A 42,386-nucleotide genomic window follows, 5' to 3' on the forward strand; every position below is an offset into this window, starting at 1 on the left:
CGACGCCGGCGGGCTTGTTCAGGCCTGTCGGCTCCGACAGCTTTGGCGACAAGCGCCGCGCGCCCAGGTCCTTCGACCAGCAGCCGCTGGAGGCCACGGCGACAATCTCGGCCTGCCTCGCGGCCTGGCGCGCCGATGGCGATCCGCATTGGCGGACCGAGGCCGCCCGCGCCTTCGCCTGGTTCCTGGGCCATAACGACCTCTCTGCGCCGCTGGTCGATCTGGACACCGGCGCCTGCCGTGACGGCCTGCACCGCGACCGGGCAAATGAGAACCGCGGCGGCGAATCCGTGGTATCCTATCTTCTCAGCCTCGCCGAGATTCGCCAGCAGGCCCGCATCAGCGGGGACCGCCCGAAACTGGCGCCGCTTCGGGCCTTGCATGCCTGAGCCTTCGGCGATCGCGCACAAACAGACCGGGGTCGACTTGTCCCAACCCGCCTTCCTGAATCGCCAGGCCCTGTATTTGCGCCCCGATCCCTCCAGAGTCGTCGTGCGCCGGTTCGGCCCCACGGCCGAGCCGAGGGACCTCAACCCCGTCGACAAGATCCGGGCGAACCATATCGTCGACCGGGTCCTGGCGCTGGATTGCGATACGGCCGAGAGCCTGCTCGCCGATGTGCTGGAGAATTTCAAAGGCCGGCACCGCAACCTGCTGGAAAAATTCGAGCAGCGCGCGGACGAGATGGAGGATGCCTTCGCAACGCATTGCGACTTCACCAGGATTCAGCGTCAGCTGGTCGGCGCCTATTTCCTGCATGAATATTCGTTCGAGGCAGCGGCTCTCTTCAACCCGAGCATCGTTTCCCACCCCGATCAGTCCGGCGCGCCTCCAGGCGGGCGCCGCTTCATCCTGAGCGTTCGCGCGGTTGGCGAGGGGCATATCTCGTCGCTGACCTTCCGCTCCGGCTCGATCGCCAGCGACGGCAGCGTCAGCGTCGATCCGACATCGCGCCTGGCCTCGATCGCCACCTTGCGCAACCGCATGGCCCGTCTCGACGGCAACGATGTCGAGGTCGTCTTTTCGCCCGATGGCGACATCAGCGAGCGGGTGATCTTTCCCATTACCGCATCCCAATCGAACGGCATCGAGGACGCGCGCTTCGTCGCGTTCGACGAAGCTGGGAGGACGGTGTTCCGGGCGACCTACACCGCCTATGACGGCCGGGCGATCCGTTCCGAACTGATCGAGACCAGCGATTTCCTGTCGTTTCGGATGTCGCCGCTACGGGGGACGGCCGCCACGAACAAAGGCATGGCGCTGTTCCCCCGCAAGATTGGTGGTCGCTACGCCATGATTGCGCGGCAGGACAACGAGAACCTCTATCTCATCTATTCCGATGACCTTTTCACCTGGGACGGCGGTGTCGTGATCCTGAAGCCGCAATTCCCCTGGGAGTTCGTCCAGATCGGCACCTGCGGATCCCCGATCGAGCTCGACGAGGGCTGGCTGCTATTGACCCATGGTGTCGGGCCAGTCCGGAAATATGCGATCGGAGCAGTTCTTCTCGACAAGCAGGATCCGTCGAAAGTCCTCGCGCGTTCCCGCGAGCCACTGGTGCGGCCGGAGCCGTCCGAACGCGAAGGCTATGTTCCCAACGTCGTCTACACCTGCGGCGCAATACGCCATAACGACCATATCGTCCTGCCCTATGCGGTCTCCGATACGTTCTGCAATTTCGCGACGATCAGGATCGCTGCGCTCATGCAAGCCATGGAACACTAGGATCTCGTTCAGGCACGGGCTCGCGCGGGAGCCTGCCAACGGGCGCGAGCAGGCTTGGAGAAGATCACGGGTTGGCTTTCTCAGAGTAAGCGTCACCCCCTTTCATGCACCACACCTTCGCTCAGCAAAACCAAACCGAGCAAAGAATGGTTCAGTGAAGAGATTTTAGCCCTACTCTGGTCGATGCGCTAAGATGACGCGGCCTTGACGCTTGCATATTTACTAAAAGAGGCGCGTAGTTAATTGTCGCCTCCCTTCAAAATGGACCGAGAGCGAGTCGCGGCGCCGATGTGGTGCCGGCCGACACTGGATTTTCGTCTTGCAAGGCAATGGCCAGATCATCTGGCGCGACGGCACGCGTCAGCCGGCATCGTACAGCTTCAGACCGTCACTCAATGCCACGGACATGTGTTCCGGGCATTTTGCCGCGAACCTGAGCCGGACAGACCCACTGCAGTTCGCCTTTCCGATCCATCTGATCCGGGATGACGGAGATTTCGTGGACCTTCTGATCATGGGCCATCGCGACGACGGGGCGGTGTTCATCGGTCATCTGGCTTCACCGGCGAATGAAGAGGCGCGCAATGGATCGGGCATCAAGGAAACACGTCATGACAACCGACTATAAGGCAGGCGATGTCATCAGCCTGGCCTTCGGCTTCCTCGACAGGACCGGGCTTGGACAATACGAGATCCTGCGGGTGCTTCCGGCGAGCGAAAACGGACAACGGCAATACCGGGTGCGGGGGGCCGATGGTCACGAGCGCGCCATCGAAGAGTTCCAGATCCGGGCCGGCGTCACGCAAGTGACCCCTTTCGGCAACCTGAAATAGCTGCGGCGCTCTGACAGTCGAGCGGGCGACCCTGATATCATCGGCAGGGATGACAGGTGCGGATCATGACGGACCGGACCACTGAAACGGAGATCACCTTCAGCCACCCCTTCAGGTTGAGTGCCCTGTCGCATCCTCAGCCGGCCGGCACCTATCGCGTTGTCACCGACGAGGAAGAGATCGTCGGGCTGTCGTTCCGTGCCTTCCGCCGCACCGCCACGATGCTGCAGATCCCGGCCATCGAATTCTCACGCGGCTCCTCGCAAATCATCCTCGTGGATCCGATCGAACTTACAGCCGCGCTGGAGAAGGATAAGCAGGCTTAGTCCCGCCTATGAACCGTGAAGTGAAACGATCATGCGTTATCTCGGTGGAATCTCGGGGCGCGGTGCCCTCCTGAGCCACGGCATCAAGATCGGCCGTGCGTCCTACGATTTTGAAGGCTTTTTCCAGGATCCCATCGGGGTCACCAGTTGTGGCGAGCTTCGGCTGGCCTTTCCCGCACTCAAGACCGTGTTCGGTCACACGGATGTGCAGTTGCTGACCGATGATGGTCATCTGCTCGATCTCCGTTTCACTTATCGGGAGTTTCCGCCGACACGCGGCGTCGCCCATGTCGATGTGACAGGGGATCTGCCTGCCGCGCCGCAGAATTGGCACCATTGACCGGTTCGGGCGGCCAGCGGCGCGGGCGTTTGCCAGAAGCTTCCTTATCAGCCACGCGGCTTCGAGATCGGGGGCTTTTTCCCGCGCCCTCCCCGCCAGCATGCGAGAAGAGACGATCCCGTCAGGTTTCCAGGAAGAACCGGATCATCTCGCGCGAAGCCTCCGGCCCCGACGCATCGGTGAAGCTTCCCGTCCCGTCCCCGCCGGACCAGGCGTGGCCGGCCCCCTGGACCAGCCAGTATTCCGTGGTGGCGGGGCCATGGGCGGGCCCGACCAGCGTGCGCGTGACATGCCGGCCGTTGACGACGGTATCGGTCATCAACTCCGCCATTTCACCACCGCGAGCCCGTGCCCGAGCAAACAGCGTCTCGCCGTTGGAGGGGTGAACCGTGGCATCGGCCGTGCCGTGGAAGATAATCTGCCGGCTGGCGTTTGCCCTCGCCCGGGATGGCGTCTTCGCGTTGCCCTTCATCGCCGCGAAGGCCGACATGACGTCGCTTGCGGCCCCGTGGGGAAGGCCGGAATGAATGCCGGCGGCCGCAAAGATGTCAGGATAGGTCGAGGACAGCACATCGGCCATCGCGCCGCCCGCAGACAGGCCGGCGACAAAGACCCGCGCGTGATCGATGCCGAACTCGGCGGCGAGTTCCTGGGCCAAGCCCGCGAGAACCGCCGGCTCTCCCGTTCCGCGCTGCTGATGGCGCGGATCGAACCAGTTCCAGCAGCCCTGGGCGTTGGCCGAACGTGGTTGGTGGGGATAGGCGACGATGATGCCAAACTCGTCGGCGAGCCGGTTCATCCGGGTTCCCCGCGCAAAATCATTGGGGTCCTGCGTGCAGCCATGCAGCATCACGACGAGAGCGGGTTCCCGGCCGGCATGATCCGCCGGCACGTAGAGCTTGTAGGCCAACGCTCCGGCGGCGTTGCGAAAGCTGCGCGAGCGAAAGCGCTCGTCCTCCTCTGCCGGGCCAGGCTGGCGACGCGCCGGGCCGGGCTGATCGGCGAAGCGCGCCCGCTCGCTTCGCAGCGATTGCAGGATGTCGCCGAGGCCGCGCCGGGCATGAGCCGTCGCCTCGCCCCCGCCCCCCTCGCTATCGTCAGGACGCTGCGGGGATTGAGCAGGCCGCCCGGAGAGCGCGCGCTGCAGGGCCGCGGCCGCCCCCGCAACATCGGCACTCCTGAGGCGTGTCATGGCTTCGCCAACGGCGGAGCGGAGGTGCATGGTCATGTGTGTCAGCCTTTTCATGCCAGCCTGTCGGACAGGGCAGCCTTGATTTCGGGAGAGGCATGCAGCGCGCCGAGCACCGTCAGGGAGGCGATCGTCTCCCTGGCGAGTTCGGGGGAGACGTCCGGTTCAATGACAGCGAGGCCGAGCACGCGAATTTCCAGGCGTTCTCCTGCGGCCTTGGCCGCTTCGAGATCGCGCCTTGTGAAGACGCGCAGGCCAAGTTCGAGTGACAGCCGCGTCGTCGCCTGCGCCGCGACATCGGCATGGGTCGAAAGCTGGTTTCTGACCGCGGTGCGAATGAAGTCCGAGCGGTTTGAATAGAAGCCGTCCCTGACGAGCAGGTCGATGCGCCCGAGATCGACGAAGCCGAGATTGAGCGTGAGTTTCTCGCTATCGGGCGTTTTCATTTCAGCATCCATATACCATCCATATGGCTGGTATATGGATGCTGAAATATGGAACACAAGAGGGACTGGGCATCACCGCCTCAGTCGCGGAAAGCAGCGAGGCGCCGTATCGCCATGAAAATCATGCGCGTCGTGCAGGGGGCAGACGGCGTGCACAAGCGTCCAGCCGCACGAGATCATGGCTGCCGCTTCATCGGATCTCACGCCATCGGCAACGGCCGGTCGATAGCGAGATCGTCGTACCAATCCTCGCGATCCCCGCTAATCATCTTCGCCAGGATGCGCGAAGCGAGAAAGCTGAAGGTGATGCCGTTGCCACCATAGCCGTAGGCGGCGAAGATCGCGGGATAGCCGGGCACCTGCCCTATCAACGGCAAGCCGTCCAAGGTTTCGCCGAACGCTCCCGACCAGACGAATTCCGCGGTCGCGTTTGCCGCCGGCCGCAGCAGCCTGAGCTTCATGAGGATCGCCTCGGCCTTGGCCGGCATCAATGCGTCCCGCTCCGAGGGCTCGGTAACATCTTCATCGTCCTCGCCCCCGACAATGATGCGATTGTCCCCGGTGGTGCGGGCATAGAGGTAGTCGTCCGACGCTTCCCAGATCAGGACGCCGTCGCGCCAGAGCGCCTCCGGCGCCTGAGGCGGCGTTGCGATCGCCCAGCTCGATGCTGTCTTGTGCAGCTCCGTCCGGACGAAATCGGGCATGACATAGCCAGTCGCCAGGACGACCTGCCGGGCCTGGATCTCGTGACCATTATCAAGCGCGACGACGACGCCATGGCCGAAACTGTTGTAGCCGACCGCCTCGGCGTCATAGAGCGCGGCGCCATGGCTCAGCGCATCCGCAATCAAGGCGTGGGCCAGAAGCAAAGGGTCGGCATCGGCGGAACCGGGCGAGATGATCGCGGCCTCGCGGTCGAAATCGAACTCTCGCTTCAAGGTGAAGTAGTCGAGATAGGCCCCGGGCAGGCCGGCGCGCTCGCGCAACCGGTGCTCGGCCAGGAGTTCGCCAGCGCCGGCGCCGCCGCCCGCGATATAGAGCGAGCTTCGGTGCCGGAAAGCGCAGCCGAGAGCGAGTTCGTCGACCAGCGACTTGAGGCCCGAGACAGCCTGCAGGCTGCGACGATAGATGTTGGCTGCGCGGTCGAAGCCGTAGAAAGCCGTCAGCTCCCCAAGTGGACAGTCGATCTCCCATTGCAACATCGCCGTGCTGGCGGCCGTGCTGCCGAAGCCGGCGCGCTCCCGGTCGATCATGGTGACCTTATGCCCGAGCCGCGTCAGGTGCTGCGCCACAAGTGCCCCTGTGATGCCGGCGCCGATGACGAGGACGTCGCATTGCAGGCTGCGGTCGAGCGTCACGCGCACCTTGCGCCTGAAACCCGCCATCCAGGGCGGGTGTCCGCCGCGAAGATCGTCCTGCTCAGTGGTGTCAGCTTCGAACATAGCTTGCCGATCAGTAAACGACGCATGAAAGCGGCCCCGACAGGCTTGCCGTCGGGGCCCGATGGGCGGTTCGCTCAGGCCGCCTTGGCAACAGCTGCAGTATTGGCGGGGCCGCCAAGCTGCGTCAGCGCCTTGTCCGTCCGGGTCTCCTCGGCAAGGGTCGCGTCGAGCAGCTTGACAGCATCCTTATGGCCGAGCTGCTGGGCCCACGCCTTCAGGGTGCCGTAGCGCGCCATCTCGTAATGCTCGACCGCCTGCGCGGAGGCGACGAGGCCCGCGTCCAGGGCCGGGCTGTCGGCATAGTCTTCCATCACGGCCTTGCCCTCCTCGAGAATCCCGAGGATGGCGTCGCAGGTCTTGGCGCGGGGCGCCTTGCCGATCAGGTCAAAGACCTCGCTCAGGCGTTCGACCTGGCCTTCGGTCTCGGTCCTGTGCGTCTCGAACGCCTTCTTCAGCTCGGGCGAAGTGGCAGCCTTGGCCATCTTCGGCAGCGCCTTCAGGATCTGCTTTTCGGCATAATAAACGTCCTTGAGCATGTCGTGGAACAGCTCGTCGAGTGGCTTCGGTGTCGGGGCCATGGTTGTTCTCCAGCGATTTCGGGATAGCGCTGGCCCAACGGACGACGGAGCCGTCTGTTCCGTCCGGACGAAGTATTTATTTACGGAACTCTCTGCCGGTCAGGCCAGTTGATCCGACATCAGGCCGTACACTCACGAACCTGCGGAGAATAACCATGAAAAAGCTTCTCATCGTTTCGATGATCGCATCAGTGACTGCTTTCGGCGCCGTCGCGCAGACTTCGACGACGTCACCAATGCCGGCACCAAAGGCCGACGCGGACAAGAACGCCCCGCTTCCCGGCGCCAATAGCTTCACCGAAGGGCAGGCCAAGAGCCGGCTTGAAGCCAATGGCTATTCGGACGTGACCGGTCTGAAGAAGGACAAGGACGGCGTCTGGAAGGGCATGGCCACGAACGCCGGCGCCAAGGTCACTGTCTCCGTCGATTATCGCGGCAACATCGTCCGCCACTGAGCAGGCCATGTCCTTCTCACACCGCGCATCCTGATCTCACAGCACAAGAGGCTACCATGACCCGCACCATCACCCGTTCCTACGATACCTATGAAACCGCACGCTCGGTCGTCACCCGACTGGAAGAGGCCGGCGTCGCCAGCAGCGATATCAGCGTCATCGGTCGCGACGAAACATCAACCGAGAGCAATGCGGCCGAGGGCGCCGGCATCGGCGCCGGCGTCGGCGGCGCGGCCGGCCTGCTCGCTGGCCTGGGCATTCTCGCGATTCCCGGCATCGGCCCGGTGGTGGCGGCCGGCTGGTTAGCCTCGACAGCGGCCGGAGCGGTCGCAGGCGCGGCTGCCGGCGGGATCGTCGGATCCTTCACCAGCGCCGGCGTCGACAAGGCCGAAGCGGAATATCATGCCGAGACGGTGCGCCGCGGCGGCTCGGTCGTCGCGGTCAGGGCCGAGCCCGAGCACGAAGCCACCGTCGAAGCCATCATGGATGGCGCCATGCCGATCGACCGCAGCACCCGCGAGGCGGAATATCGCGCCGACGGCTGGAGCCGTTTCGACGAGACCGCCACGCCCTACCGTCCGCCCGTCGTCTAAGGGCGGAACCGGAAACCCCGCGGCCTTGCCGCGGGGTTTTTGCGCTGGTTTGCCAGTGCCGATCAGCTGGACCATGGCCGTCGCCCGGCCATTCCAAGCACAGACATTCAAACGCGCAGAAGCAGGAGGAATGCCATGCCGACGCCAAGCGAACTGGAAGCGAAATTCTGGAAAGCCCTGAAGTCAGACATGACCGTGATGCTTGGCCTCGCCGGCTCCGAGCAGGGCCATACCCGCCCGATGACGGCGCAGCTCGAGGCCGATCACGGACCGATATGGTTCTTCGCCTCCCGCGACACCGAGCTGGTCAAGGCGCTCTCCGCCGGCAAGCCCGCAGCCTTCAGCCTGGTCTCAAAGGGCCATGACCTGTTCGTCTCGGTCGAGGGCGATCTCATGATCGATATGGACCGTCAGGTCATCGACCGGCTTTGGAACAGCTTCATTGCGGCCTGGTTCGAAGGCGGCAAGGAGGATCCCAATCTCGCCCTGCTGCGCTTCGACCCGAGCAGCGCCGAAATCTGGGAGAACGCCAACAACCTGGTGGCCGGGATCAAGATGCTGCTCGGCGTCGACCCCAAGGACGATTACCGTGACAAGGTCGCCAAGGTCCGGCTGGGCTAGCCGGTCCCCGACCTCTGCCTGGACTCCCGCAGCACACAGGACGCGGGTGATGCGCGCGCCGGAGCGCGGCTCTCACCGCGTGCCGATGCGCAGGCCGAAGAGTTTCGGGATCGCCGCCGCAGCGCTCATGCCCAAGCCGGGGCGCTCGCCCCTCTCCTCGGCCTCCTCGCATCCGATGATGCCCCAGCGCACCAGCCGGCCGCCGACGGCACGGAACGGCTCGGGCGGCAGCGAGGGAAGGCTGCGGGTGCACAAGGGCAGGCTCGCCCAGTCGTCCCTGGCATTCAGGACCAGCGAGGCCAGGCATTGCCCGCCGATATAGGTCGGGTTCACGCCGTGGCCGGAATAGCCGCAGCCATAATGGATGCGCGTACCCGGCACGGTGCGGAAGAATGGCAACCGATCGGAGGAGACGTCGATGCCACCGCCCCAGATCTTGGCGATGCCGACATTGGCGAAGCCCGGCAGCAGCCTGCGAAGCCCCTTCTCGGCCCTGGCGGCCGAGGCGAGGTCGATGGTAAGGCGCGGATCACGCGCATTGCCGCCGAAGCTGATCGGACCGGAGCCCGAGCCCATTAGGATGCGCCCGTCGACCGTCTTGCGGAAATAGTGGACGAACATCCTGAGATCCGCGAGCCCCTCATCGCGGGTCCAGCCCATCGCGGCGAGCTTCTCGGGGGCTGGATCGGTCATCAGTGCAAAGGAGGAGAAGACGCTGACATGCGGTTTCACCTCCGGACGCGTCGCCAGCTCGGTATTGGTGGCGAGCACGACTTCGCGGGCAATGATCTCGCCGTCCGGGGTGCGCAGGCGGCTGGGCGTGCCGGCATCGAGCGCGACCATCGGGGTGTTCTCGAAGACGGAAACGCCGGCATCGATCACGGCCCGCCGCAGTTCGCGCGCCAATCTGGCAGGCTGAACTGTTGCGCCCTCGGCCAGGTAGACGCCGCCGCGGAACACCGGCGAGCGGCAATAGGCAGCCACCTCGTCGGGCGAGAGCTCATGGGCCATATCCGGCACGCCAAGACGCCGGGCGGTCTCGACATACCCCTTGATCTTGGCATCCTGCGCCGGCGAGGCCGAGACGCGGATGCTGGCGCCGTCGCGCCACCAGACATCGCGACCGGGAGCCGTCGCGAAGGCGCGGATCGCGTCCTGGGCGCGGGCGCCGGCGCGGGCGACCGCCAGCGCACCATCGGCGCCTATATTGCCTTCCATCCCGGCGAGCGAGCCCCAATAGCCCGAAACCTTGCCGCCGTTCTTGCCGCTCGCGCCCGAGCCGCAGCGCGAGGCCTCGATCAGGGCGATCGAGAGCTGCGGTGCCCGCTCCTTCAGGGCCAGCGCGGTCCACAGCCCAGTGAAGCCGCCACCGACGATCGCCACATCGACCGTGATGCTCCCCGACAGGGGCGCTGAATCCGGCCGGCCTGCTTCAGCGCTGATGGCCTCGATGAACCACCAGGACGGGTCGCCGGGGACGACGCTCGGAAGGGCAGATGACTGAGGCATGGCGGGCCGCTTGCGCTGGAGGACGCGAGGATTTGGGGACACGCGGCTTTGGGGGACGCGCGAAAAGTCCGCCGCGATCGCTCGCGGCGGACTTCTGAGGCTCAGGCGAGGGCCTGGACCTGGATCTCGACGAGAATGTCGTCCGCAGCCAGGCGCGACTCGACGGTCGCCCGTGCCGGCGGCTGCTTCGGGTCGACCCAGGCTTCCCAGGCCGCGTTCATCTCGTTGAAGGTGCTGATGTCCTTCAGCCAGATATTGCCGACGACGATGCGGGTCTTGTCCGTACCGGCCATCGCCAGATAGGCGTCGATCTGGGCGAGGATATCGGCGGTCTGTTCCTTGACGCCGCCGCTGCGGTCCTTGGCGGTGAGGCCCGACAGGAAGGCAAATCCGTTGGCGACCAGCACCTTGCTGAGACGGCCGGTGACTTCGTGACGCGTGATCATGTTTCCTCTGGGTCTGCTGGAATGGCAGGCGAAGGCGGCCTTGCCGGCCCCGCCTGATACGATCGCCCTACAGGTGCGATTCCCGGATATTGATGATCCAGATCAGCTTCGCCTCGCTCGCGGAACGGTTGACGACCTGATGCGGAATGGTGCTGGGGAACTGGAAGCTGTCCCCTTCGCCGATTTCGAAGACCTCGTCGCCGATGCTGAGCTCAACCCGGCCGGAGAGGACATAGCCGCCCTTGTCGCCGGGCCCGCTCAGGAAACTGCCGCTCTCGGCGCCTGGCGGTACGGTGAGGATCATGAAGCGCAGCTCGTTATTGTCGCGCGGCGACAACAACTCCTTGGTCAGCTGATTGGTGCCGACGACGATGCGCGGGCGATTGGCCTGGCGCCGGACATATTGCGACTCGCGGGCTGGTTCGGCCGCGTCGCTTTCCAGGAACGACCAGAGCGTGACGCCAAGTGCGGCGCGCAGCTTCTGCAGCGTGCTGACCGAGGGGTTGGAGGCGCCGCGTTCGATCTGACTGATGCTGCCGGAGGAAACGCCCGCCTTCGCCGCCAGCTCCAGGATCGTCAGCCCACGCTCGGCCCGCAGGGCTCGCAGCCGCTGCCCGATCCTCATGGCCTCGAGCTGCTCGTCGCTGTCGACGTCGGCGTTCTCGGCGGGCAGCACTGTATCCGGCATGGGGTCCCAGGAAGCGATTGAAGACCCACAAACGATATGATGATGAAAATGCCCGCGCAACCATTTTGATGAAAATCGGATGATTTATAAAAATATCATTTGGATACAATGTGTTGCTGAAATTATCGGCTGTACTTACCGCATTTTCAGCCTCACAGCCCTTGACGCCCGATATCATATGATGAAGATTTTTAGCCGAATGAAGCCCATTTTGAAAATGGGTCACCGCTTGCGTTCATTATCATGATGATGCCTTTCAGCCCCCAGCTGGAAGCGGTTGCCTTGGGAGAGGGAAGCACGATGCGAGACATTCACGATCCACGGCTGGTTTCGAACTGGAGCCTGAACCGGCGCGCGCTCTTCGGCCTCGGCGCCGGCGCGCTTGCCGCGACCTCCGGCCTTGCCGCGCGGGCCCAGACGGCGGCCAAGCCCACGGCCCCGCCGCCGGCCAAGCCGACCGGCGTCGTCGTGGTCGGGCTCTCGCAGGAGCCGGTTTCATTCAATCCGCTGATGCCCGGCGTCGAGGTCGACGAAGTCGTCTGGACGAGCGTCTTCAACTCGCTCTGGGTCGCGGAACCCGATGGCACGCTTCGCCCGGACCTCGCGGTCGCGGTACCGAGCGAAGGCAATGGCGGCATCTCCGAGGGCGGCCTCGCCTGGACCGTGAAGCTCCGCGACGACGTGAAATGGCATGACGGCACGGCCTTCACCGCCGAGGACGTCAAATACTCCCTGGAACTGATCAATTCGGCGGGGTTCAAGGCACGCACGCGCGTCGGCCATGCCTTCGTCCGGGATATCGTGATCAAGGGCCCGCACGAGATCTCGTGGCGGATGGAAAAGGCCTACGCGCCTTATCTCGCGATGCTGGCGAACACGCATATCGTGCCCAAGCATATCCTGAGCAAGGCAGCCGACCCGAACACGGCGCCGTTCAACAATGCCCCCGTCGGCACCGGCCCGTTCCGCTGGGGCACGCGGCAGCCCGGCGACAACATCACGCTCGTCGCCTATGAGGGCTATCATGGCGACGGCCCCTATCTCGAGAAAGCCGTCCTCAAATACATCCCGGACCTGACGGCGCTCTATGCCCAATTCCGCACCGGCCAGGTCGACCTCGTCATCATCTCCGGTATCCCCGCGAATTTCTACCAGGAGGCGATCAAGCTTCCCGGCCGCAAGGTGGCGGTCGCGCCGAGCGGCAATCTCGAGATCATCATGCCGAATCTCGGCAACAAGGTTTTTGCCGAGAAAGCCGTGCGGCATGCGCTCTATGCGGCAATGGACAAGCAGGCGATCATCGACGCGATCTATTACGGCGTGCCGAAGCCGACGGAATCCTTCGCCCCACGCGAATCCTGGGCCTTCAATCCTGCCCTCCCCGTCCAGCAGCGCGATCTTGCCCGGGCCAACAAGCTGCTTGACGACGCGGGCTGGAAGCGCTCCAGCTCGGGCACGCGCATGAAGAACGGCGTGCCGCTGGAATTTGCGGTCTCGACGACGACGGGCAACCAGTTGCGCGAGCAATGCCAGCAGCTGATCCAGCAGGACTGGCAGCAGGTCGGCGCGAAGATGACGATCAACAACATGCCGGCGGCCGTGATCTGGGGCGAGTTCTACGTGCGCTCCAAATTCGAGTCGCTGCTGGTCGGCACGACCTTCCGCACCGGTGTCGACCCCGACCCGGCCTCGCGCTTCGCCTCCGACGCGATTCCGGTCAAGGGCGGCAGCGGCGGCAACTACATGCAGTGGGAGAACGCCGAGGCCGATGCGCTGATGAAGGAAGGCCAGGAAACCTTCGATCAGGAGAGGCGCAAGGCGATCTATTTCAGGCTGCAGGAGATCGTCCGCGAGGAGCTGCCGATCCTGCCGATTTTCCAATACGCGCCGATCGAGGGCGTGAAGGAAGGCCTGATCGGCTATCGCCCCAATATCAACCAGCGCCAGAACGCCTGGAACATGGGCAGCTGGTACTGGGCCAAATGATTGGGGCGAAGTGAGATGAAGCGCGGAGCGGCCGGGAGAACGGCGCCATGATCGGATTCCTCCTGCGCCGCCTCGGCCAGGCGCTCTTGCTGCTGCTCATCGTCTCGGTGATCGGCTTCGCCATCCTGCATCTCGCGCCGGGCGGGCCGCTCTCGCAATTCGCCGCGGGCGGTGACATGACCCAGGCCGATCTCGACCGCATCGCGGAACAGCTCGGCCTGAACCGGCCACTCCCCGTGCAATACGCGGAATGGCTCTGGCGCATGCTGAGCGGCGACTGGGGCCGGTCCTATCGCGACCAGCAGCCGGTGCTGCACGTCATCGGCTCACATATCGGCGCGACGCTGGAGCTGATGCTGACCTCGACGCTGCTCGCCATGCTGCTCGGCGCCTGGGTCGGCATCCTCGGCGCGATCAAGCGCTATTCGATCTTCGACTCGCTGGCGACCATCGGCGCGATGATCGCGCTCTCGATCCCGACCTTCTGGTTCGGCCTCGTCATCATCTATGTCTTCTCGGTCGGCCTCGGCTGGCTGCCCGCCGGCAACCGCTACACGGTCGGCGACGGCTCCTTCCTGAACCAGCTGCATCACCTGATCGGACCCTGCATCGTGCTGGCGCTGGTCTCGACCGCGGTCTGGAGTCGCTACATGCGCTCTTCGATGCTCGACGTGATCAACCAGGATTTCGTGCGCACCGCCCGCGCCAAGGGCGTGCCGGAACGGAGCATCCTGCTGCGGCACGTGCTGCGCAACGCGCTGCTCCCGATGATCACGATCACCGGCCTGCATGTGCCGACGCTGCTGTCGGGCGCGCTCGTCACCGAGACGGTGTTCACCTGGCCCGGCATGGGCCGGCTCTTCCTCGATTCGATCAGCTACCGCGACTATCCCGTGGTGATGGGCATCCTGATGTTCTCCGCCATCCTGGTGCTGCTCGGCAGCCTGATCGCCGACCTGCTCTACGGCGTCGCCGATCCGCGCATCGCCGGAAGCCACTGATGAGCCAGATGTCACCGATGAGCGAGAGGCGCCCTTCATGAGCATGGCCGAACCGATGCTTGCGCCCGCACCCGGCTTCTGGAACAGCCCGGGCATGCGGCGCTTCCGGCGCCACAGGCTCGCGGTCTTCGGGGCTGCGACCATCCTCCTGCTCACGCTGGCCTGCATCATCGGGCCAATGCTGCTGCCCTATACCGACACCTTCATCGACATCCGCTCGCGCTTCGCGCCGCCCTTCTCCGGCCCGCATATCCTCGGCACCGATCCGCTCGGGCGCGACATCCTCGCGCGGCTCCTGATGGCGGGGCGGATCTCGCTCGCCGTCGGCTTCTCGGCTATGGCGATCGCGATGGCGATCGGCATCGTGGTCGGCTTGGTCGCGGGCTTCTACGAGGGGGCCCTGGGCGCTGCCCTGATGCGGCTCGTCGACGCGATGCTGTGCTTCCCCTCGATCTTCCTGCTGCTGGCGATCTCGGCGCTGATCCAGCCCTCCGTGCCCTCGATCGTGCTGCTGATCGCGATGACCTCCTGGATGGAGGTCGCCCGTGTCGTCGAGGCGCAGATCCGCTCGCTCAAGACCAGGGAATTCGTGCAGGCCTCGATCTCCTTCGGGGCCAGCAGCAAGCGCACCATGTTCCGTGTCCTGCTGCCCAATGCGGTCGCGCCGATCGTGGTCGCCGCGACGCTCAACGTCGCGCATGCGATCCTTGCGGAAAGCTACATCTCGTTCCTGGGCTTCGGCATCCAGCCGCCGACGCCGAGCTGGGGCAACATGCTCGAAAGCGCCCAGAGCTACCTGACCAGCGCGCCCTGGCTGGCGATCATCCCCGGCGCCGCGATCACGCTTGCGGTCACATCCTTCAACTTCATCGGAGATGGACTTCGCGACGCGCTCGATGCGCGACAGGATTGAGCGGCAGGGTTTGTCGGCACCCCGCTGGCGCGCGAGGAGCGCCCGGCACTCAGGCTTGCGCGCTCAAGCCGGCGGGCGCGCATTGCTGATCAAAGAAGACCTCGCAGAAACGTTGCGAAAGCGCTGGTGTCGAGCCCCTTGGCGTCACGCGGCGCAATCGACACTGGAGATTCTCTCGCGACGCCCTCCTACAACCATCAAACAATCGTATGTATTTCCATATAATAGAATCGGTATAATCAGTCTTAATTCTGCAGATACCGATTAAATATGGCAACTCCTCTGAAAATATCTTTCCACACAAAGCTCTCAATCACCCATGTCGGCCGTCTCGTCCATAAATATCGGAGCGACATCCTCTCATAGGAATTCCGGTGAATTCATTCGAACGAGTGATGACGCACGGTTACCTTCACCCCTATCGTGCTTTCTACACGGCGTGTGGGCAGAGGGAGGCGTCGCGGTGTGCACCCCGCGTGATGGTGTTCGCGTAGTGCCCTCGGGTGCGCGCTTTGAAGACCAAACGGGCGGATCACCCGTCTCAGCGTAGGTGTCTCGCGATGGGAACTCCACCGCCCCCGAATGGTCCATCAGCGCGGGCCCGAGAAAACAGAGCCGAGCCTCCATGCCCGCCTCCCCTCTGATCAAGCTTCGCACCCTCGCAGGACAAGAGCCGCTTCGCCAGCGGCTACGGCAGGATTGCAGACGCCGTGCGGGGAGATATCCGGACTGGGGCTGGGAGGTGAAAGAAGCAACGTCGCACATGACGCTCCTTTTCACGGCCAACCGACATGGGTGCCGACATGAACACAGTGCGTGTCAGAAGATCGACACCTGATTATCGGGAACAACCGACAGAAACACATTCGGTTGCGACAGAGTTAGACTTCTACGGCACCTATACCTGGTGTCTCAACGCCTATCCCGACGTCAAAGACGCAATTCAATATCTCGGATCCGAGATCGAGAAACTCCGGCTCGATCTGAATGATTGGCAGACCCACGAAGTCGCGACCAACATATTCCTCCTGTCCTGCGGACTGCTGCATGCCGTCGAAGAGTATTTGCGCGGACCGTCGGTGAGGATACCGGGACGCCTGATGACGCGGCTTGGGCGTGGCGCCATGTGGGCCATGGATGGCGCCACGCGCGTCGTGGAAGGAGCGGCGAATATTCGCTTGAACCGGAGTCAGGCCAGCCTGCGCGGTTGGCAGGAGCGCTGGCAGGCCGGCCTCGGCGATTTCCTCTCAATCCTCGTCAAAGGGCAACCATTGGCACCTGCGTCGTTCGCCGAGTCGGCTGCCCGCTTGACCGAATTGCTGGTATCGCCCCCGCTGCCGTCCGACCTGCAGGCCAAGCACGTTGGCGCCTCCACCCTGTTTCGAAGGCTCGATACGACGCATTACGATATCATCGCACTCGGGCAGCGCTTCGCCGACCGCTTTCCGGATCGTTCCCAAGCCATCCTCATCGTGGGGTTGCGCACCTCGGGTTCCTATTTCGCTCCTCTGCTGCAGGCCTGTCTCAAGGCCGAAGGCTACCGGGTGGTGGTGTCGCTGACGATCCACCCGGGCAAGGGTCCCGGTCGCTGGGAGCGTCAACAACTGCAGCATTGTGCCCGGCACGGGTTCACGGCCCTGGTCGTGGACGACTCGCCCTACACCGCCGGCACGATCGTCCTGGCCCTTGATATCGTTCGCCGGGCTGGCTTTTCCCTCGACAAGCTGAAGGCTCTCGTCCCGTATCATCCGGCGAGAAGAGACTGCCTGAAAGTACTGTCCGACCAAATGGTCATCTCCCTCGAGCCCGAGCAATGGCACAAGTATCGTCTGCTGGAGCCGAAGCTGGTCGAACAACGGCTGGCTGAGTACTTCCAGGCCCCTGATATCCTCGGCGTGCGCCTGGTCGCCAGCAAGGCGGCCGATGACTTCAACGCACACTTGCAGAGTCTATCGTCAGGCGATCGTGGCGCGCGGCTCAAGCGGGTCTACGAAGTTCGCCTTGAGAGGCGACGGGGAAAGGAAACCCGGTACGTCCTCGCCAAGAGCGTCGGCTGGGGATGGCTCGGCTATCATGCCTTTCTCGCCGGCCACCGGCTCTCCGGGTTCGTCCCGCCCATCCTCGGATTACGCGATGGGATCGTTTACATGGAGTGGTATCCTCAGCCGTCACTCGTCCAGCAGGGGGATGGCGCGCGGCAGGAACTCATCGACATATCGGCTTCCTACGTAGCCGCGAGAGCCCGCGGCCTTGCCCTGAGCCGCCCCCCGGGATCGGGCAAGAGCATCAAGCGGCACGAAGAAGGCCTTCGGCTGCTGCGCAAGACGCTCGGCAGGGCTTATCCGTGGTTCCTGGGACACACGCTGATGCGCCGCCGCCTCGAGCGGCAACTCTCCCGGCAGCGCAGCCCGCTGCCCACGCTCATCGATGGGAAAATGGGACGTGCCGAGTGGATCATGGGGCCGCACGGGCCTCTCAAAACTGACTATGAACACCACGGCATGGGCAAGTCCGAGTTGAACACGACGGACCCGGCTTATGATCTGGCGGAGACGATCCTGACCTTGGCGCTCTCGCCGGAGGAGGAGCACAGGCTCATCCGGCGCTATGTCGAGATGACCGGAGACAAAGCACTGGAGCAGCGCCTCTTCATCAACAAGTTGCTCGCGGGTCTCTGGACAATGTCCTCGGCCCAGGAACATCTCTTCTGCAAGTCTCAGCCCGCCGACAGACAGCAGCAACTCCATCAGCAATTCCTGAGCGCCTGGAATTTTCTCACGGAGCAGACGGCGCTTTTCTGCGGCGCTCTTCGTCGGTCGTCGCCGGATGTGCAGTGGCGTTCGCCGCTTGTCTCCCTGGATATCGACGGTGTCCTGGATCACCGCCGTTTCGGGTTCCCGTCGACGACGGCTGACGGGATCGAGGCCGTCTCGCTATTGGGTGCCCACGGATTTTGCGTGGCGCTGAACACGGCCCGCTCCGTCGCAGAGGTCAAGGCCTATTGTCAGGCTTACGGCTTCGCCGGAGGTGTGGCCGAGTATGGCAGCTATATGTGGGATGCGGTGGCCCAGCGCGGGCACGTTCTCATAGGCGAGGAGGCCAGGCGTCAATTGGCCGAACTGCGCGCGCGCCTGCGCCACATTCCTGGCGTGTTCCTCGACGACCGACATCAGTACTCCATCCGGGCCTTCACCTATCAGGCCATGCCGCGCGCATTGCTCTCCGTCCTGGTGAATGCGCTTCGTGGGTTCGGCATCGGGCCCGGCACCCCCACCCCCCTGCACCCACTCGCCATCGATCAGCTGATGACCGAGCTGGGGCTGGACCGGCTTTCGGTCCACAAGACCATGAACGACACCACGATCGTGGCGAAGGAGACTGATAAGGGCGTCGGCCTGACGGCACTGCGAGATTGGGTCTTGAGTCCTGATGCTGAAACAATCGCAATTGGCGATTCGGACGCCGATCTCCCGATGTTTCGTGTCGCCAATCGCTGTTTCGCGCCGGCCCAGATCGACTGCGCGCTCCAGGCTCGGCTCCTCGGCTGCGAGATCGCCCCGCACTCCGACCAGAGAGGCCTTCTGGATATCGCTCGCCTGCTCGCCCACCCGGATGGCCGCCAATGTAGCCACTGCTCGAATCTCCGGAACCACTGGCCCAGGGACAATCTGTTTCTGGAGATCCTGGAGGCCGCGGACAGGCGCCCTTGGACAACTCTGAGGAGGGCCCTTTGGTGAGGGCTCTGTTTGAGAGTGCGGCCTTGGAAGCAAAGGTCACCAATCCACGCATTGCAGCACTGTCGGGCGTCCGCTTGCCGGCAGCGCGTCCAGTTGACGCGATTAGCGGCTGGGCGCAGCTTTACAAGGGATGGGCGACGCTCACGGCCGTAGCCGGCGCTCATTCATCGGGGAGTGCCGCGCATGGAGGATTGCGAGGCCCATCGCCATGACCTTCGCCTGAAGGCCGGGATGCTGCGCCTTGCGGCCGTCCTTCTGGTCTTCGGCGGGATGCTGCTTGCCGGCGCACCGATCAGCGCGATTGCGCAACCGGCAGCGCCGCCGACGGAGGCCAGGATGATCGGCGTCCTGCTCGTCCGGGAGATCCAGGACCGCCCTCTCCCGCTGTCGCTGCTCGACATCCCGCCCCCCGACGACGGCATCGCCGGCGCGCGGCTCGCCATCGCCGACAACAACAATACCGGGCGCTTTCTCGGCCAGGAGTTCCGCCTCGACGTCATCGAGAGCGCCAAACCCGATGAGCTGCTTGCCGAAGCCGAAAGCCGCGTCGCCACTGGGCAGCATTTTCTCGTGCTCGACGTGCGACCTCAGACCGTTCTCAGGCTCGCCGATGCTCTGAAGGGCAAGGATGTGCTGCTGTTCAACGCTGGCGCGCCGGACGAGAACCTGCGCGAGGAGGATTGCCGCGCCAATGTCCTGCATACAAGCCCGTCGCGCGCGATGCTCGCCGATGCGCTGGCGCAGTATCTCGTCTGGAAACAGTGGCGGCGCTGGTTCCTGGTTCTCGGAACGCGGCCGGAAGACCAGGCCTTCGCCGAGGCGGTGCGGCGCGCGGCAAAGCGCTTCGGCGGCCGCATTGTCGAGGAGCGGGTTTTCTCCGACGAAGGCGGCTCGCGGCGCGCTGACGGCGGTCACGAGCAGATTCAGCTGCAGATCCCGGTCTTCACGCAGAATGCGGCGGCCCATGACGTCGTGGTCGTGGCTGACGAGGCCGGGCTGTTCGGCGAGTACTTTCCGTTTCGGACCTGGGAGGCGCGACCGGTGGTGGGGACACAGGGACTGACGGCGACAAGCTGGCATCCCGCGCTCGAACAATGGGGAGCGACCCAATTCCAAAACCGTTTCAGGCGCTCCGCGAACCGGACGATGCGTCCGCTCGACTATGATGTCTGGCTCGCGGTCCGCGGCATCGGCGAGGCGGCGGCCCGCCGCCGCTCGACGACCTTCGCCGAGATCGCGGCCTATCTGCGCTCCGCCGAGTTCGACGTGGCCGGCTTCAAGGGCCAGAAGCTGACATTCAGGGACTGGAACGGCCAGCTTCGCCAGCCGATCCTGATTGCGACGCCGAAGCTTCCGGTCTCGGTTTCGCCGCAGCCCGGCTTTTTGCACCAGTTCTCGACGCTGGATACGCTCGGGCTCGACCGACCGGAAACGAAATGCCGATTATAGGAGCGTAAGTCAGAACCTGAAGCCAATCGCGTCCTGGTTTTTCGACATCATCATCGGAAACGGAACACCATGCGGCTCACATCATGTCTTTCGGCGGGTGCGCTTCTACTGCTCGCATCCACCGCCAACGGCTACACGGTGTTCGTCTCCAATGAAAAGGACAACACCGTCAGCGTCATCGACAGCACGACGCTGGAAGTGACCAAGACCATCAAGGTCGGTCAACGTCCGCGCGGGATCGTGCTCGCCCGGAACGGCGAGTGGCTGCTGATCTGCGCGAGCGACGACAATGTCGTGCAGGTCTTCGACACCAGGACCCTGGAATTCGTCAAGAATCTGCCTTCGGGCCCCGACCCGGAGCTCTTCACCCTGCATCCGAAGGGCAACCCGCTCTATATCGCCAACGAGGACGACAATATCGTCACCGTCGTCGATATCGAGAAGGGCTCGGTCCTGTCGGAAATCCCTGTCGGCGTCGAGCCCGAGGGCATGGGCATCAGCCCCGACGGGAGCATTCTCGTCAACACCTCCGAAACGACGAACATGGCGCATTTCATCGACACGCAGAGCAACAAGACGGTCGATCATGTGCTGGTCGACGCCCGCCCGCGCTATGCGCAGTTCACGCCGGACGGATCGCAGGTCTGGGTCAGTTCCGAGATCGGCGGCACGGTCAGCGTCATCGACGTCAAGACACGCAAGCCCGTCGGCAAGGTGTCGTTCCAGATCAATGGCGTCAACGCCGACGCCATTCAGCCCGTCGGCATCCGGATCACCAGGGATGGCAAGACGGCCTTCGTCGCGCTCGGGCCGGCCAACCGCGTCGCCGTCGTCGATACCGCCAGCCTGAAGGTGGAGCGCTATCTCCTGGTTGGGCAGCGCGTCTGGCAGCTCGCCTTCACGCCCGACGAGAAACTGCTCTTCACGACGAACGGCACATCGAACGATGTCTCGATCATCGATGTCGAGAAACTGCGCGTCACCAAGTCGGTGAAGGTCGGGCGCTATCCCTGGGGCGTCGCCATCGCCCCATTCTGATCACCTCGCGTATCGGCACGCAGAAGACGAGCAGCTTCATCCGGAGGAGAGCCATGAGGGCCCGCATCGTTGCTCCATCACTGGCGAACCCGGCGCGGTTCATCGTCAGATGAACGCGGAATTCGACGATCGGCGGATCGGCATGGCGCTCTCGGTCGCCGGGGTGAGCCATGCCTTCGGCGACAGGCGCGCGCTCGTCGATGTGTCGCTCGAGGTTCCGGCCGGCTCGTTCACCGTGCTGCTCGGTCTCAACGGAGCGGGCAAGTCGACGCTGTTTGCGCTGATCACCCGGCTCTATGACAATGTGAGCGGCGAGATCCGCGTCTTCGGCAATGACGTGCGCCGCGCCCCCTCGGCGGCGTTGCGGCAGATCGGCGTGGTGTTCCAGAGCCGCACGCTCGACGCCGATCTGAGCCTGCTGCAGAACCTCGCCTATCATGCGGCGCTGCACGGGTTCGGCCGTGCAGCGGCGCGGGCACGCGCCATGGAACTGCTCGAGATCATCGGGCTCGCCGACAAGGCACGCGACAAGGTGCGCGCCCTGTCGGGCGGTCAGGCGCGCCGCGTCGAGATCGCACGCGCCCTGCTGCACGACCCGCGCTGCCTTCTGCTCGACGAGGCCACGGTTGGCCTCGATATCGGCGCGCGCGACGGCATCATCGCCCTGGTGCGCGGGCTGGTTGCACGCCAGGGGCTCGGTGTCCTGTGGGCGACGCATCTGATCGACGAGGTCGCGCCGAGCGACCGCATCGTCATTCTGCACAAGGGCCGGGTTCTGTTCACCGGTGATCACGACGCCCTGCTCGCCATGACGGGCACGGCAACGATACGCGAGGCATTCACGACGATGACTGGCTCAGCCGATGCCCAGTCCACCGGCGCGGTGGCGGCATGAAGACCATTCCGCTGGATCGCGCTCCACCGACACTGGCGGATGCCCCGCAACGCGCGGGCTTCCCCGGTTATCTCGCCTGCTTCAACGGCATCGTCTGGCGCGAGATGCTGCGCTTCATCCATCAGCGCGAACGCTTCCTCTCCGCGCTGGTGCGGCCGCTCGTCTGGCTCTTCATCTTCGCCGCCGGCTTTCGCCAGGTTCTCGGCGTTTCGATCATCCCGCCCTATGAAACCTATGTGCTCTACGAGGTCTTCGTGACGCCGGGCCTGATCGGCATGATCCTGCTCTTCAACGCCATGCAGTCCTCGCTCTCGATGGTCTATGACCGCGAAACCGGCACGATGCGAACCTTGCTCGTCAGCCCGTTTCCGCGCTGGTTCCTGCTGACATCGAAGCTGATCGGCGGCGGCGCGGTGGCGCTGTTGCAGGTCTATGTCTTTCTGCTGATCGCCTATGCCTGGGAGATCGAGCCGCCTTTGCTCGGCTACCTCACGGTGCTGCCGGCCTTGTTCCTGGCGAGCCTGATGCTCGGCGCGCTCGCCCTGTTCATGTCGTCGATCATCAAGCAGCTGGAGAACTTCGCCGGGGTCATGAACTTCGTGATCTTCCCGATGTTCTTTGCCTCATCCGCGCTCTATCCGCTGTGGCGCATCCGGGAATCGAGCCCGCTGCTCTATGAGATCTGCCGCTTCAATCCCTTCACCCACGCGGTCGAACTGATCCGCTTCGCGCTGTATGCGCAGATTGATCCTGCCTCGCTTGCGGCGGTGCTGGGTTTTACCGCCGTCTTTCTCGCGGCCGCCATTTACGCCTATAATCCATCAAAAGGTTTGCTGGGTCGGCGTGGTGCTCCCGGAGGCACGGCATGACGTTCCCGAGAGGTCTTGTCCGGAGCCGACGCCTGATCCGCACGAGGCTCGGAATCGCCTGCAGCGTGGCCCTGTTCGCAGGAATGCTCGCAGCCTTGTTCGCAGGCTTGCCGGCGCGGGCGGACGAACCGGAATGGCCCTGCGTGCAGCGCAGGGTCGCGACACTCACTGCGGCGCAGATGTGGGATGGCCCCGATGTCGAGGCGCTCACCGGCTGGCAGGACGACGCGGAGATGGACCGCCTGATCAAGGCACTCGTCAGCCGCGCCAACCCGATGGAGCAAGCAAGCGAGAGCCTGGCGCAATGGGCCAAGGCCCAGCCGGACTCAAGCCGGGACGAGAAGCTGAAAATGCTGTTTGCCGGCGTGCTGAAGACCATCAATGACGACCGCGCCGTCGTGCTCGCAGGAATCGGCCGATTTCAGCATCGGCAAAGGCAGCTCGCCGAGCGGATCCAGGAGCAGGGAGCGGTGCTGGGTGCGCTGCGCGCCAAGGCGGCCCTGGACGAGAAGGCCAAGGCGGAGCTCACAGTGGCGGAGGACAGGTACAAGTGGGATACGCGGTTCTTCGCCGAGAGGCAGGACTCTCTGCCCCTCGCCTGCGAGATCCCGGTGCAGATCGAACAGCGCGCCTTCGATCTCGCCCGCGAAATCCGGGCGCTAATGAAGGATTGACGCCGCGGCCGCGGTCCTTCCGAGGCGAATCTCACAGCCCCGGCGCAATCTCGACGAGCGGAAGCAGCGCCTCGCCCCAGCCATCGGTGCCGTCGGGAAACCAAATGACATTGCTATAGCCCCATGAGACGGCGCGTTTGGCTGCGTTCCAGGACATCCAGCAATCCTTCAGGCAGAAGAAGACCAGCGTTTTCGCCTTGTCGTCGCCGCTGAGCGTCGCGAGTTGCGCCTGGAAGGCCTGGAGCAACGGTTCGGGGATGACGCCATAGCCGGTATTGGCCAGCCAGACCGCACCCGGAATGCTGAGATGCGAGGCCTCGCGCCAGACCATGTTCGCCGGCAGGTTGTCGGGTTTCACGGGGCGGGGCAGGACATCGATGAAAACAGCCGATTTCGCGCGCCAGAGAAGCTCCGCGGCCCGTGTGTCGATGACGCGGGCGCCCTGCAGCGTCGCGGGAACCGGCGCGCGATAATTCTCGGTGCGATAACCCGCGGGTTCGTCCGGAATGTCCCGCGCCAGGCCGTCGACTACCGACCCCGCCGCCAGCCAGAGTGCCAACAGGACAGCGCCGCGCCACATGGTCAGCGTCGCGGCGCTGTAATCGGCACCGTGTCCTCGTCCAGCAGCGGCACGCCGAAATCCAGCAGGATCGCATCGATATCGCCCTGCCTCCTGGCGATGATCTCGTTTAACTTGCGCTTCCAGTCATCTTCCTGATGACGCACGCCGAAGGTGATCCGATAGGCCATGCGCGGTCCCATGGTTTCCCCGAGAAGCGGCGTCACGGTCAGTTTTTCGCCGCCGCGACTGGCGAAGTAACCGCCGATCGGCCCCCACAGAATCCCGGCATCGATCTCCCCGGAACGGATATCGGCGATCATCCGCTCCGCGGGAGAATCGTAGCGCCGGTCGACCGTCAGAGGATAGGGCCTTGCCCTCTGCATCAGCCCAAGCATTGCCATGATGTTCCCCGGCGGCGTGCCGGCGACGATGCCGATGCGCTTGTCCTTCAAGCGCTCATCGGCGAGCGTAGCGACGCCGTCGAGCCCCTGGCCCGGCCGATGAACCAGGACATAGCTCGAGCGGTAGTAATGGTTGCTGTTGAGGACGAGGTCGTCGCCCTGCGCATAACCGATGATCAGGTCGCAGCGCTTGGCGAACAGCGTCTGGCGCACAAACCCCGTCGCCTGCGGAAACCAAGTATATTCGAGCGGAAGCTTCAAGTCGTCGGCGACGAGTTCGGCGATCTTGTTCTCAAAGCCCTGCCCGGCTTCGTCGGAGAAGGGCAGATTGGCCGGATCGCTGCAGACGCGGAGGACTTCGTGATTGACCAGATCGGCACGGCCGGTCTCGGCGGCCTCGCCGATGCCCCCCGCAGCGAAGAGCAGCATCGCGCAGCAGATCAGCCGGCGAAGGGCATCGGCGGGTCGCCATGCCCGCACCGGTGGTCGGGTGGTGGCAAGGCCGGACACGGAGCTTCCACGCGGCTGTCCGGGCCTTGCTCTAGGAGCCCATGCAGGTCTTTTCATTTTGGACCGCCGTCTCCGGCTTTTCGACGGCGCGTTCCGGACGCGTACCACGCGGCAGCGCGCCATCGGCGCGCGCCTTGAGATAGACGTAGATGTCGTCGAGATAGCACATGACGTTGGCGTTATCGCCGAGCGCCGGCATGACGCTCGTCTTGTCGGGACGCGTGATCGTGCGCCCACCAGCCACCACTTCCATGAAGTCGGCATATTTCAGGGTCTTCAGGGACTCGACCAAGGCCGGCGCATAGCTCGATCCTTCGCCTTCCGGCCCATGACAGACATGACATTCCGAATGGTAACGCCGGAAGCCGGAATAGGTATACCAGTCGACCTTGCCGCCAGGCGTGATGTTGTAAGTCGGCGTCCCGTCCGCCAGCATCCATTTTCCGTCCTGTTCGCTCTTTGCCGGCTTGTCCTGCGACGACCCGCCGGTCGCCGGCAACAGCACGGCCAAGAGAGCGAAACCTGCAAGTGCGAAGCCGATGCCGAAATGTTTCACCTTCAGCCTCTCCGGTAGCCGCCGCATCGTCGATTGCTGGCCATGACAGCCGGGCGGACATCAAAAGGGCCGGCGCAACCTGTTCAGCCGCGCCGGCCCTCCGCCACGCGTCGATCATGGCAGGGTGAAGACCGTCAGAACGCCACCAAGCGCAGTGTAGTCGCGCAGCGCGGCATAACCGCCAACCGCACCGAGACCGTCGGTCGGATTGGTCAAACCGGCAGCGAGACCGATGCCGGCCCAGCCGCCGATGCCGGACAGCACCGCGACCTGCTGCTTGCCATTATGGGTATAGGTCATGACGTTGCCGATGATGCCCGACGGCGTCTTGAACTTGAACAGTTCCTTGCCGTCCTTCTCGTCAACCGCCTTCAGGTAACCTTCCAGCGTGCCGTAGAAGACCACCCCGCCAGCCGTCGCGAGCGCACCCGACCAGACCGAGAACTGCTCCGGAACCGACCAGACGATCTTGCCCTGGCCTGCGTCCCAGGCCACGAAATTGCCCATGCCGCCATGGCTGCCCGGCGCGGGATACATCGAGAGGGTTGCGCCGACATAGGGTTGGCCGGCCGTATAGGATACGCGGAACGGCTCGTAGTCCATGCAGACATGGTTCGTCGGCACGTAGAACAGACCGGTGCGCGGCGAATAGGCTGCCGGCTGCTGATCCTTGGAGCCCAGCGCCGCCGGGCAGACGCCCTTCGTGTTCTTGTCCTGGCCGTTCTGGAAGGTCGACATGGCCGACACGACCTGCGGACGGCCATATTGCGGACTGTTCTTGTCCATCACGACTCCGGTGGTCCAGTTGACCTTCGGATCGAATTTCTGGGCGACGAGCAATTCGCCGGTCACGCGATCGAGCGTGTAGCCAAGCCCATTGCGGTCGAAATGAACGAGCGCCTTGCGGGGCTGGCCGCCGACTGGAATATCCGCGAGGATCATCTCGTTGACGCCGTCATAGTCCCACTCATCGAATGGCGTCATCTGGTAAGCCCATTTCGCAATGCCGGTGTCGGCATCACGGGCAAAGATCGACATCGTCCATTTCTGGTCGATCGGCTTGCCGTCGGCGCCGGCCCGCTGCGTAGGGTTCCAGGTCGAGGGATTGGCTGTTCCGTAGAAGAACAGGTTGGTTTCCGGATCATAGGAATACCAGCCCCAGCTCGAGCCGCCGCCGATCTTCCACTGGTCGCCCGTCCAGGTCTTCAGCGAGGAATCCTTGCCGACCGGCTTGCCGAGCGACGTGGTCTTCTCCGGATCGATCATCATCTCGCTGTCGGGACCGGTCGAATAGGCCCGCCAGAGCTGCTTGCCCGTCTTCATGTCGTAGGCGGTGACATGCCCCCGCACGCCGAATTCCGCACCGGAAATGCCAACGATGAGCTTGTCCTTCACCGGCAGGACGGTGGCCGTATTGGTCTCGCCCTTTTTCGGATCGCCGTTGACGACCTTCCAGATTTCCTTGCCGGTCTTGGCGTCGAGCGCGACGACCGTGGTGTCGGCCTGATGCAGGAAGATCATACCGTCCGCATAGGCGACGCCGCGGTAGACCGTATCGCAGCACATCACTGGAATGACCGACGGGTCCTGCTTGGGCTCGTATTTCCAGAGGATCTTGCCATCCTGATTCAGGTCGAGCGCATAGACGATGTTTGGAAACGGCGTGTGGACATACATCGTGTTGCCAATCACCAGCGGCGCGCCTTCATGGCCGCGCAGCACGCCGGTCGAGAAGGTCCAGGACACCTTCAGGTTCTTGACGTTGTCACGATTGATCTGGTCCAGCTTTGAATAGCGGGTATTCGCATAGTCGCCAGTCTGGATCGCCCATTGATTTGGGTCCGATGTCTGCTTGATCACGTCAGAATTCGCCAGCGAAAGCACTGGAAAGGCCACGGTCGTCAACAAAGCTGCAGATTGTATAAGCTTGCGCATGACGTTCCTCCTGGCGTTTTTTGTCTGCTGCGATAGCGCTCCATAGCGTGTCACGGCTGAACCGCCGAAGCGTCCGAGCGCTTGGGCATGTGTTCAGGCTACGACTGTCTCGCCGCCAACCGGGCGTCAGTCGTAGAAGCCGATTTCTACCGGAGCATGTGTAGGCCCTTTTTTGATTTCGGACAAGATCGCAACAAGACTCCATGCCCTGATTTCCCAATGAATTCAGCCGAAACCCGACCATGACGCGGCCGACACGTCACGATTACTGACCTACACAAATGCAATCGCAATGAATGCTGCGCCGCACAATTCAATGGAGAGACCAGTCAACTTGCGATACGGCAAGACCTGAGCGCGAAATGGAACCGATTGCTTCCGCATGCTACAAAAGCGGATGACCGCCACTCTCCTGCCCTCGCGCGCATCGCTGCGGCGATATCTCAGGGTCGTGTTCGGCATGCTCTGTCTGACGCTGGCGCTGCCTGGCGGTGAAAGCGGACCCGTTTCCCCGGCGGCGGCCCAGACAACCCCGGTAGTCCTGCCCCTGAGCGTCACGGAGATCGCGCCTGGCGTTTTCGTGCATCAGGGCGCTTATGCGCTCTTTGCACCGTCAAATCGGGGCGATATCGCCAATCTGTCCTTCGTGATCGGTCGCGATGCCGTCGCCGTGATCGACACCGGCGGCAGCCTGGCGATCGGACAGGCGCTGCGCGCCGCGATCCGGACGGTGACGGACAAGCCCATTCGCTACGTGATCAACACGCATATGCATCCCGACCATCTGTTCGGGAACGCCGCCTTTGTCGATGACCGGCCGGAATTCATCGGCCATCACAAACTGGCGCGCGCCCTGGCCGCGCGGGCCGAGCGCTACCTCGCCCTCAACGCGCAATGGCTCGGTCCGGACGCGTTTGCCGGCACCCGCCTGATCGTGCCGACGCGTTCCGTCGAGAACCGGTCGGTCATCGATCTCGGCGAACGCGAGCTCATTCTCGAAGCGCAACCGACGGCGCATACCGACAACGACCTGACCATTCAGGATACCGCCTCGGGAACGCTCTTTCTCGGCGACCTGCTGTTCATGCGGCATGTCCCCGTCCTCGACGGATCGATCCGCGGCTGGTTGGCGCTGATCAGCCGCCTCGAACAGGTCGCGGCGGCGCGTGTCGTGCCCGGCCACGGACCGCCGGTAGCGGCCTGGCCCGAGGCGGTGCAACCGCAGAAGCAGTACCTGCAAAGAATTTCCTCGGACGTGCGGCGCATGATAAAAGAAGGGCGATCGATCACTGAGGCCGCGGCTACCGTCGGGCTCTCCGAGAAGGAGGCTTGGCTCCTGTTCGACGAATTCAACGCCCGCAATGTCACGGCCGCGTTTGCCGAGCTTGAATGGGAGTGATCGCGGCGCCCGGCGACCTGATCCGGAGGATGCCATGACTGAGCTCATCGCACGCCGCAGCGTCCTTTATCTTGTTGGCGCCGTGATCACGGGCCTGCCGGTTACGCTGGCGCGGGCCGAGGACGATCCCTGGCCCGGCCTCCATCAGGACGTGTTCAGGAACCGGCCGATCAGCGAGGAGGATGGGCTGGTGACGCTGGAAGCGCCGGTCCGCGCCGAAGATGCGGCCCTGGTTCCGCTGACCGTGAAAATCGACCGCGACAAGGCATCGGCCCCACTCACCCTGACCTTGCTGATCGACAAGAACCCCGCCCCGGTCGCCGCCACTTTCTTCTTTGGGGAGGGCTCCGGTGAGATCGTGCTGTCGACGCGCGTGCGCATCGACGCCTATTCGAATGTCCGCGCCGTGGTCGAAACCAGTGCGGGAACGCTGCACATGACCACCCGATATGTGAAGGCGTCCGGCGGCTGCTCGGCCCCGGCGCAGAAAGATGCCGAGCTTGCCGATGCCGAGCTCGGCCAGATGCAGCTGCGGCAGTTCGACGGAGGCCTCCCGGCCTCGACCTCGCGCGAGGCGCAACTGATGATCCGCCACCCGAATTATTCCGGGATGCAGATGAATCAGCTGACCGGCTACTATATCCCGGCGAAATTCATCACCGATGTCGAAGTGAAGCGCGGCGATGCGCTCGTCTTCCGTATGGAGGGCGGCATCTCGCTGAGTGCGGACCCCAATATCCGCTTCACCTTCCGCACGACGGGTCCGGGCGATGTTCTGACCGTCGCCGCAAAAGATACGGATGGCCGCGTGTTGCGCGGCAGCTGGCCGGTCAAGAGCGGGAAGGAAAGCTGATCACACAGTCCGATAACCCAGCCAGACGCGCCTGCAGGACGGCCGCGCTTGTCGCGCTCGGCCTGCTCTGCACGCCGATGCCGGCGGTCGCCGAGGCCAAGCTCACCGTTCGCGAGGTTGCGCAGAGATTGTTCCAGCTTGCGCCTGGCACGCGTGCCGATCTCGGCGGGCAGGATTTGCGCGGCCTCGACCTGAGCGGCCTCGATTTCCGGCGGGCGCGGCTCGCCGGCAGCGATCTCTTTGGCGCCGATCTGGTTCGCGCCGATCTTTCCGGGACCGATCTGCACGGCGCCCGGCTCGACCGGGCAGTGATCATCGGCACCGATTTCAGCGGTGCCGACCTCTCCGACGCGACCCTGCTGCTGCCGAGCGCCGTTTCGAGCCTGTCCTATGATGCAAGCGAAGCGCCTCGCTTCCGGAACGCCAATCTTGCACGCGCCGTCATCGTCGCCCATCTGAGCGGCGCCGATATGCGCGGAGCCGACCTGACCGCCGCCGTCTTCAACTATGCGGATATGCGGGGAACGTTGATGACCACGCTGCGCACCGAGCTCTTCGGCTGCGACCTGACGGACGCGATCCTGCGCCACACCGACCTGACAGGTATCGTCCTGCGCTTTGCCAAGCTGCGCCATGCCGACCTGACCGGGGCCATGCTGGTCAATGTCGATCTGTCCAAGGCCGACCTCACCGGCGCGGACCTGAGGGACGCCGATCTGACCGGTGTCGATTTCGACGGCGCGATCCTGACCGGGGTGAAGGGCCTGGAGAGCGCCAGAGGCCTTGCCCTGGCGCATAATCTCGACAAGGCGGTAAGGTAGCTCAGTCGAATGCGTTGCGGAGCACATGCCGGTGCTGTTGCTCGATCGATCTGTTCGCCCTTTGCTGATCCCCCTCGCAGCCGCGCTGCTGATACAGCCCGGCACCCGGGACGGCAGCGCTGAATCACGGGGAAGCGTCGATACCGCCCTGGTCCTGGCGATCGACGTGTCGAACTCCGTCGATGCGCGGCGCTATCGGCTGCAGATCGACGGCATCGCGGACGCACTCGATGACCCCTCCGTGCAGGAGGCCATTCTCGGTGGCCCGCGCCAGGCGATTGCGATCAGCGTCATCCTCTGGGCCGACAAGCCGAGCTTCTCGATTCCGTGGGTCAGGATCGCCAGCGCCGCCGATGCGCAGGCGCTGGCAGGCAAACTGCGCCGGCTCGCGCGGCAAGGCGGCGAATTCACCTGCGTGGCGCAGATGATGCGCTTCGTCGCCGACAAGATCACGCCGCAAATCCCGATGCGGGCGGCACGCGTCGTGCTGGATGTGTCCGGTGACGGACAAGAGAACTGCAATCCCGCGGCTGCCCCGGCATCGGTTCGCGATGAACTGGTCGCGATCGGCCTGACCATCAACGGGTTGCCGATCCTGGAAGGGAGCGAGGCTGCGACGCTCGCGGGCTGGTATGGCGAGAACGTCGTTGGCGGGCCGGGCGCCTTCGTCCTTCCGGCGCAGGGGTTCGAGGATTTCGGCCGGGCCTTCCGGCAGAAATTCATGACGGAGATCAGCGCATGGCCCGCCGCTCCGGCTCGCCTGCCCTCTCGCCTTGCCGCGCGTGAACAGCCGTAATCCGCCCTCGCCAGTGAGTTTCTGGACGGCGGCAGGCGGCGGGCTCTGTTTGCAACAGACTGCCGGCGGGTGTAGGCTCCCGACGCCTACTCTTGAGAAGGCTGGCGACGATCTGGAGAAACCGATCATGCGCAAGTGGAAAAAACCCGCGATCATCGAAGTGACAGTCGGCTGCGAAGTGACGTCGTACGCGCCCGCGCAGTTCTGAAGCGTTCGTTCTGAGAGACTGGCTATCGACCCGGAAGCGGGTGCGGGCGTAGGCGCGCAACTCCGCCGAGGACGGTGATCATTGGTGTCCCGCTCGTTGGTGTCCCGCTCGCATGTCAGGCGGGAAGCCGTCGGGAGCGACGCTCGTTTGCGGGCATCGCTGACGACAGTGCGCTCGACTGGATGCGGCGGGTTGAGGCGCCACCCGAAGCGTTGAGGCATGCCTCGCACCGATTCCGCCATCGTCCTTCTGGCACCGATACGCTTGACCGAGCTGAGCGAGGCGCTAGCCCATGTCCGCTGGCATTACGACGACCGATGTCGCAAACATCATCCCGGTGCTGCCCCGTGGCGTTCGCCTGCGCTTTGACGAGAGCCGCCGGCAATGGTTCCTTCTCGGTCCCGAGCGCGTGTTCGAACCCGATGAGATGGCGCTCGAGATCCTGCAGCGCATCGATGGGGTGAGTTGCGTCGAAACCATCGTCCAGGATCTGGCGACAACGTTCGACGCGGACCGGGACGAGATCGCCACAGACGTCATGACGTTCCTGCGCGGCCTTGCCGATCAGAGGATGGTCGACCTGTGAGCGACGTCGAAACGCTTCCGCAAACCACTCCTGCGCGACCCGAATTGCAGCCCCCCATGGGTTTGCTCGCCGAGTTGACGCATCGCTGCTCCCTGCGTTGCCCCTATTGCTCCAATCCGCTCGAGCTCGACAGGCGCTCGGGCGAACTCTCGACCGCCGAGTGGAAGCGGTTGATCGATGAGGCCGCCGCGCTCGGCGTGCTGCATATCTATTTCTCCGGCGGCGAGCCGATGCTGCGGCGTGATATCGCCGAACTGGTCGCGCATGCACACCATGCCGGGCTCTATACCAACATGATCACCTCCGGTGTCGGCTTTCAGCCGGCCGTGCTGGACGCGGTCACTGACGCCGGCCTCGACCATATCCAGCTTTCCATTCAGGCTGTCGACGCCGAGACCTGCGATCGCGTTGCCGGATATGCGGGTGCGTGGGATCGCAAGCATGCAGTCGCTGCGTCCATCGCCCGGCTTGGGTTGCGGCTCACCGTCAATGCCGTCGTGCATCGGGAAAACGTCCAGCAGATTCCCGCCTTCGTGGAGCTTGCCGAGGATTGGGGCGCGGCGCGCATCGAGATCGCGCATGTGCAGTATTACGGCTGGGGTCTGGTCAACCGCGCCAGGCTGATGCCGACGCGCAAGCAGGTCGAAGCCGCGATGGTGGATGTCGAAGAGGCCAGGAACCGCACGGCCGGACGCCTTGTCATCGATTGCGTGCTGCCCGATTACTATGCCCGGTACCCAAAGGCTTGCATGGGCGGCTGGGGCGCGCGGCTGATGAACATCACGCCGACGGGGCGCGCCCTGCCCTGCCATGCGGCCGAGACGATCGCGGGATTGGTCTTCGACAATGTCCGCGACGCCAGCCTGTCGGAGATCTGGTATCGCGGCAGGGCGTTCAATGCCTTCCGCGGCACGGACTGGATGCAGGAGCCTTGCCGCAGTTGCGCGCGCAAAGAGCTGGATTTCGGCGGCTGCCGTTGCCAGGCGATGGCGCTGGCCGGCGACGCGGCGGCGACCGACCCTGCCTGCTCATTGTCGCCGCTGCACCGCGAGGTCGTCGCACTTGCGGAAGCGGAGGCCGCATCCGAGCGCACCGATTTCATCTACCGGACCTATCAGGGCGTCTGACGCAAACGACACTCACCCGGTGTCAGATGTCCTTCTCATCCGCGCCCGCGCAGCGCCAGCGGACGACCCGCCAGTCCGGATGTTCGCCATTCCATTGCGCGACATAGGGCGCTGCACTCTTCGCGCACTGGTTCGGCGAGACATTGATCGCCAGCGGAATCCGCTCGTTCCGGCAGATCGAGGGGTCCGTGACCAAGCAAACGGAAATGACGATCGCAAGCATCGACTGCTCCCCACGTTGCGTGGCCCAGCCCGTCCCGCGATGACGCGGAATGCGCGCCAACACCGTCGGAGGCCCATCTTACAGGCCCTTTCCGGCCGATGCACTAAGGGCCGCTCGCGGCCTTGCCTGTGTCAGCAGACAGGCCCGCAGGATCGCCGGCATGCCTTTGGATGGCCGAAGGCGGTATGCCGTAGCGCTTCTTGAACAGATGGGTGAAATGCGATGAGCTGCTGAAGCCCCAGGAGAAGGCGATATCGGTCAGGGTCTTTCCCGGCCTTGGGCCAAATTCGAGCTCCTCCAGGCATTTCTCCAGACGCTTTTGCCAGATGTAGCTGGTGATCGTCGTCCCTTCATCGGCAAAGGACATGTGGAGATAGCGCTTGGTACAATCCAAGGCCGACGAGAGCTGTTCGATGCCGAGGTCCGGATCGCTCAGGTTCTCGCGAATGAGAGCCTTGATCCGGGATGAAAGCGCCGCGCGGCCCGAGGCCCTGAAGGACGATTGCGAAAAGAAGGGCATCAGCACGAGATCGAGCAAGCTGTCGGCGACCTGGACTTCGCAGCCCGCCGCCAGTGCAGGGGCCTCGTTGAAGGCGGACAGGACGAAATCATGAGCCAGACGGCCCGCGCCCTCGCGAGCCGAAGCCTGTTGCGCCAGAAGCGGATCGAGCGGTACGCCACGTAGCTCCAGCAATTGCCGGGGTATGATGACGACATGATGCTTCGTCAGTGCTGCGCTCGTGATCACATGAGGCCTGGAGACGTCGTAGATCAGGCAGTCGCCGGGCGTGATGACGCAATGCCGGCCGTCCTGCTCGAACAGCGAGGTGCCGTCTGTCTGAAACAGCACCTTTATGGGACGACCGCCCAGCTCAGTGCAGGAAGCGGGGTGGGCAATCCGATGTTGACTGACCTCGATCTGGCAAAGCCGCAGCCGCCGGATCGTCGCATAATCGATATGCCCGTCGATCGTGCCGGCACCGAATGCATCGACGCGAAGCGGCCCGCATAGCGTGCCCAGCGCCTGAGCCCAGTACTCGGACCGCAGCGGAGCCGGTGTCGTGGCGGTGCTCAGGGATATGATCGCATGGGTCATTGTCGCGCATTCCGCTTCGACGATGCCACTCTACATCGCCGCCCTCTTGCAAGGAATGGCCCTTGGCGCGGCGGGCCGGGGCGTGTCTTCGCGGGCAGACAAGGGATGCTTCCCTTCAGGGCAAGCGTCGAGGCGAGAAAGATACCACATTGCACGCCGGACATGCGCCATCAGACGCATGGAGACGAGCACCGGATTTCCATGCGCGGGATCGAGCTTGTTCCGGGCGCGTGCTCATACCGGCGACAGGGAGGACGAGATCATGACGCAGACAGTTGCCATCCATCCCTCGATCGATCGCGGCCTCCCGCCGGCTTCAGCCGATTTCAAGGGCGGAACGCTTGTCTGCCAATGCACGGACCGCCCGGTCAAGGTCCGCGTCGACTCGCAATCGGCCCATAACCACGCCTGCGGCTGCACGAAGTGCTGGAAGCCCAAGGGTGCGTTGTTTGCGATGGTCGCGGTGGCGCCGCGCAACAAGGTGACCGTGCTCGAGAATGGCGACAAGCTCGAGATCGTCGATGCGTCCGCCACGATCCAGCGCCATGCCTGCAAGGGCTGCGGCGTCCATATGTACGGGCGGATCGAGAAGGCAGCCCACCCGTTCTACGGCCTTGATTTCGTTCACACCGAATTGTCGCCGGAAACCGGCTGGTCCCCCCCGGAATTTGCCGCCTTCGTCTCCTCGATCATCGAGTCGGGCGCCGATCCGGCCAATCAGGGCGCGGTCCGCGCACGCCTGCGCGAGATCCGCCTCGAGCCTTATGACTGCCTCTCCCCGCCGCTGATGGATTTCATCTCCACCCATATCGCCAAGGCGTCCGGGGTTCTGAAGTCCTGATCGGGATCGCTTGGGAGGGCCCGGGTCATGAAGACACGCGCAGCCGTCGCCTGGGAGGCCCGGAAGCCGCTGACCATCGAAACGGTCGAGATCGGCGGCCCGAAGGCGGGCGAGGTCCTGGTCGAGGTGATGGCGACCGGCATCTGCCATACCGACGCTTACACGCTGTCGGGCATGGATTCAGAGGGCAAGTTCCCGGCGATTCTCGGCCATGAGGGCGCCGGCATCGTGCGCGAGATCGGCGCGGGCGTGACCACGCTCAGGGTCGGTGACCATGTCATTCCGCTTTACACGCCGGAATGCCGGAATTGCAAAAGCTGCCTGTCACGCCGCACCAATCTCTGCACGGCGATCCGCGCGACGCAGGGCCAGGGCGTGATGCCGGACGGCACCTCGCGCTTCTCCTGTAACGGTGGCGAGGTCTTTCACTATATGGGCTGTTCGACCTTCGCGAATTTCACGGTGCTGCCCGAGATCGCCGTGGCCAAGGTCCGCGAGGACGCGCCCTTCGACACAATCTGCTATATCGGCTGCGGCGTGACGACGGGGATCGGCGCGGTGATCTACACCGCCAAGGTCTGGCCCGGCGCCAATGTCGTGGTCTTCGGACTCGGTGGTATCGGCCTCAACGTCATTCAGGGCGCCCGCATGGTCGGCGCCGACAAGATCATCGGTGTCGACATCAATCCGGGAAAGCGCGCCATGGCCGAGAAGTTCGGCATGACCGACTTCATCAACCCGGCCGAGATCGGCACCGACAAGGTGGTGCAGGCGATCGTCGATCTGACCGGCGGCGGCGCCGATTTCTCCTTCGACGCGACCGGCAACACCAATGTCATGCGCCAGGCGCTGGAATGCTGCCACCGCGGCTGGGGTGAATCGATCATCATCGGGGTCGCCGAAGCCGGCAAGGAAATCGCGACGCGGCCGTTCCAGCTCGTCACCGGGCGGGTCTGGAAGGGCACCGCCTTCGGCGGCGCGCGCGGGCGCACCGACGTTCCGAAGATCGTCGACTGGTACATGGAGGGCAAGATCAACATCGACGACCTGATCACCCACAAGCTCAGCCTGGATGAGATCAACCACGGCTTCGACCTGATGCATGAGGGCAAGTCGATCCGCAGCGTCGTGGTCTACTGAGCGGAGCCCCTCGCCTCGGGCGGCATCTCGTCAGAAGCAGCGCAGCTCGCCTTCGATCTGCGCCCGTTTCAGGCGCGCGACCTTCTCTCGCAACAAGGGCATGGAGATGAACATCGAGGCGTTCTGACCGCCGCGCTGGCGCACGGACATGATCGTCTCGGCCTCTTCATAGGCCTTGTAGGGCAGGACAGAGGCGATCACGTCGATCGAACAGGAGCATTTTTCCAGCGCCGTGCGCGTCTGGCCATTCGCGGCCATGCACCCGAAGATGTAATCGGCGCGTGCGACCGTCGGATAGTCGTTGACCGGCGTCTCAGCTGCGCCGCCATTGCCCGCAGCCGGGATCGTCGCCAGCAGCGCCCCGGCCAGAGCCGCCAGGAACCTGTGCTGCTGCCGCCCCCCTCTCGTCCCGACCGTGCTCATCGCTGGGCCCCAGCGGATTTCAGGATGATGCGCTCCTCGAGTTTCGGCGCATCCGGCAATGTGCTGACGAACCTTGCGGTCATGTCGAGCAGCATGCCGGGCGCGGCCCCAGCCACCAGAATCTCGAACTGGGAATCCTCATAGCCGAGCATCCGCCCGATATTGGTGTCGTCGACGAAGGGCCTGACGGTGATCCGCGTCGCATCCAGCGTCTTGCCCTCGAATTCCACCTTGGTGGCCTCGCTTGTCGCCTTGTCGCGCAGGCCGGCGCGCAGACGGTCCTTGAAATAGGGCGTCGTTCCACCGGTGAGCTGCGCCATGTTGCTCACTGCCCGATCGAGGAAGATGACGAGCACCGGATTGCCGGTCAGATCGGTAATCGACATGGGCTCGCGCGCCCGCTCGCCCGTGAACATGCGAAGGTCGACATTGCGGCTGCCGCTGGCTGCAACGGATCTGACCACGAGCGTGATGTCGTCGCCGAAGGGCTCGCCCAGCCGTTTCGTATCGGAGGGCAAGCGTTCAAGGCGATAGGTCAGCTCCGTGCCCGAAGACAGGCCGGAGAGATGAGGACGCTCGAACAGGATATCGACCGGGGTTTCCTGCGCCTGCGCCGGCCATGGCGCGATCGCCAGCACCACCGCGGCGATCCGGCAGAGCAGGACGGCGAAAGCTCTTCCGCTCACGATCGCATCTCCCTGACATGAAAGCAGGTCGAGCAGGCTACGCGGGAAGCAGGATAAGGCGTGGCGCCGCGCGCAGCAATCAGCTTTGCAGGCTCAGCCGCTCGTGAGCGCGATCATCAGCGCACCGGCACGAAGGCGCCGGGCGGAATATGTCCAGGCTCGACATAGGCGTGATGCAGCGCATCCAGCATGGCCCAGAGCACGTCGCATTTGAATTCGAGCGCCGCGATCACCGCCTCCTGCTCGGCCGGCGTACGGGCATGGGCCGTGACATAGGCAAGGGCGGTCTCGACGTCGCGCCGCGCCTGTTCCGGACGGGCGGTGAAATAGCTCAAGCTCTCCGGGCTGACGAAGTCGTAATGCGCCAGCATGCCTTCGACGCGGTGGCGGATGACCTTTGGCGAAAACAGCTCGGTCAGGGAGGACGCGACCGCTTCGAGCAGCGGGCGCTCGCGCACGAAATTGACATAGGCCTCGACCGCAAAGCGGGTCGCCGGCAGCACGCCGCGATGGGCCTGCACATCGCTGCGTGCCAGGCCCAGGCTCTCGCACAGCCTGAGCCAACGTTCGATGCCGCCTTCGCCGTCCCCCTCGCCATCATGGTCGACGAGCCGCTGGCGCCAGGCCCGGCGGAGCGCAGGGTCGCTGGTCCGGGCGATCAGGAAGGCGTCCTTCACCGGGATATGCGCCTGGTAAGTGAAGCGGTTGAGAGCCCAAGCCTGGACCTCGCCCTTCGTGCACTGGCCGGAATGCAGCCGGGTATGGAAGGGGTGCTTGTCGTGGTAGCGTGCCTCTCCGACCTCGCGCAGGCGCTGTTCCAGTTCCTCGGGCGATAGCAAAGCAGTCACAGCCGCACCTCCATGCCGTCATAGGCCACCGCGATACCCGCGGCTTCGATGATGAGACGCTCCGGCGAACCTTCGATCAGCGCCGGGTTGGTGTTGTTGAGATGGATATAGATTTTTTGCGCCGCAGGCAGCTTCGCAAGCCAGGACAGCGAGCCGCCATCGCCCGTGATCGGCATATGTCCCATCCGCCGGCCGGTCTTCTCGCCGACGCCGCTGCGGATCATCTCGTCATCGGTGAACAGGGTGCCGTCGAAGAACAGCATGTCCGCGCTTTCAGCCGTGGCGCGAACGCTGTCGGACAAGGCCGCACAGCCCGGGATATAGACGAGCGCGCGTCCATGGCCGCTGATCCGGATGCCGGCCGCTTCGCCCGCCTCGGACGCGAGCCGGGGCGCGCTCTCCTCGAGGTAGAGTGGTGCCTTGCCGGGAACGGGAAACAGCTCCGCCGTCAGTCCGCCGGCCAGTGCAATGGGGTTCGCGGGGGTCGCGATCATGCGACGCGCCGGCACCGCCGCGAAGATCGGGTTGGCCTCGATGGCGTCAAGGACAGGTGCGAGCGCGACCAGATCGAAGGAATGCCGCTCGCGCAGGTTGAGCAGCCCGGCGACATGGTCGATTTCGGCACTGCTGAGAATGACCGTGCCGATCGGCGAATGGCGCTCTGCGCGCGGCCAGAGGGCCGGCGTCGTCCGGATCTGGCTGCCGAGATCGGGAGACGCGTTCAGAACGGTCCAGTTCTCGCCATCGCCTGTCACTGCGAGGCTCGATTGCGTCCGCCAGGGCGCGCGGGGATCCCTGCTCCAGGCAAGCGCACAAACCCGGCACCGGCAATTCCATTGCGGAAAGCCGCCGCCAGCAGCCGCACCGAGAACGATGGCTTTCATCGGGACGCCTCAGGCAGCCGGCTTCCCGCAAGTGCAGGGCGCGAATCCTCGCCTCTCCGGCGCCGCGTCCCGCCCGCTTTCGACCCAGGACATGTCCGGCTCCTTCGATTGCGGTGAAAACGGGACGTCTCTTCTTCACGGTCTCGCCGTGTTACTGTCGGATTTGGCTGTCGCTGGCTATCATTGCAGAGGGCAAGGCTTCGGGCCAGCCCCGGACGGAGGCGAAGCGACCCGAGATCGACTGTTCGACGCCTAGAGCAAGGTGCCCACGAAAATCGAGTGATCCTGCACTATTCCAAAGCAACACGAACGGGGAGGATGACATGCATCTGCTGTGGTTCTTGCTGGCGGGCCTGCTCGGGTTGAGCCAGGCGACGGCCGCCGACCTCGTGAAAGGCCGGACAAATCTGCCCGAACTGGTGCTCGGGAATGACGAAGGCCGCGACTACGTCGTCTCCCAGAAGCAGATCGAGATGGAATCCGGCAAATCCTACCGCCTCTCCATCACGGCGAAGGGCGGCAAGGAGTACAAGTTCTTCGCACCCGAATTCTTCCGGAACAGCTGGATCAACCAGATCGTCATCAACCATCTCGAGGTGCACATGCAGGGGGCGCCTCATCATCTCGAGTTCGACGATCAGGGCACGATCCATGTCGAGTTCGTGGCGATCCGGCCGGGCGAGTACCCCTGGTATATCCAGGGCCTCGAGGCTCAGGGCATGACCGGCACCTTCATCGTGAAGTGACGGAAACAAGCCATGCGCATGCTCACCGTCACCTCCGTCCTGATCCTGGTGCCGATTCCCGCAATGGCCGATGACAGGTCGGAATGCACGAATGGCATCGTCATGATCCAGGCCGAGATCGCCAGGAAGCCGCCACCGGCCACCCTGCGCAAGCTGGAGACGGCGCTCCGCGTCGCGCGGCGCGAAGAACAGGAGGGCGAATTCGACGAGTGTCTCGACGCGGTCAACGACGCCCGTAAGGCACTGGGACGATGAGCGCCTGCTCGAGCGCGGTCCTGCCTAGAACTCATAGGAGATCTTCAGCTTGGCCTGATGGCGGGCGAAGTTGTCGAGATCGAGCCGTCGGCCTGGTGTGGCTTCCGATTTCCCGGCAATCTGGGTGGAATAGGCCGCGGAGATCGACACGGTCTCGCTGAGCTTGGCGTAGAGAGTCGGGCCGACGAAGACGGCGTGGCCCTCAAAACTGTTCAACCCAAGCCCGGCATAGGAGCGCAAATAGCGGACCTCGCCGCCGATAAACACATTGGGGTTGATCTGGAACGCGAGCGCGCCCGAGAGCCCCAGGAGGGAGGACCGCTCCGCCGACTTGCGGCGCGCGGACGCGACGCATGTCTCCAGGGCGTCGTCCTCGGCATAGGGCTGGCACGGCCCGGATGACACGCCTTCCAGGGGCTCGGCTTCGCCATTGAACAGATTCAGGCCGCGCGGGCGGAATTTCTCCAATTCGTAGATCAGGTTAAGACCGCCGAACAACCTCCTGGGAATAAGCTCGGCATCTAGCGCGATCCGCCCTTCCACTCCCAAGCCCCGGCCGCGCCCGCCAGCATCCGCATCGCGAAAGCTCACGCCCGGCTCGACGATGAAGGTCAGGCCGACGGGCGAGGCGTCTCCCCGCTTGATAGCCTGCCATTTCAACTCGGCGGAAAAGCCACCGAAGCCGCCGCCGTGGCGATTGTCCAGGCCCGGCACGTCGCGGATCGAGACGCTGTTGCCGACCGCCCCCAACTCGATGCTGAGCCCGTCGACCGGCGCGAACGCAAAGCTGCCGCCTAGCCCTCCCGTCCGATACCGGCCAAGGCGCTTGCCGAATGCCCCCTCGCCCGCGCCGGAGATTTCGAACTTGCCCTTTTCGAGGATGCTGGTGCCCTCCGTAAAGCCGAACATGTCCTCGGTTTCGGCGCCCTCCTCCGCGTCATCGTCATCCTTGCCGCTCTTGCCGCCCCCGCTCGCGCTGGCCTTGAGGATCCCGGCGCATTCGTCGAACTGGCGCTCGGCGGCCTCGCGCTCCGCCCGGCGCAGCGTGCCGAGAAGCGCGTCCTTGTTGGCAGGAACAGGTCTTGCGGCGGCAGCACTGCGCAGGCGCCCAATGCCGGCGAGGCATTCGCTGCGCTCATCGGCCAGGGTTGGGACTGTGGAGATCAGGAGAGCGGCAATCGCGGTCAGGCCAAGGCGCATGGGACCTCGCGGGAACGATAGGCTGCACCGCTCGCAATGATGAGGCTGATTCGGCTATATGCCGAGCCCAAACTTCACGCCTCGGATGTCCCGTCTCGCATTGCCCGGCCGTGAACGGTTCAGGCCGCCCTTGGCCTCGGCGATCGCAAGCGCGGCATCTCCGCCACGGCTGCTCCCGACCAAACCGCCAGCCTCACATCGCCGCGGAAGACGCGGGAGCCGTCCACACAGGACATTGCAACAAACGGCCGCTTCGCCCTTCAGAGAAGCGGCCTGCAATTTTCGCAGAGCTGGCCGGACGTCTTACGCAGCTTCTCCATTCAGGGCGGTTGCGACCACGAAGGGCGCGCCGGTCTTGGCCTTGACCTCGTCGAGGGTCACACCGGGCGCCAGTTCGAGCAAGGTCAGCCCGCCCTTCGCCTTGTCGCAGGCCATGACGCACAAATCGGTCACAACAAGGTCGACGACGCCAGCGCCGGTCAGGGGCAAGGTGCAGCGTTCGAGGATTTTTGGATCGCCATGCTTGTTGGCATGTTC

General features: G+C 64.2%; 48 protein-coding genes (1 of these 48 running past the window's edge). 29 read left to right on the plus strand and 19 right to left on the minus strand.

Annotation, left to right across the window (positions count from 1 at the left end):
* The 6 genes from AB4099_RS21740 to AB4099_RS21765 all read left to right on the plus strand — a co-directional run.
* Positions 1-389: the 3' portion of a glycosyltransferase family 4 protein gene (locus AB4099_RS21740; protein ID WP_441479590.1), read on the plus strand. The gene continues 1,897 nt to the left of window position 1, outside the view; 389 of the gene's 2,286 nt are visible here — the last part of the coding sequence; the start codon falls outside the window, past its left edge; its stop codon occupies positions 387-389.
* Positions 382-1,725: a glycoside hydrolase family 130 protein gene (locus AB4099_RS21745; RefSeq protein ID WP_441479591.1), complete on the plus strand. Its 1,344-nt coding sequence runs from the start codon at positions 382-384 to the stop codon at positions 1,723-1,725. The genes AB4099_RS21740 and AB4099_RS21745 overlap by 8 nt, the downstream gene beginning before the upstream one ends.
* A 319-nt stretch (positions 1,726-2,044) precedes the next feature.
* The gene (locus AB4099_RS21750; RefSeq protein ID WP_113511245.1) at positions 2,045-2,353 is read left to right on the plus strand and encodes a hypothetical protein; all 309 of its coding nucleotides are present in this window, start codon (positions 2,045-2,047) and stop codon (positions 2,351-2,353) included.
* Complete coding sequence (locus tag AB4099_RS21755) at positions 2,337-2,558, plus strand: hypothetical protein (RefSeq protein WP_113511240.1); 222 nt, start codon at positions 2,337-2,339, stop codon at positions 2,556-2,558. Before AB4099_RS21750 ends, AB4099_RS21755 begins: the two co-directional genes overlap by 17 nt.
* 65 nt (positions 2,559-2,623) lie before the next feature.
* Entirely contained in the window at positions 2,624-2,884 is a 261-nt protein-coding gene (locus AB4099_RS21760; protein ID WP_113511234.1) for a hypothetical protein, read from the plus strand.
* Between the two features lie 31 nt (positions 2,885-2,915).
* Positions 2,916-3,224 carry a hypothetical protein gene (locus tag AB4099_RS21765; protein ID WP_441479592.1) on the plus strand — a complete coding sequence of 103 codons (309 nt, stop codon included), beginning with the start codon at positions 2,916-2,918 and terminating at the stop codon, positions 3,222-3,224.
* A 121-nt stretch (positions 3,225-3,345) separates the two neighbouring features.
* On the opposite strand, the gene AB4099_RS21770 is transcribed toward AB4099_RS21765, so the two are convergent.
* From AB4099_RS21770 to AB4099_RS21785, 4 genes are all read right to left on the minus strand, one after another.
* A complete protein-coding gene (locus AB4099_RS21770; protein ID WP_441479593.1) occupies positions 3,346-4,452 on the minus strand; it encodes an extracellular catalytic domain type 1 short-chain-length polyhydroxyalkanoate depolymerase in 1,107 nt (368 codons plus the stop codon).
* Positions 4,453-4,466: 14 nt separating this feature from the next.
* Complete coding sequence (locus AB4099_RS21775) at positions 4,467-4,859, minus strand: CopG family transcriptional regulator (RefSeq protein WP_441479594.1); 393 nt, start codon at positions 4,857-4,859, stop codon at positions 4,467-4,469.
* 200 nt (positions 4,860-5,059) lie between these two features.
* Positions 5,060-6,301: an NAD(P)/FAD-dependent oxidoreductase gene (locus tag AB4099_RS21780; protein WP_113511220.1), complete on the minus strand. Its 1,242-nt coding sequence runs from the start codon at positions 6,299-6,301 to the stop codon at positions 5,060-5,062.
* 74 nt (positions 6,302-6,375) lie between these two features.
* Entirely contained in the window at positions 6,376-6,879 is a 504-nt protein-coding gene (locus AB4099_RS21785) for a YciE/YciF ferroxidase family protein (protein WP_113511217.1), read from the minus strand.
* A 155-nt stretch (positions 6,880-7,034) separates the two neighbouring features.
* On the opposite strand from AB4099_RS21785, the gene AB4099_RS21790 reads away from it, so the two are divergent.
* The 3 genes from AB4099_RS21790 (at position 7,035) to AB4099_RS21800 (ending at position 8,548) form a co-directional block, all read left to right on the plus strand.
* Complete coding sequence (locus AB4099_RS21790; protein WP_113511215.1) at positions 7,035-7,334, plus strand: PepSY domain-containing protein; 300 nt, start codon at positions 7,035-7,037, stop codon at positions 7,332-7,334.
* 56 nt (positions 7,335-7,390) lie between these two features.
* Positions 7,391-7,927 (plus strand): general stress protein, encoded by a 537-nt coding sequence (locus AB4099_RS21795; RefSeq protein WP_441479595.1) that lies wholly within the window; start codon positions 7,391-7,393, stop codon positions 7,925-7,927.
* A gap of 135 nt (positions 7,928-8,062) precedes the next feature.
* Positions 8,063-8,548 (plus strand): pyridoxamine 5'-phosphate oxidase family protein, encoded by a 486-nt coding sequence (locus tag AB4099_RS21800; RefSeq protein ID WP_113511208.1) that lies wholly within the window; start codon positions 8,063-8,065, stop codon positions 8,546-8,548.
* A gap of 72 nt (positions 8,549-8,620) precedes the next feature.
* Here the strand turns inward: AB4099_RS21800 and AB4099_RS21805 are convergent, their stop codons facing one another.
* The 3 genes from AB4099_RS21805 to AB4099_RS21815 all read right to left on the minus strand — a co-directional run bounded on the left by AB4099_RS21805 (position 8,621) and on the right by AB4099_RS21815 (position 11,191).
* On the minus strand, positions 8,621-10,057 hold the full coding sequence (locus AB4099_RS21805; RefSeq protein ID WP_441479596.1) for an NAD(P)/FAD-dependent oxidoreductase: 1,437 nt from the start codon (positions 10,055-10,057) through the stop codon (positions 8,621-8,623).
* A gap of 101 nt (positions 10,058-10,158) precedes the next feature.
* Positions 10,159-10,503, minus strand: coding sequence for a RidA family protein (locus AB4099_RS21810; protein WP_043240509.1), 345 nt, complete (start codon positions 10,501-10,503; stop codon positions 10,159-10,161).
* 67 nt (positions 10,504-10,570) lie between these two features.
* Positions 10,571-11,191: a helix-turn-helix domain-containing protein gene (locus AB4099_RS21815; protein ID WP_441479597.1), complete on the minus strand. Its 621-nt coding sequence runs from the start codon at positions 11,189-11,191 to the stop codon at positions 10,571-10,573.
* A 300-nt stretch (positions 11,192-11,491) separates the two neighbouring features.
* Between AB4099_RS21815 and AB4099_RS21820 the strand changes: the two genes are divergently transcribed.
* From AB4099_RS21820 to AB4099_RS21860, 9 genes are all read left to right on the plus strand, one after another.
* Positions 11,492-13,177, plus strand: coding sequence for a peptide ABC transporter substrate-binding protein (locus AB4099_RS21820; protein ID WP_441479598.1), 1,686 nt, complete (start codon positions 11,492-11,494; stop codon positions 13,175-13,177).
* 47 nt (positions 13,178-13,224) lie between these two features.
* Positions 13,225-14,178 (plus strand): ABC transporter permease, encoded by a 954-nt coding sequence (locus AB4099_RS21825; protein WP_113511205.1) that lies wholly within the window; start codon positions 13,225-13,227, stop codon positions 14,176-14,178.
* 37 nt (positions 14,179-14,215) lie between these two features.
* Positions 14,216-15,091, plus strand: coding sequence for an ABC transporter permease (locus AB4099_RS21830; protein WP_441479599.1), 876 nt, complete (start codon positions 14,216-14,218; stop codon positions 15,089-15,091).
* An 803-nt stretch (positions 15,092-15,894) separates the two neighbouring features.
* Positions 15,895-18,828 (plus strand): HAD hydrolase family protein, encoded by a 2,934-nt coding sequence (locus AB4099_RS21835; RefSeq protein WP_441479600.1) that lies wholly within the window; start codon positions 15,895-15,897, stop codon positions 18,826-18,828.
* A 231-nt stretch (positions 18,829-19,059) separates the two neighbouring features.
* Entirely contained in the window at positions 19,060-20,277 is a 1,218-nt protein-coding gene (locus AB4099_RS21840) for an ABC transporter substrate-binding protein (RefSeq protein ID WP_441479625.1), read from the plus strand.
* 69 nt (positions 20,278-20,346) lie between these two features.
* A complete protein-coding gene (locus tag AB4099_RS21845) occupies positions 20,347-21,315 on the plus strand; it encodes a YVTN family beta-propeller repeat protein (RefSeq protein ID WP_441479601.1) in 969 nt (322 codons plus the stop codon).
* A gap of 109 nt (positions 21,316-21,424) precedes the next feature.
* On the plus strand, positions 21,425-22,210 hold the full coding sequence (locus tag AB4099_RS21850) for an ABC transporter ATP-binding protein (RefSeq protein ID WP_113511202.1): 786 nt from the start codon (positions 21,425-21,427) through the stop codon (positions 22,208-22,210).
* Positions 22,207-23,079, plus strand: a complete 873-nt coding sequence (locus AB4099_RS21855) for an ABC transporter permease (RefSeq protein ID WP_113511201.1) — start codon at positions 22,207-22,209, stop codon at positions 23,077-23,079. Before AB4099_RS21850 ends, AB4099_RS21855 begins: the two co-directional genes overlap by 4 nt.
* On the plus strand, positions 23,076-23,753 hold the full coding sequence (locus tag AB4099_RS21860; protein ID WP_113511200.1) for a hypothetical protein: 678 nt from the start codon (positions 23,076-23,078) through the stop codon (positions 23,751-23,753). The genes AB4099_RS21855 and AB4099_RS21860 overlap by 4 nt, the downstream gene beginning before the upstream one ends.
* A 31-nt stretch (positions 23,754-23,784) precedes the next feature.
* On the opposite strand, the gene AB4099_RS21865 is transcribed toward AB4099_RS21860, so the two are convergent.
* From AB4099_RS21865 to AB4099_RS21880, 4 genes are all read right to left on the minus strand, one after another.
* Positions 23,785-24,333, minus strand: a complete 549-nt coding sequence (locus tag AB4099_RS21865) for a PQQ-dependent catabolism-associated CXXCW motif protein (protein WP_441479602.1) — start codon at positions 24,331-24,333, stop codon at positions 23,785-23,787.
* Between the two features lie 2 nt (positions 24,334-24,335).
* Positions 24,336-25,226, minus strand: a complete 891-nt coding sequence (locus AB4099_RS21870; protein WP_441479603.1) for a substrate-binding domain-containing protein — start codon at positions 25,224-25,226, stop codon at positions 24,336-24,338.
* A 31-nt stretch (positions 25,227-25,257) separates the two neighbouring features.
* Positions 25,258-25,782, minus strand: a complete 525-nt coding sequence (locus tag AB4099_RS21875) for a c-type cytochrome, methanol metabolism-related (protein ID WP_441479604.1) — start codon at positions 25,780-25,782, stop codon at positions 25,258-25,260.
* A 114-nt stretch (positions 25,783-25,896) separates the two neighbouring features.
* On the minus strand, positions 25,897-27,717 hold the full coding sequence (locus tag AB4099_RS21880) for a methanol/ethanol family PQQ-dependent dehydrogenase (RefSeq protein ID WP_441479605.1): 1,821 nt from the start codon (positions 27,715-27,717) through the stop codon (positions 25,897-25,899).
* Positions 27,718-28,114: 397 nt separating this feature from the next.
* Here AB4099_RS21880 and AB4099_RS21885 point away from each other — a divergent pair, with 397 nt between their 5' ends.
* From AB4099_RS21885 to pqqE, 7 genes are all read left to right on the plus strand, one after another.
* Positions 28,115-29,116 carry a quinoprotein relay system zinc metallohydrolase 2 gene (locus AB4099_RS21885; RefSeq protein ID WP_441479606.1) on the plus strand — a complete coding sequence of 334 codons (1,002 nt, stop codon included), beginning with the start codon at positions 28,115-28,117 and terminating at the stop codon, positions 29,114-29,116.
* Between the two features lie 34 nt (positions 29,117-29,150).
* Positions 29,151-29,969 carry a quinoprotein dehydrogenase-associated SoxYZ-like carrier gene (locus tag AB4099_RS21890; RefSeq protein ID WP_113511194.1) on the plus strand — a complete coding sequence of 273 codons (819 nt, stop codon included), beginning with the start codon at positions 29,151-29,153 and terminating at the stop codon, positions 29,967-29,969.
* A gap of 77 nt (positions 29,970-30,046) precedes the next feature.
* Complete coding sequence (locus tag AB4099_RS21895) at positions 30,047-30,790, plus strand: pentapeptide repeat-containing protein (protein WP_113511193.1); 744 nt, start codon at positions 30,047-30,049, stop codon at positions 30,788-30,790.
* Positions 30,791-30,851: 61 nt separating this feature from the next.
* Positions 30,852-31,586, plus strand: coding sequence for a DUF1194 domain-containing protein (locus tag AB4099_RS21900; protein ID WP_441479607.1), 735 nt, complete (start codon positions 30,852-30,854; stop codon positions 31,584-31,586).
* Between the two features lie 127 nt (positions 31,587-31,713).
* Complete coding sequence (gene pqqA, locus AB4099_RS21905) at positions 31,714-31,794, plus strand: pyrroloquinoline quinone precursor peptide PqqA (protein WP_113511953.1); 81 nt, start codon at positions 31,714-31,716, stop codon at positions 31,792-31,794.
* Positions 31,795-32,086: 292 nt separating this feature from the next.
* Complete coding sequence (gene pqqD, locus AB4099_RS21910) at positions 32,087-32,380, plus strand: pyrroloquinoline quinone biosynthesis peptide chaperone PqqD (RefSeq protein WP_113511191.1); 294 nt, start codon at positions 32,087-32,089, stop codon at positions 32,378-32,380.
* Between the two features lie 56 nt (positions 32,381-32,436).
* Entirely contained in the window at positions 32,437-33,507 is a 1,071-nt protein-coding gene (pqqE, locus tag AB4099_RS21915; RefSeq protein ID WP_113511190.1) for a pyrroloquinoline quinone biosynthesis protein PqqE, read from the plus strand.
* 22 nt (positions 33,508-33,529) lie between these two features.
* Here pqqE and AB4099_RS21920 read toward each other — a convergent pair whose 3' ends face one another.
* Together AB4099_RS21920 and AB4099_RS21925 are read right to left on the minus strand one after the other, a co-directional pair.
* Positions 33,530-33,730, minus strand: a complete 201-nt coding sequence (locus AB4099_RS21920) for a hypothetical protein (RefSeq protein ID WP_113511189.1) — start codon at positions 33,728-33,730, stop codon at positions 33,530-33,532.
* 103 nt (positions 33,731-33,833) lie between these two features.
* Positions 33,834-34,826, minus strand: coding sequence for an AraC-like ligand-binding domain-containing protein (locus AB4099_RS21925; RefSeq protein ID WP_113511188.1), 993 nt, complete (start codon positions 34,824-34,826; stop codon positions 33,834-33,836).
* Positions 34,827-35,088: 262 nt separating this feature from the next.
* Between AB4099_RS21925 and gfa the strand changes: the two genes are divergently transcribed.
* Together gfa and AB4099_RS21935 are read left to right on the plus strand one after the other, a co-directional pair.
* Positions 35,089-35,667, plus strand: a complete 579-nt coding sequence (gene gfa, locus AB4099_RS21930) for an S-(hydroxymethyl)glutathione synthase (RefSeq protein ID WP_441479608.1) — start codon at positions 35,089-35,091, stop codon at positions 35,665-35,667.
* Between the two features lie 27 nt (positions 35,668-35,694).
* Complete coding sequence (locus AB4099_RS21935; RefSeq protein WP_441479609.1) at positions 35,695-36,807, plus strand: S-(hydroxymethyl)glutathione dehydrogenase/class III alcohol dehydrogenase; 1,113 nt, start codon at positions 35,695-35,697, stop codon at positions 36,805-36,807.
* Between the two features lie 30 nt (positions 36,808-36,837).
* Here AB4099_RS21935 and AB4099_RS21940 read toward each other — a convergent pair whose 3' ends face one another.
* The 4 genes from AB4099_RS21940 to pqqB form a co-directional block, all read right to left on the minus strand.
* Complete coding sequence (locus AB4099_RS21940) at positions 36,838-37,230, minus strand: hypothetical protein (protein ID WP_441479610.1); 393 nt, start codon at positions 37,228-37,230, stop codon at positions 36,838-36,840.
* On the minus strand, positions 37,227-37,916 hold the full coding sequence (locus AB4099_RS21945) for a hypothetical protein (protein WP_441479611.1): 690 nt from the start codon (positions 37,914-37,916) through the stop codon (positions 37,227-37,229). The genes AB4099_RS21940 and AB4099_RS21945 overlap by 4 nt, the downstream gene beginning before the upstream one ends.
* A gap of 116 nt (positions 37,917-38,032) precedes the next feature.
* The gene (pqqC, locus tag AB4099_RS21950; RefSeq protein ID WP_441479612.1) at positions 38,033-38,764 is read right to left on the minus strand and encodes a pyrroloquinoline-quinone synthase PqqC; all 732 of its coding nucleotides are present in this window, start codon (positions 38,762-38,764) and stop codon (positions 38,033-38,035) included.
* Positions 38,761-39,648, minus strand: coding sequence for a pyrroloquinoline quinone biosynthesis protein PqqB (gene pqqB, locus AB4099_RS21955; RefSeq protein WP_441479613.1), 888 nt, complete (start codon positions 39,646-39,648; stop codon positions 38,761-38,763). The genes pqqC and pqqB overlap by 4 nt, the downstream gene beginning before the upstream one ends.
* 323 nt (positions 39,649-39,971) lie before the next feature.
* Here pqqB and AB4099_RS21960 point away from each other — a divergent pair, with 323 nt between their 5' ends.
* Positions 39,972-40,394, plus strand: coding sequence for a cupredoxin domain-containing protein (locus AB4099_RS21960; RefSeq protein WP_069881965.1), 423 nt, complete (start codon positions 39,972-39,974; stop codon positions 40,392-40,394).
* 12 nt (positions 40,395-40,406) lie between these two features.
* Positions 40,407-40,649, plus strand: coding sequence for a hypothetical protein (locus AB4099_RS21965; protein WP_441479614.1), 243 nt, complete (start codon positions 40,407-40,409; stop codon positions 40,647-40,649).
* A 24-nt stretch (positions 40,650-40,673) separates the two neighbouring features.
* Here the strand turns inward: AB4099_RS21965 and AB4099_RS21970 are convergent, their stop codons facing one another.
* Positions 40,674-41,849: a hypothetical protein gene (locus tag AB4099_RS21970; RefSeq protein ID WP_441479615.1), complete on the minus strand. Its 1,176-nt coding sequence runs from the start codon at positions 41,847-41,849 to the stop codon at positions 40,674-40,676.
* Between the two features lie 303 nt (positions 41,850-42,152).
* Positions 42,153-42,386 (minus strand): CoA-transferase (locus AB4099_RS21975; RefSeq protein WP_441479616.1); only part of this gene is annotated, 234 nt, incomplete at its 5' end.

Origin of the sequence: Allobosea sp. 2KB_26, from assembly GCF_052115715.1 — a bacterium.
Classification (GTDB): Bacteria; Pseudomonadota; Alphaproteobacteria; order Rhizobiales; family Beijerinckiaceae; genus Allobosea.

Excerpts from the sequence above, each read along its gene's own strand:
- AB4099_RS21745 (WP_441479591.1), top strand. The coding sequence starts at position 382 with ATGCCTGAGCCTTCGGCGATCGCGCACAAACAGACCGGGGTCGACTTG.
- AB4099_RS21755 (WP_113511240.1), top strand. The coding sequence starts at position 2,337 with ATGACAACCGACTATAAGGCAGGCGATGTCATCAGCCTGGCCTTCGGC.
- AB4099_RS21760 (WP_113511234.1), top strand. The coding sequence starts at position 2,624 with ATGACGGACCGGACCACTGAAACGGAGATCACCTTCAGCCACCCCTTC.
- AB4099_RS21765 (WP_441479592.1), top strand. The coding sequence starts at position 2,916 with ATGCGTTATCTCGGTGGAATCTCGGGGCGCGGTGCCCTCCTGAGCCAC.
- AB4099_RS21770 (WP_441479593.1), bottom strand. The coding sequence starts at position 4,452 with ATGACCATGCACCTCCGCTCCGCCGTTGGCGAAGCCATGACACGCCTC.
- AB4099_RS21775 (WP_441479594.1), bottom strand. The coding sequence starts at position 4,859 with ATGAAAACGCCCGATAGCGAGAAACTCACGCTCAATCTCGGCTTCGTC.
- AB4099_RS21780 (WP_113511220.1), bottom strand. The coding sequence starts at position 6,301 with ATGTTCGAAGCTGACACCACTGAGCAGGACGATCTTCGCGGCGGACAC.
- AB4099_RS21785 (WP_113511217.1), bottom strand. The coding sequence starts at position 6,879 with ATGGCCCCGACACCGAAGCCACTCGACGAGCTGTTCCACGACATGCTC.
- AB4099_RS21790 (WP_113511215.1), top strand. The coding sequence starts at position 7,035 with ATGAAAAAGCTTCTCATCGTTTCGATGATCGCATCAGTGACTGCTTTC.
- AB4099_RS21795 (WP_441479595.1), top strand. The coding sequence starts at position 7,391 with ATGACCCGCACCATCACCCGTTCCTACGATACCTATGAAACCGCACGC.
- AB4099_RS21800 (WP_113511208.1), top strand. The coding sequence starts at position 8,063 with ATGCCGACGCCAAGCGAACTGGAAGCGAAATTCTGGAAAGCCCTGAAG.
- AB4099_RS21805 (WP_441479596.1), bottom strand. The coding sequence starts at position 10,057 with ATGCCTCAGTCATCTGCCCTTCCGAGCGTCGTCCCCGGCGACCCGTCC.
- AB4099_RS21810 (WP_043240509.1), bottom strand. The coding sequence starts at position 10,503 with ATGATCACGCGTCACGAAGTCACCGGCCGTCTCAGCAAGGTGCTGGTC.
- AB4099_RS21815 (WP_441479597.1), bottom strand. The coding sequence starts at position 11,191 with ATGCCGGATACAGTGCTGCCCGCCGAGAACGCCGACGTCGACAGCGAC.
- AB4099_RS21820 (WP_441479598.1), top strand. The coding sequence starts at position 11,492 with ATGCGAGACATTCACGATCCACGGCTGGTTTCGAACTGGAGCCTGAAC.
- AB4099_RS21825 (WP_113511205.1), top strand. The coding sequence starts at position 13,225 with ATGATCGGATTCCTCCTGCGCCGCCTCGGCCAGGCGCTCTTGCTGCTG.
- AB4099_RS21830 (WP_441479599.1), top strand. The coding sequence starts at position 14,216 with ATGAGCATGGCCGAACCGATGCTTGCGCCCGCACCCGGCTTCTGGAAC.
- AB4099_RS21835 (WP_441479600.1), top strand. The coding sequence starts at position 15,895 with ATGAACACAGTGCGTGTCAGAAGATCGACACCTGATTATCGGGAACAA.
- AB4099_RS21840 (WP_441479625.1), top strand. The coding sequence starts at position 19,060 with ATGCTGCGCCTTGCGGCCGTCCTTCTGGTCTTCGGCGGGATGCTGCTT.
- AB4099_RS21845 (WP_441479601.1), top strand. The coding sequence starts at position 20,347 with ATGCGGCTCACATCATGTCTTTCGGCGGGTGCGCTTCTACTGCTCGCA.
- AB4099_RS21850 (WP_113511202.1), top strand. The coding sequence starts at position 21,425 with ATGAACGCGGAATTCGACGATCGGCGGATCGGCATGGCGCTCTCGGTC.
- AB4099_RS21855 (WP_113511201.1), top strand. The coding sequence starts at position 22,207 with ATGAAGACCATTCCGCTGGATCGCGCTCCACCGACACTGGCGGATGCC.
- AB4099_RS21860 (WP_113511200.1), top strand. The coding sequence starts at position 23,076 with ATGACGTTCCCGAGAGGTCTTGTCCGGAGCCGACGCCTGATCCGCACG.
- AB4099_RS21865 (WP_441479602.1), bottom strand. The coding sequence starts at position 24,333 with ATGTGGCGCGGCGCTGTCCTGTTGGCACTCTGGCTGGCGGCGGGGTCG.
- AB4099_RS21880 (WP_441479605.1), bottom strand. The coding sequence starts at position 27,717 with ATGCGCAAGCTTATACAATCTGCAGCTTTGTTGACGACCGTGGCCTTT.
- AB4099_RS21885 (WP_441479606.1), top strand. The coding sequence starts at position 28,115 with ATGACCGCCACTCTCCTGCCCTCGCGCGCATCGCTGCGGCGATATCTC.
- AB4099_RS21890 (WP_113511194.1), top strand. The coding sequence starts at position 29,151 with ATGACTGAGCTCATCGCACGCCGCAGCGTCCTTTATCTTGTTGGCGCC.
- AB4099_RS21895 (WP_113511193.1), top strand. The coding sequence starts at position 30,047 with ATGCCGGCGGTCGCCGAGGCCAAGCTCACCGTTCGCGAGGTTGCGCAG.
- pqqA (WP_113511953.1), top strand. The coding sequence starts at position 31,714 with ATGCGCAAGTGGAAAAAACCCGCGATCATCGAAGTGACAGTCGGCTGC.
- pqqD (WP_113511191.1), top strand. The coding sequence starts at position 32,087 with ATGTCCGCTGGCATTACGACGACCGATGTCGCAAACATCATCCCGGTG.
- pqqE (WP_113511190.1), top strand. The coding sequence starts at position 32,437 with ATGGGTTTGCTCGCCGAGTTGACGCATCGCTGCTCCCTGCGTTGCCCC.
- AB4099_RS21920 (WP_113511189.1), bottom strand. The coding sequence starts at position 33,730 with ATGCTTGCGATCGTCATTTCCGTTTGCTTGGTCACGGACCCCTCGATC.
- AB4099_RS21925 (WP_113511188.1), bottom strand. The coding sequence starts at position 34,826 with ATGACCCATGCGATCATATCCCTGAGCACCGCCACGACACCGGCTCCG.
- gfa (WP_441479608.1), top strand. The coding sequence starts at position 35,089 with ATGACGCAGACAGTTGCCATCCATCCCTCGATCGATCGCGGCCTCCCG.
- AB4099_RS21935 (WP_441479609.1), top strand. The coding sequence starts at position 35,695 with ATGAAGACACGCGCAGCCGTCGCCTGGGAGGCCCGGAAGCCGCTGACC.
- AB4099_RS21940 (WP_441479610.1), bottom strand. The coding sequence starts at position 37,230 with ATGAGCACGGTCGGGACGAGAGGGGGGCGGCAGCAGCACAGGTTCCTG.
- pqqB (WP_441479613.1), bottom strand. The coding sequence starts at position 39,648 with ATGAAAGCCATCGTTCTCGGTGCGGCTGCTGGCGGCGGCTTTCCGCAA.
- AB4099_RS21960 (WP_069881965.1), top strand. The coding sequence starts at position 39,972 with ATGCATCTGCTGTGGTTCTTGCTGGCGGGCCTGCTCGGGTTGAGCCAG.
- AB4099_RS21965 (WP_441479614.1), top strand. The coding sequence starts at position 40,407 with ATGCGCATGCTCACCGTCACCTCCGTCCTGATCCTGGTGCCGATTCCC.
- AB4099_RS21970 (WP_441479615.1), bottom strand. The coding sequence starts at position 41,849 with ATGCGCCTTGGCCTGACCGCGATTGCCGCTCTCCTGATCTCCACAGTC.